The sequence below is a fragment of the Halospina denitrificans genome (assembly GCF_004364635.1).
In the GTDB taxonomy this organism is placed as follows: Bacteria; Pseudomonadota; Gammaproteobacteria; order Pseudomonadales; family Oleiphilaceae; genus Halospina; species Halospina denitrificans.
Window position 1 is genome coordinate 55,515 of record NZ_SOAX01000004.1, and the last position, 55,738, is coordinate 111,252.

At 62.1% G+C, this 55,738-nt stretch carries 57 protein-coding genes and 1 pseudogene (2 of these 58 only partly in view); 21 read left to right on the plus strand and 37 right to left on the minus strand.

Annotated features, from left to right (window positions below; genetic code table 11):
- The 4 genes in view from DES49_RS09710 to DES49_RS09725 are tightly spaced (at most 18 nt apart) and all read left to right on the plus strand, a layout consistent with a single transcriptional unit that may run on beyond the window.
- On the plus strand, window positions 1-737 hold the 3' portion of the coding sequence (locus tag DES49_RS09710; protein WP_133736222.1) for an SAM-dependent methyltransferase. The gene continues 589 nt to the left of window position 1, outside the view; the window shows 737 of its 1,326 coding nt (coding positions 590-1,326); its start codon lies off the left edge, out of view; its stop codon occupies window positions 735-737.
- Window positions 738-739: 2 nt separating this feature from the next.
- Window positions 740-1,870, plus strand: coding sequence for an NAD(P)/FAD-dependent oxidoreductase (locus tag DES49_RS09715; RefSeq protein ID WP_133736426.1), 1,131 nt, complete (start codon window positions 740-742; stop codon window positions 1,868-1,870).
- Window positions 1,871-3,160 carry a DsbA family protein gene (locus tag DES49_RS09720; protein WP_133736223.1) on the plus strand — a complete coding sequence of 430 codons (1,290 nt, stop codon included), beginning with the start codon at window positions 1,871-1,873 and terminating at the stop codon, window positions 3,158-3,160.
- An 18-nt stretch (window positions 3,161-3,178) separates the two neighbouring features.
- Window positions 3,179-3,763, plus strand: a complete 585-nt coding sequence (locus DES49_RS09725; RefSeq protein WP_133736224.1) for a cyclin-dependent kinase inhibitor 3 family protein — start codon at window positions 3,179-3,181, stop codon at window positions 3,761-3,763.
- On the opposite strand, the gene DES49_RS09730 is transcribed toward DES49_RS09725, so the two are convergent.
- The gene (locus DES49_RS09730) at window positions 3,760-4,824 is read right to left on the minus strand and encodes a mechanosensitive ion channel family protein (protein ID WP_133736225.1); all 1,065 of its coding nucleotides are present in this window, start codon (window positions 4,822-4,824) and stop codon (window positions 3,760-3,762) included. The two genes, DES49_RS09725 and DES49_RS09730, sit on opposite strands and share 4 nt — an antisense overlap.
- A gap of 148 nt (window positions 4,825-4,972) precedes the next feature.
- Between DES49_RS09730 and DES49_RS09735 the strand changes: the two genes are divergently transcribed.
- The gene (locus tag DES49_RS09735) at window positions 4,973-5,623 is read left to right on the plus strand and encodes a DsbA family oxidoreductase (RefSeq protein ID WP_133736226.1); all 651 of its coding nucleotides are present in this window, start codon (window positions 4,973-4,975) and stop codon (window positions 5,621-5,623) included.
- Window positions 5,624-5,696: 73 nt separating this feature from the next.
- Here DES49_RS09735 and DES49_RS15635 read toward each other — a convergent pair.
- Window positions 5,697-5,804, minus strand: a pseudogene (locus DES49_RS15635) (DNA starvation/stationary phase protection protein); the annotation flags it as partial.
- Between the two features lie 147 nt (window positions 5,805-5,951).
- Between DES49_RS15635 and DES49_RS09745 the strand changes: the two are divergent.
- The gene (locus tag DES49_RS09745; protein ID WP_133736227.1) at window positions 5,952-6,695 is read left to right on the plus strand and encodes a secretin N-terminal domain-containing protein; all 744 of its coding nucleotides are present in this window, start codon (window positions 5,952-5,954) and stop codon (window positions 6,693-6,695) included.
- A gap of 9 nt (window positions 6,696-6,704) precedes the next feature.
- On the opposite strand, the gene DES49_RS09750 is transcribed toward DES49_RS09745, so the two are convergent.
- Entirely contained in the window at window positions 6,705-7,214 is a 510-nt protein-coding gene (locus DES49_RS09750) for a DnaJ domain-containing protein (protein WP_133736228.1), read from the minus strand.
- A 96-nt stretch (window positions 7,215-7,310) separates the two neighbouring features.
- Here DES49_RS09750 and DES49_RS09755 point away from each other — a divergent pair, with 96 nt between their 5' ends.
- The 4 genes from DES49_RS09755 to DES49_RS15765 all read left to right on the plus strand — a co-directional run bounded on the left by DES49_RS09755 (window position 7,311) and on the right by DES49_RS15765 (window position 8,995).
- On the plus strand, window positions 7,311-8,135 hold the full coding sequence (locus DES49_RS09755; RefSeq protein ID WP_133736229.1) for an inositol monophosphatase family protein: 825 nt from the start codon (window positions 7,311-7,313) through the stop codon (window positions 8,133-8,135).
- Window positions 8,132-8,281: a hypothetical protein gene (locus DES49_RS09760; protein WP_243865005.1), complete on the plus strand. Its 150-nt coding sequence runs from the start codon at window positions 8,132-8,134 to the stop codon at window positions 8,279-8,281. The genes DES49_RS09755 and DES49_RS09760 overlap by 4 nt, the downstream gene beginning before the upstream one ends.
- 179 nt (window positions 8,282-8,460) lie before the next feature.
- Window positions 8,461-8,721 carry an Abi family protein gene (locus DES49_RS15760; protein WP_341776803.1) on the plus strand — a complete coding sequence of 87 codons (261 nt, stop codon included), beginning with the start codon at window positions 8,461-8,463 and terminating at the stop codon, window positions 8,719-8,721.
- 19 nt (window positions 8,722-8,740) lie between these two features.
- Window positions 8,741-8,995, plus strand: coding sequence for an Abi family protein (locus DES49_RS15765; RefSeq protein WP_341776804.1), 255 nt, complete (start codon window positions 8,741-8,743; stop codon window positions 8,993-8,995).
- 74 nt (window positions 8,996-9,069) lie between these two features.
- Here the strand turns inward: DES49_RS15765 and DES49_RS09770 are convergent, their stop codons facing one another.
- The gene (locus DES49_RS09770; RefSeq protein ID WP_133736230.1) at window positions 9,070-9,600 is read right to left on the minus strand and encodes an ankyrin repeat domain-containing protein; all 531 of its coding nucleotides are present in this window, start codon (window positions 9,598-9,600) and stop codon (window positions 9,070-9,072) included.
- A 59-nt stretch (window positions 9,601-9,659) separates the two neighbouring features.
- A complete protein-coding gene (locus DES49_RS09775) occupies window positions 9,660-9,863 on the minus strand; it encodes a DUF3565 domain-containing protein (protein ID WP_133736231.1) in 204 nt (67 codons plus the stop codon).
- A gap of 158 nt (window positions 9,864-10,021) precedes the next feature.
- Between DES49_RS09775 and DES49_RS09780 the strand changes: the two genes are divergently transcribed.
- A complete protein-coding gene (locus DES49_RS09780; RefSeq protein ID WP_133736232.1) occupies window positions 10,022-10,525 on the plus strand; it encodes a Crp/Fnr family transcriptional regulator in 504 nt (167 codons plus the stop codon).
- On the opposite strand, the gene DES49_RS09785 is transcribed toward DES49_RS09780, so the two are convergent.
- From DES49_RS09785 to DES49_RS09835, 11 genes are all read right to left on the minus strand, one after another.
- Entirely contained in the window at window positions 10,485-11,828 is a 1,344-nt protein-coding gene (locus tag DES49_RS09785) for an NADH:flavin oxidoreductase/NADH oxidase family protein (RefSeq protein ID WP_133736233.1), read from the minus strand. The genes DES49_RS09780 and DES49_RS09785 overlap by 41 nt on opposite strands.
- Window positions 11,829-11,903: 75 nt before the next feature.
- Entirely contained in the window at window positions 11,904-12,197 is a 294-nt protein-coding gene (locus tag DES49_RS09790; protein WP_133736234.1) for a type II toxin-antitoxin system RelE family toxin, read from the minus strand.
- Window positions 12,187-12,441 carry a type II toxin-antitoxin system Phd/YefM family antitoxin gene (locus DES49_RS09795; protein ID WP_133736235.1) on the minus strand — a complete coding sequence of 85 codons (255 nt, stop codon included), beginning with the start codon at window positions 12,439-12,441 and terminating at the stop codon, window positions 12,187-12,189. The genes DES49_RS09790 and DES49_RS09795 overlap by 11 nt, the downstream gene beginning before the upstream one ends.
- A gap of 71 nt (window positions 12,442-12,512) precedes the next feature.
- A complete protein-coding gene (locus DES49_RS09800) occupies window positions 12,513-13,313 on the minus strand; it encodes a thiazole synthase (protein WP_133736236.1) in 801 nt (266 codons plus the stop codon).
- 24 nt (window positions 13,314-13,337) lie between these two features.
- Complete coding sequence (gene thiS, locus DES49_RS09805; protein ID WP_133736237.1) at window positions 13,338-13,538, minus strand: sulfur carrier protein ThiS; 201 nt, start codon at window positions 13,536-13,538, stop codon at window positions 13,338-13,340.
- Between the two features lie 204 nt (window positions 13,539-13,742).
- Complete coding sequence (locus DES49_RS09810; protein WP_208297032.1) at window positions 13,743-14,153, minus strand: DUF423 domain-containing protein; 411 nt, start codon at window positions 14,151-14,153, stop codon at window positions 13,743-13,745.
- Window positions 14,137-14,943: a symmetrical bis(5'-nucleosyl)-tetraphosphatase gene (locus DES49_RS09815; RefSeq protein ID WP_133736238.1), complete on the minus strand. Its 807-nt coding sequence runs from the start codon at window positions 14,941-14,943 to the stop codon at window positions 14,137-14,139. The genes DES49_RS09810 and DES49_RS09815 overlap by 17 nt, the downstream gene beginning before the upstream one ends.
- Before the next feature lie 14 nt (window positions 14,944-14,957).
- The gene (rsmA, locus tag DES49_RS09820; RefSeq protein ID WP_133736239.1) at window positions 14,958-15,758 is read right to left on the minus strand and encodes a 16S rRNA (adenine(1518)-N(6)/adenine(1519)-N(6))-dimethyltransferase RsmA; all 801 of its coding nucleotides are present in this window, start codon (window positions 15,756-15,758) and stop codon (window positions 14,958-14,960) included.
- Window positions 15,755-16,762 carry a 4-hydroxythreonine-4-phosphate dehydrogenase PdxA gene (gene pdxA, locus DES49_RS09825; protein ID WP_133736240.1) on the minus strand — a complete coding sequence of 336 codons (1,008 nt, stop codon included), beginning with the start codon at window positions 16,760-16,762 and terminating at the stop codon, window positions 15,755-15,757. The genes rsmA and pdxA overlap by 4 nt, the downstream gene beginning before the upstream one ends.
- Complete coding sequence (locus DES49_RS09830; RefSeq protein WP_133736241.1) at window positions 16,759-18,093, minus strand: peptidylprolyl isomerase; 1,335 nt, start codon at window positions 18,091-18,093, stop codon at window positions 16,759-16,761. Before DES49_RS09830 ends, pdxA begins: the two co-directional genes overlap by 4 nt.
- A gap of 22 nt (window positions 18,094-18,115) precedes the next feature.
- Window positions 18,116-20,461 carry an LPS-assembly protein LptD gene (locus tag DES49_RS09835; RefSeq protein ID WP_133736428.1) on the minus strand — a complete coding sequence of 782 codons (2,346 nt, stop codon included), beginning with the start codon at window positions 20,459-20,461 and terminating at the stop codon, window positions 18,116-18,118.
- Window positions 20,462-20,681: 220 nt separating this feature from the next.
- On the opposite strand from DES49_RS09835, the gene DES49_RS09840 reads away from it, so the two are divergent.
- Genes DES49_RS09840 through DES49_RS09850 form a run of 3 tightly spaced genes read left to right on the plus strand, consistent with a single transcriptional unit; the run spans window position 20,682 to window position 23,127 of the window.
- A complete protein-coding gene (locus DES49_RS09840) occupies window positions 20,682-21,692 on the plus strand; it encodes an aminoglycoside phosphotransferase family protein (RefSeq protein ID WP_133736242.1) in 1,011 nt (336 codons plus the stop codon).
- Window positions 21,689-22,381 carry an N-acetylmuramate alpha-1-phosphate uridylyltransferase MurU gene (gene murU / locus DES49_RS09845; RefSeq protein WP_133736243.1) on the plus strand — a complete coding sequence of 231 codons (693 nt, stop codon included), beginning with the start codon at window positions 21,689-21,691 and terminating at the stop codon, window positions 22,379-22,381. The genes DES49_RS09840 and murU overlap by 4 nt, the downstream gene beginning before the upstream one ends.
- Window positions 22,378-23,127, plus strand: a complete 750-nt coding sequence (locus DES49_RS09850; RefSeq protein ID WP_133736244.1) for a co-chaperone DjlA — start codon at window positions 22,378-22,380, stop codon at window positions 23,125-23,127. The genes murU and DES49_RS09850 overlap by 4 nt, the downstream gene beginning before the upstream one ends.
- On the opposite strand, the gene ubiT is transcribed toward DES49_RS09850, so the two are convergent.
- The 3 genes from ubiT to ubiU are packed head-to-tail and all read right to left on the minus strand — an operon-like array spanning window position 23,102 to window position 25,427.
- On the minus strand, window positions 23,102-23,542 hold the full coding sequence (gene ubiT / locus DES49_RS09855; protein WP_133736245.1) for a ubiquinone anaerobic biosynthesis accessory factor UbiT: 441 nt from the start codon (window positions 23,540-23,542) through the stop codon (window positions 23,102-23,104). The genes DES49_RS09850 and ubiT overlap by 26 nt on opposite strands.
- On the minus strand, window positions 23,539-24,435 hold the full coding sequence (locus DES49_RS09860; protein ID WP_133736246.1) for a U32 family peptidase: 897 nt from the start codon (window positions 24,433-24,435) through the stop codon (window positions 23,539-23,541). The genes ubiT and DES49_RS09860 overlap by 4 nt, the downstream gene beginning before the upstream one ends.
- The gene (gene ubiU / locus DES49_RS09865) at window positions 24,432-25,427 is read right to left on the minus strand and encodes a ubiquinone anaerobic biosynthesis protein UbiU (RefSeq protein WP_133736247.1); all 996 of its coding nucleotides are present in this window, start codon (window positions 25,425-25,427) and stop codon (window positions 24,432-24,434) included. Before ubiU ends, DES49_RS09860 begins: the two co-directional genes overlap by 4 nt.
- A gap of 345 nt (window positions 25,428-25,772) precedes the next feature.
- Here ubiU and DES49_RS09870 point away from each other — a divergent pair, with 345 nt between their 5' ends.
- Window positions 25,773-27,014, plus strand: a complete 1,242-nt coding sequence (locus DES49_RS09870) for an NAD(P)/FAD-dependent oxidoreductase (protein WP_133736248.1) — start codon at window positions 25,773-25,775, stop codon at window positions 27,012-27,014.
- 8 nt (window positions 27,015-27,022) lie between these two features.
- Here DES49_RS09870 and DES49_RS09875 read toward each other — a convergent pair whose 3' ends face one another.
- On the minus strand, window positions 27,023-28,969 hold the full coding sequence (locus DES49_RS09875) for a M48 family metallopeptidase (protein ID WP_133736249.1): 1,947 nt from the start codon (window positions 28,967-28,969) through the stop codon (window positions 27,023-27,025).
- Between the two features lie 14 nt (window positions 28,970-28,983).
- Window positions 28,984-29,577, minus strand: a complete 594-nt coding sequence (locus tag DES49_RS09880) for a LemA family protein (protein ID WP_133736250.1) — start codon at window positions 29,575-29,577, stop codon at window positions 28,984-28,986.
- A gap of 309 nt (window positions 29,578-29,886) precedes the next feature.
- Here DES49_RS09880 and DES49_RS09885 point away from each other — a divergent pair, with 309 nt between their 5' ends.
- Window positions 29,887-31,494: an FAD-dependent oxidoreductase gene (locus tag DES49_RS09885; protein ID WP_133736251.1), complete on the plus strand. Its 1,608-nt coding sequence runs from the start codon at window positions 29,887-29,889 to the stop codon at window positions 31,492-31,494.
- A 16-nt stretch (window positions 31,495-31,510) separates the two neighbouring features.
- Window positions 31,511-33,241, plus strand: coding sequence for a thiamine pyrophosphate-binding protein (locus tag DES49_RS09890; RefSeq protein ID WP_133736252.1), 1,731 nt, complete (start codon window positions 31,511-31,513; stop codon window positions 33,239-33,241).
- A gap of 27 nt (window positions 33,242-33,268) precedes the next feature.
- On the opposite strand, the gene DES49_RS09895 is transcribed toward DES49_RS09890, so the two are convergent.
- A complete protein-coding gene (locus DES49_RS09895) occupies window positions 33,269-33,928 on the minus strand; it encodes an OmpW/AlkL family protein (RefSeq protein ID WP_133736253.1) in 660 nt (219 codons plus the stop codon).
- A gap of 315 nt (window positions 33,929-34,243) precedes the next feature.
- On the opposite strand from DES49_RS09895, the gene DES49_RS09900 reads away from it, so the two are divergent.
- Window positions 34,244-34,588 (plus strand): DsrE/DsrF/TusD sulfur relay family protein, encoded by a 345-nt coding sequence (locus tag DES49_RS09900; RefSeq protein ID WP_133736254.1) that lies wholly within the window; start codon window positions 34,244-34,246, stop codon window positions 34,586-34,588.
- Between the two features lie 15 nt (window positions 34,589-34,603).
- Here DES49_RS09900 and DES49_RS09905 read toward each other — a convergent pair whose 3' ends face one another.
- From DES49_RS09905 to DES49_RS09960, 12 genes are all read right to left on the minus strand, one after another.
- Window positions 34,604-35,260: an ArsR/SmtB family transcription factor gene (locus DES49_RS09905; RefSeq protein WP_133736255.1), complete on the minus strand. Its 657-nt coding sequence runs from the start codon at window positions 35,258-35,260 to the stop codon at window positions 34,604-34,606.
- Window positions 35,261-35,379: 119 nt separating this feature from the next.
- Entirely contained in the window at window positions 35,380-36,003 is a 624-nt protein-coding gene (locus DES49_RS09910) for a class I SAM-dependent methyltransferase (protein ID WP_133736256.1), read from the minus strand.
- Window positions 36,004-36,146: 143 nt separating this feature from the next.
- Window positions 36,147-37,106, minus strand: coding sequence for a metallophosphoesterase family protein (locus DES49_RS09915; RefSeq protein ID WP_133736257.1), 960 nt, complete (start codon window positions 37,104-37,106; stop codon window positions 36,147-36,149).
- Window positions 37,103-38,503, minus strand: a complete 1,401-nt coding sequence (locus tag DES49_RS09920) for an SLC5/6 family protein (protein WP_133736258.1) — start codon at window positions 38,501-38,503, stop codon at window positions 37,103-37,105. The genes DES49_RS09915 and DES49_RS09920 overlap by 4 nt, the downstream gene beginning before the upstream one ends.
- Window positions 38,504-38,622: 119 nt before the next feature.
- Window positions 38,623-38,991 carry a nitrite reductase small subunit NirD gene (nirD, locus tag DES49_RS09925; RefSeq protein WP_133736259.1) on the minus strand — a complete coding sequence of 123 codons (369 nt, stop codon included), beginning with the start codon at window positions 38,989-38,991 and terminating at the stop codon, window positions 38,623-38,625.
- A gap of 11 nt (window positions 38,992-39,002) precedes the next feature.
- Window positions 39,003-41,537, minus strand: coding sequence for a nitrite reductase large subunit NirB (gene nirB, locus DES49_RS09930; RefSeq protein WP_133736260.1), 2,535 nt, complete (start codon window positions 41,535-41,537; stop codon window positions 39,003-39,005).
- Between the two features lie 33 nt (window positions 41,538-41,570).
- Window positions 41,571-42,806 (minus strand): NAD(P)/FAD-dependent oxidoreductase, encoded by a 1,236-nt coding sequence (locus tag DES49_RS15555; protein WP_243865007.1) that lies wholly within the window; start codon window positions 42,804-42,806, stop codon window positions 41,571-41,573.
- Between the two features lie 240 nt (window positions 42,807-43,046).
- A complete protein-coding gene (locus DES49_RS09940) occupies window positions 43,047-43,913 on the minus strand; it encodes an ABC transporter ATP-binding protein (protein ID WP_133736261.1) in 867 nt (288 codons plus the stop codon).
- 46 nt (window positions 43,914-43,959) lie between these two features.
- The gene (locus DES49_RS09945) at window positions 43,960-44,859 is read right to left on the minus strand and encodes an ABC transporter permease (protein ID WP_243865021.1); all 900 of its coding nucleotides are present in this window, start codon (window positions 44,857-44,859) and stop codon (window positions 43,960-43,962) included.
- Between the two features lie 116 nt (window positions 44,860-44,975).
- Complete coding sequence (locus tag DES49_RS09950) at window positions 44,976-46,316, minus strand: CmpA/NrtA family ABC transporter substrate-binding protein (RefSeq protein ID WP_133736430.1); 1,341 nt, start codon at window positions 46,314-46,316, stop codon at window positions 44,976-44,978.
- 396 nt (window positions 46,317-46,712) lie between these two features.
- Window positions 46,713-47,870: an ABC transporter substrate-binding protein gene (locus DES49_RS09955; RefSeq protein WP_133736263.1), complete on the minus strand. Its 1,158-nt coding sequence runs from the start codon at window positions 47,868-47,870 to the stop codon at window positions 46,713-46,715.
- Window positions 47,863-48,492, minus strand: a complete 630-nt coding sequence (locus tag DES49_RS09960) for an ANTAR domain-containing response regulator (RefSeq protein ID WP_243865008.1) — start codon at window positions 48,490-48,492, stop codon at window positions 47,863-47,865. Before DES49_RS09960 ends, DES49_RS09955 begins: the two co-directional genes overlap by 8 nt.
- 318 nt (window positions 48,493-48,810) lie before the next feature.
- Here DES49_RS09960 and DES49_RS09965 point away from each other — a divergent pair, with 318 nt between their 5' ends.
- Both DES49_RS09965 and DES49_RS09970 read left to right on the plus strand, forming a co-directional pair.
- Window positions 48,811-51,465, plus strand: coding sequence for a nitrate reductase (locus DES49_RS09965; protein ID WP_133736264.1), 2,655 nt, complete (start codon window positions 48,811-48,813; stop codon window positions 51,463-51,465).
- A 73-nt stretch (window positions 51,466-51,538) separates the two neighbouring features.
- Window positions 51,539-52,255 (plus strand): (2Fe-2S)-binding protein, encoded by a 717-nt coding sequence (locus DES49_RS09970; RefSeq protein ID WP_133736265.1) that lies wholly within the window; start codon window positions 51,539-51,541, stop codon window positions 52,253-52,255.
- 30 nt (window positions 52,256-52,285) lie between these two features.
- Here the strand turns inward: DES49_RS09970 and can are convergent, their stop codons facing one another.
- Window positions 52,286-52,960 carry a carbonate dehydratase gene (can, locus tag DES49_RS09975; RefSeq protein ID WP_243865009.1) on the minus strand — a complete coding sequence of 225 codons (675 nt, stop codon included), beginning with the start codon at window positions 52,958-52,960 and terminating at the stop codon, window positions 52,286-52,288.
- A gap of 127 nt (window positions 52,961-53,087) precedes the next feature.
- Here can and DES49_RS09980 point away from each other — a divergent pair, with 127 nt between their 5' ends.
- Window positions 53,088-54,191: an NnrS family protein gene (locus DES49_RS09980; RefSeq protein WP_133736267.1), complete on the plus strand. Its 1,104-nt coding sequence runs from the start codon at window positions 53,088-53,090 to the stop codon at window positions 54,189-54,191.
- A 1-nt stretch (window position 54,192) separates the two neighbouring features.
- Here the strand turns inward: DES49_RS09980 and DES49_RS09985 are convergent, their stop codons facing one another.
- Together DES49_RS09985 and DES49_RS09990 are read right to left on the minus strand one after the other, a co-directional pair.
- A complete protein-coding gene (locus DES49_RS09985) occupies window positions 54,193-55,410 on the minus strand; it encodes a cytochrome D1 domain-containing protein (protein WP_424955230.1) in 1,218 nt (405 codons plus the stop codon).
- Window positions 55,411-55,414: 4 nt separating this feature from the next.
- A protein-coding gene (locus DES49_RS09990; protein ID WP_243865010.1) for a c-type cytochrome crosses the window boundary here: on the minus strand, window positions 55,415-55,738 show its 3' portion. It continues 15 nt past the right edge of the window; only the last 324 of its 339 coding nucleotides appear in the window; the start codon falls outside the window, past its right edge; its stop codon occupies window positions 55,415-55,417.

Here is a 55,738-nt window from a genome sequence, read left to right on the forward strand (position 1 = left end):
AACTGGTCTGTCGCAAGCTTCAGCTGCAGCCGGGAGAGACCGTGGTCGAAGCCGGTTGCGGCTGGGGCGGCCTGGCCCGCTACATGGCCAGGCACTATGACGTGAACGTCAAGGCCTTCAACATTTCACGTGAACAGGTGGAGTTCGCCCGTGAAAAAGCACGGGAAGAGGGCATCGAGGACCGTGTCGAGTACGTGCTGGATGACTACCGCAACATCTCCGGCACCTATGACAAGTTTGTCTCCATAGGCATGCTCGAGCACGTTGGCACCGACCACTACCCGGAGCTGGCTGCAGTCATTCGCCGCCACATGAAACCGGAAGGCCTGGCACTGGTGCACTCCATCGGGCGCAACTACCCGATGCGCACCAATGCCTGGATCGAGAAGCGCATCTTCCCGGGCGCCTACCCGCCCAGCATCACGGAATTCGCCAGTGTGGCCGAAGCCGGCCCCTTCTCCGTGCTGGACGTGGAAAACCTGCGCCTGCACTACGCGGAGACACTCGAGGACTGGCTGAGCCGCTACGAGGAGAACGTCGCCACCGTCCGTGCCATGTACGGAGAGAACTTCGTGCGCGCCTGGCGCCTGTATCTGGCCGGTTCCATCGCCGGCTTCCGGGCCAGCTCACTGCAACTGTTCCAGATGGTACTGGCGCACCCGGAGAACAACCAGGTTCCACGCAACCGCAAGCACCTGTACACCAGCTCCAATGTGCCAGCGGAGGGCAGCTACTGATGGTGCAGCACTACGACGCGCTGATCGTCGGCGGCGGGCCCGCCGGCTCCACCATGGCCCGGACCCTGACCCAGAAGGGCTACCGGACCCTGGTGGTGGACAAGCAGACCTTTCCCCGGGACAAGACCTGTGCCGGCTGGGTCACGCCCGCCGTACTCGATGTACTGGATATCGACCCCCAGGATTACGCCCGCAACAACGTCATGCAGCCCATTCACCGTTTCCGCATCGGGATGATGGGCCAGGACGCGGTGGAGAATGACCACGGCAGCGAACCGGTCAGCTACGGCATCCGACGCTGCGAATTCGACCATTACCTGCTCGAACGCAGCGGCAGTGAACGCGCTGAAGGCGTCAAGTTCAAGAGCCTGGAGCGCACGGAAGAGGGGGAATGGTGCCTCAACGGTGAGTACCAGGCACCGCTTGTGATCGGCGCGGGCGGCCACTTCTGCCCGGTTGCCTCGTTTATCGGTGAGGGGCCCGGGAGCCACGAGACAGCAGTGACTGCCAAGGAAGTGGAATTCGAGATGACGCCGGAGCAGAGCGAACGCTGCCAGGTGCGCGGGGATACTCCCGAGCTCTGGTTCTGCCGCGATCTCCAGGGCTACGCCTGGGTCTTCCGCAAGGGCAACTACCTGAACATCGGCCTGGGTCGCGAGGACCCGGACAACCTCAAGAACCACCTGCAGGACTTCGTTCAGGGGATGCAGGCGGAAGGCAGGATTCCGGAGGAGCTGCCCAGCAAGTTCAAAGGCCATGCCTATCTGCTCTACGATCACGCGGAGCGCCCGCTGATCGACGATGGCATTCTGTTGATCGGCGATGCCGCAGGCCTGGCCTATACCCAGAGTGGCGAAGGCATCCGCCCCGCCATCGAATCCGCCATCATGGCCGCCGAAGTGATCGAGTCCACCAGCGACTACAGCGCGGCAGCACTACAACCCTACGCGGACCGGCTGCGGGAACGCTTCGGCCAGAAAGAGGTGGAAAAACAGGGCGGACTGGCCATTCCCGAGTGGGCCAAGATGCGCGTCGCCGCGCCGTTGATGAAAACCCACTGGTTCACCAAACGGGTTGTGACCGAACGCTGGTTCCTGCATGAGCACGTGCCCACGCTGGAAACCGCATCCTGAATGCGCGCTGCGATCACGCCCTATGTGGCCAGAGCCATTTCCAGCCCCCTGACACGCCGGGTGCGCCGGGGGCTGAAAGCCCGCAAGGCGCGTTCGAACGCCACTGAACGCCAGGTGGATGTCTACCTGAATCCACGCGACCCCCACGGCTATCTCCTGCTCCAGGTCCTGCCCTCACTGGGGGAACGTTTTGGCCTGACATTCCGCTACCACACCGTCACCACACTGCAGGACGACATGTTCCCGGAACAGGCGCTCTGGCAGTCCTGGGCCATTGCCGATGCCCGCGACCTGGCCCGGCTGTACCGGCTGGATTTTCCGGAGAACGATCCCGCCCTTCCGGAAGCCGCCGTCCACGATGCGGCCTGCCGGATGGCATTGGCCGAGGATCAGGCAGACTTCGCGGACCAGGCCCTGGAGATACTCCGAAGCCTGTGGCATGGCGAGATCCCCGCTAATGATTCCACGCCCCCGGAACCCGAAGCCGCACAGCAGCGCATCGCCCAGAACGAAGAGCGCCTGCACGAAGCCGGCCACTACCTGGGCGCCATGCTGCATTACGAAGGCGAATGGTACTGGGGGCTGGACCGGCTTGATCACCTGGAGCGGCGCCTGATCCAGAAGGGCTATGGGAAGCACCCCAATGAGGCCGCCCGCTTCGTGCGCACCTGGGCGGACCTTTGCCGCAAACCCAAACCGGCGGAGCCCATCACCACGCCCCTGGAAATCTTCTTCTCCATGCGCAGCCCCTACTCCTACCTGGGGCTGGAACGGGCCAGGCAGCTGGCGGACTATTTCGAGTGCCCACTGCACATCCGCCCCGTACTCCCGATGGTGATGCGCGGCCAGGCCGTCCCGCCCGCAAAGAAGTGGTACATTTTCAAGGACACCAAGCGCGAGGCTGAAAAGCTCGGTATTCCCTATGGCTTTGTCGCCGACCCGCTCGGCGCCGGTGTGGAGCGCTGCTACGCCATCTTCCCCTACGCCCGCGAACAGGGACTGGCCACGAACTGGATGCACACCTTTGCCCGAGCGGTGAATGCCCGGGGCATCCGCTCCGAGACCGACCGCGGCCTGCGACGGATCGTTGAGGACACCGGCCTGGACTGGGAAAAAGCGCGCAAGTGCCTGGACGACGAGAGCTGGCGGGAGGAAGTTGAGACGAATCGCCAGGAACTCTACAGGCTGGGCCTCTGGGGTGTACCCGGCTTCCGCTTCGGCGACGTTACCGCCTGGGGCCAGGACCGGCTCTGGCTGATCCAGGAAGCGATGCGTGGGGATCGAGCCTGAACGTGCTATAACAATCCCATGTCCCTTTCAGAACTTGAACCCCTGCCCATTGACGTCCTCAGGCTCCCGAACACCGAGGGCCTGGTCGGCATCAGCTACTGCCCGGGGCGATGGCAGCCTGGATTCAGCCTTTTCAGGAGTCAGCGCCACCTGGGGCAGGACCTGGCAACGATTCGCCAATGGGGTGCCCTGACGGTCGTCACGCTCCTGCAGGAGTCGGAATTCAAGCGCCTGGGCGTTCCCAGTCTGGGTGAGGCCATACGGGCGGAGGGCCTGCAGTGGTTCCATGCCCCCATCCGGGATTTCAGCGCCCCGAGCAGTGCCTTTGAACTCGCCTGGAGCGAGGCGGGCCCCGTGGTCCGACAGCAACTCAGGAAGGGCCAGCGCGTTTTCATCCATTGCCGGGCTGGCCTGGGGCGCAGCGGGACCCTCGCGGCACGGCTCCGGGTAGAATTCGGGGACTCACCGGATACCGCCATGGCTGCGGTTCGACAGGCTCGCCCGGGAACCGTTGAGAATGCCGAACAACGCGATTACATCCTGAACCTGGACGACCACCAGGGAATCGCCTGGAACGAGACCGGACCAGACAACGGCCTCTAACCACTCTGCTCGCTCGACGCCAACAGTTCTGCCCGCATACGTGGCAGACAGGCCGGATACTCGCGCTGCATAAAGTGCACCAGCCCCTCACGCACGGCACACCGCAGGTCCCAGAGCTTACTCGAGTCCGCCGCACTCATCAGGAAGCGGACCTGCATCGCGCTCTCTCCAGCTTCAAGCACCTGCACGGTCTGTGTTTTCCGGTCCCATTCGCGGGACTCCTCCAGGAGTCGCGCAAATTCCTCGCGCAGGGGGTCAATCGGCATGGCGTAATCGACCCAGAGAGCAACAGCCCCCATCAGATCCGCCGTGTGGCGGGTCCAGTTCTCAAAAGGGTTTTCGATGAACCACTGCAGAGGCATCACGATGCGCCGCAGGTCCCACACCCGCACGACCACATAGGTCGCCGTCACCTCTTCCACCCAACACCACTCGCCTTCCACATACAGCACATCATCAATACGGAAGGGTTCCGTGAGCGCAATCTGCATCCCCGCCAGCAGGTTCTCAAGCACTGGCCGGGCGGCAAAACCCAGGATAATGCCGCCAATACCGGCGGAGGCAAGCAGACTCGCACCCAGTTGCTGGACGGGTTCGAAGGTCATCAGCGCTACCCCGAGACCCACGATGACCACCAGAACATTCAACCCTCGGACCAGGAAACGCGTCTGGGTTTCCACCTTGCGCGCCCGCCGCCACGCCCCTTCCTCAACCGGATTCAGGTGTACGATTGCATCCCCAAGGGCCGAGGTACAGCGGACCGCCGCCCAGGTTACGGAAAGGATCAGCAACAACGAGGAAGCATGGCGCATGGCCGGTAACAGGGGCAGATCCTGGGGAACTGCCTCCAGAACGGCATTCAGTGCCAGGAGACCGAGAAAGACACCCAGCGCAACGGACGCAGCATCCAGAAACAGGCGCGTGACCGCCGCGGACTCCATGAAGTGACGGGTTATTGCGAGGGCAAGCCGGTAACCAGCGAGAGTTCCCGCGACCGCAAGCAGAGCGGCCAGCCCGGGGAAAAGCCATGCCGACAGCCCGGCCTGGAGGGATTCCAGCATCACGCGTCCTTAACGTTTTCCCAAAGACGTAAATTAGCGCATCGGGGCAAGGCGTGGGAAGCGTGGAACTGACTGGGGTTTGTACTCAGGGCCCCGGACCGCCAGAATCAGACCACAGATGACAACCAGCACAAAGCGAGACCGTTCCATGACAACCCTGCAGATCGACATCGTCTCCGACATCGCCTGCCCCTGGTGCGCCATCGGGTACGCGCGCATGGAACAGGCCATGGCGCAACTGGATGGCGAACTGGATTTCACCATTGAGTGGCACCCCTTTGAGCTCAACCCCGACAAGGACGCCGACGGTGAACCCATACTCGATGCGCTGAGCCGCAAGTACGGGCGCAGCCCCGAAGAGATGGAGCAGGCCCAGAACGAGATGATGACCATCGCGAGCGGTTTGGGACTGAATTTTGAGCGCATGCAGGAACGCTGCACCCGCAACACTTTCAACGCCCACCGCCTGGTGATGTGGGCCGGGGAACAGGGCCGGCAGACGGACATGGAGAAGGCCTTCTTTGACGCCTACTTCGGCCATGCCGCGGATGTTTCCGATGATGAGGTGCTCCTGCGCTGCGTGGAGTCCATCGGCCTGGACACCACCGAGGCACGCCGGATCCTGGACGAGGGCGAATACGCTGAACGCGTCCTGAAGGAGGAGGCCCGCTACCAGCAGGGCGGCATCTCCGCCGTTCCCGCCTTCATCATCAATCAGCAGTACCTGATTTCCGGCGCCCAGGAACCGGACTACCTGGTGCAGACATTCCGGGACATCGCCGCAGGCACTGTCAGCTGATTACTCGCCCAGGAAGCTGCGGTACATCCACACCACCTTCTCCTGCTCGGTGATGTAGTCACTCATGAGTGAGACCACGGACGTTCATGTAGAACACCTGGTAGTTGGCGAGCAGCTCGTTGAGCCCGTCCGCCAGCTTTTGGGCCTGCTGTTCGTCCAGGCCAATAATATTTTCAGCCATGGTACGCTCCCTGTTTTATCGGATCTGGTTGGAGAGTATACGCGCGCCCTCTTCCGCAGGTTCAGGGAACCGCACTCCGTGCCCCTCTTTCAACCGCGCCATGCCGATGCGATACTTCTGGCAAAAGCAGCATCAGAGGCAGTGTCCATGAAACGAATCCAGCAATGCCTGATCCTCCTCGCGCTGGCCCTTGCGCCCCTGGCCATCAGCGCCGCCCCCGAAACCCACGTCTTCGAACTCCAGCACCGCAAGGCCACCTCAGTGCTGCCACAGCTCCAGAACCTCTATGGGCAGGAAGGCGTGAGCTTCTCCCCGGATGGCCAGAGCCTGACGGTTCGGGCCGAGGCGGAGCAGCTTGCGGAGATCAAGGAATTACTGAAGACGCTGGACGAACCGCCCTACCAGGTGCGGATGAAGGTGCGCCACAGGGACCTGGCCACCGGCTCAGAGAGCCGGGGAACGACCAGCCGGGTCTACAGCACCAAGGGCAACACCATGCGCTCCATTACCGTGCAGGACGGCCAGATGGCCCGGATTTCCTCCGGCAGGGTGACCCGAGTCCCGGTAGCAGCCCAGGGCAACGATAATCCGGCAGCCCTCCTCGAGGAAGTGGACCTGAGCAGCGGCTTCCTGGTGAAACCCTCCGTCATCAGCAGGAACCAGGTGGAACTGCAGATCGTTGCCATCCGTAACGAGCCTGTTGAGGGCATGAAGGATTATGAGACGGCGGGCGTGGTGACCATCCGGCGGGCCAATCCCGGTGAATGGGTTGAGCTGGGCCAGGAAAAGAGTTCGATGCAGCAGCGCGAGGGCAGCCGCGTCTACGCCACCAGCGGTGACGCCAACCGCGTCTGGGAGATCAACGTCGAGGTACTGAAACCACGCCGTTAAACACCGCTGTCACAGGGCATCCAGAAGCACTTCCTTCGCCTCGTTCACCTTGGCGGCCAGCGCATCACTGCCGCCGCGATCCGGATGCACCTTCTGGATCAGCCGCCGGTGCGCCTTCACGATCTCCTCGCGCCCGGCATCCGCGGCCACGTTGAGAATATCCCGGGCCTCCTCGAGGGTCATGCGTCCACTGGACGGCCGCTGCGACTGCCGCTGCTGACCACCTCCGGACTCCTGACTACCACCACCGGCACCGGGCCCCGCATCGCGAACACGCCGCCACAGCATCCAGAGCTGAAAAGCCCGCCAGCCCCGGTAGAAAAACGGCACCAGGGCCGCAAAGATGGCGCCGAGGATATGCAGCCGGCCGGTCACCACCAGCAGGGTACAGACCACCCCAAGAAGAAGGACCACGCCCCAGAAGGCGCCCTTGCGCTTTTCCGCCGCATCCATCCGGCCCCACTGGCGCAGCAGCAGGAAGAGGAGCGCGGCGATGGCAACACCGAAAATCAGGTGCATTGAGGACCCCAAACGTCTATGACGGCGTTATCATGACAAATTACACTGAAACACGCAGTATAATCGCCTCTCGCTCAACCAACACCATGGAACGCAATGACCGATCAGCTGCAAGCCATCACCGAGTTCGCCGTGGAAACCGCCCAACAGGCAGGGGAACTGATCATCCGGGAGCGCCGCCAGGGCGATCTGGAACACAGCTACAAGGACGCCATCGAGCTGGTCACCCAGGCCGACATCAAGGCGGACGAGTTCATCAGCGAACGCATCCGCGCGGCCTATCCGGAGCACCGCATCCTCTCGGAAGAATCCATGCCCGACCTGAGCCAGGCAGAGGAGCTGGAAACGCCACTGTGGATCGTGGACCCCATCGACGGCACCGTGAACTACGCCTACGGCCACAACCAGGTGGCGGTCTCCATTGCCTACGCGGAGCACGGCCGGGTACAGACCGGCGTCGTATACTGCCCCTTCCAGCGCGAGACCTTCCAGGCCAGCCGCGGTCAGGGCGCATTCGTGAACGGCACGGAGATCCAGGTCTCGGAGGCCACCAACCTGCGCCAGAGCCTGATCGCCACCGGCTTCCCCTACGGCAAGGACGAGATCCCCACGCTCATCCGGCGCCTGGAACGCGTCCTTACCAACTGCCGCGACATCCGCCGCATCGGCTCCGCGGCCGTGGACATCTGCTGGGTCGCCTGCGGCCGGCTGGATGGCTACTACGAAAGCGTCAGCCCCTGGGACTTCGCCGCCGCCCGCCTGATCGCCCTCGAAGCCGGTGCGCGCTGCGGGCATTTCTCACCCGTGCCCGAAGGCTACCCGGAGGATCTCTGGGGACAGGATATACTGATCAGTTCGCCCGGAATCTACGATCCGCTGAAAGAACTGCTGACCGGAACCACTACAGAGACAACCCCATGACCAACGCCATCCGCGCCCTGCTGCGCCTGGCGACCCTGTGGAACATCCCGATTGCGTCCAACGAGAGCACGGCGGATTTACTGGTTTCATCGCCGTGTTTTCAGGCGTATGAACGGCACGCTCCGGGATGGGAAAACGGCAACTAGACTGAGACCGTTTAGTATTCGTCCAAAACCTGCTCCTACGGAAACCCAGTAGCAGTTGGGACCAAGCCTATTGATAGTCCATGGGCTATCAACTAATATACGAAGCAACAAAACCCGCCAAGGCTATGCTCTTCGGAGCACCCTCAAACCGGCGGGTTACTTTTTTATAGGGCGCATGGATGCGATTTGATAAGCCCCCCAAGACCTACGACGAACAAATAGAGATTCTCCGGCGTCGTGGCATGATCATTCCCAACCCGGATCGTGCTTGCCATTACCTGCAACATATGAACTATTACCGCCTGACCGCCTATTGGCTTCCGTTTGAAGCCGACCATGCAAGTCACCGCTTCCAGCCTGGCACACGCTTCGAAGATGCCCTGAACCTCTATATTTTCGACCGGGAGTTAAGACTGCTAGAACCTCTGTGCCCACCATAGCCGCGTATGGAACCGCAGCATGACAGTCACCATGGAGTTGCCGCGCACCAAACCACCCGGCTTATCAGTTAATTTTAACCCGCGAGCAGACCGGAAGCTCTATAACACGCTTGTTATGACCGCGTACCTGATGGACATCGTCAGTCCAGGAAATCATTGGAAACAGCGCTTGCGAGCGCTGATTGAAGAGTATGAAGTTGACACCGCTCAAATGGGGTTTCCCGAAGATTTTAAGCAGCGGCCAATTTGGAAGAGCGCCTTGGAAAGCGAATAACTCGCAGCAAACTCTGAAGAGGAAGCGATGCCACACGCCCCGGGAATCCGGGCCATTGGCTCAAAGAAGGCCTATCAACTTTGCGCCTTCTCCAGAACCTTCATGACGTCACTGAAATCCTCCAACGAGTTCTCCCGATTATCAGCAAACCGCACCAACTCAAGTGGTGTGCGTCCCTGGCCATCCTTCAAGGTTGGATCAGCACCAAACTCGAGCAAAAGTCGAACTCCCCGGGGATTATTGGACAACGCCGCCGCGTGCAACGCTGTGAACCGCGAGCCATCAACCTCACTGAAACTGTTAATATCCAGCCCATTGTCCATTAGATGCTTGAGCACCGGACGTGCTTCCTCTGGATCCAACACACCCACAACGTATTGCGCCCCCGCCTCCCGATTAAGCTGTTCAACATCCTGTTCATCGGGGTGAAAAACGTAGAGTGCCTGCTCTGCGCTCCAACGAAAAACCGGTGGAGTACCGTCATTCATATACACGGCAATGAGCTGAAAGGTTGATGTGGTTGCAAAATGGTACACGGTTAACCCACCAGCAGTTACCACAAGAAACGCCAGCGCAAACCCTATCCCCTTCAGAAGCTTCTTCATAACCGTCTCCTTCAGATCCAGGCGAGCACACTTGGCTCAATGTCACCAAAAGCAATACGTCACCAATCCCGCCCAGCCCCCTCATCACACTTCTTACAGTTCAGCTTCACCCCCAACCGCGACTCCCGCCCCTCGGGCGTAATCACCCAGGGCCGGTTGATCCAGGGCGGGTCGTGGCGCACGTGCTGGTTATGGCCGCAGGCCAGGCGGGCCACCCAGTGGTCTTCCTCGTCTTTGTGGAAACCAACAATCGGCTGTTCCATGACTCCCCTTTTCTCCAAATCGTGATCCCCGGAAGGTCGCGGTTTATTTTCACTCTGTATTGTTTTGTATTGTTGTGTGCGCAACGGCATACAGGCTCGCTGGCCTTGCTACGCTCTTTAACGTGCATGGCATAACCAGCCGTTGGCAAGAGCAAGCGATGACCGAGCCGGACCAGATTGAACTCCTCCAGAACGTGCCCATTTTCGGTGGCATGAAGCGGGATACGCTCGCCTTTCTGCTGGATACGGGCTCACGGGTGGCATTCAGCCAGGGAAGCTACCTGTGCCAGCAGGGTGCCCCGGCGGATGAGTTCTATGTGCTGCAATCCGGCCGCGTGGCCATCCTCAAGCGCTGGGAGGGACAGGACTACCTGCTGAGGCGCCTCGAGACGGGGGACTGCCTGGGGGAAATGGCCCTGATCGATTACTTCCCGCGCTCGGCCTCGGCGGTGGCCGAGACCGACTGCTCCGTGCTCTGTTTCTCGTCAAAGACCCTGATGGGCCTCTATGAGCGGGACCTGGAGCAGTTCGCGCTCATCCAGATGAACCTGGCGCGGGAGTTGAGCCGGCGCCTTCGCCACGCCAGTGACCTGCTCTTTGAAACCCGTACCCGCGCCGAGGTCAGCGACGACCGGATTCTCTACTCCGTTCCGCCTTCCTGACCCGCATGGCCGTCGATATCTCGTCCGCGAAGTAGGCGCCAAAGGCGCGCATGAGGCCCAGGTTCAGGTTCGGTGCCTCGCCATCGGCCAGATGGAAAATCTGCTGGTAGTACCAGGCCTGGCCACCGATCACATTGATGACCTTCAGCGGCATAAGTGGACTTGCCGGTGAAAACAGGCCGCGCCTGGCCAGCCGCAGGTCCCGCTCGTAGCTGACCGTTTTCTCGATGGTGCCGTCCATGAGGGCCCTGGGCGTTTCCGGGTTGGTGCACAGGGGGCGTCCGAGCCCGATCACGTCCGTATTGCCGCCCGCCAGCGCCTCTTCCATCACCGTGCGTGTACGGAAGCCGCCCGTTACCATCAATGGAAAATCGCACACCTTACGGATCGCCTCGGCGTAATCCAGGAAGTAGGCTTCACGCGCTTTGGTGCTTTCGCGCACTGCGGGCCGATCATCTTTGGCGGTGCTCGCATCCCCGCTGTGGCCGAGCAGCCGGGGCTGCTCGTAGGTGCCGCCGGAGATTTCCAGCAGGTCGATGTTCTCGTCGTTCAGCCATCTCACCACCTTCAGGCATTCCTCGTGGCTGAACCCGCCCTTGCGGAAATCGTCGGAGTTGAGCTTCACCGCCACGGGGAAGTCCGGCCCCACGGTGGCACGAACGGCGCGGACAGTCTCCAGCAGCAGCCGGGCACGGTTCTCCAGGGAGCCGCCCCAGCGGTCGTTGCGCTGGTTGGTCACCGGCGAGAGAAAGGATGAAAGGAGGTAGCCGTGGGCGGAATGAACCTGTACGCCCGTGAAGCCGGCGTCTCTCGCGATACGCGCCACGTTGGCGAAGCGCTGGATGATGTCCAGGATTTCCGGCTCTTCCAGGGCGCGTGGTCTGGCGTAGTTGCCCATCAGCTCCAGTTGCACCGCCGAGGGGCCGACCGGCTTGTTGGTGACGTACCGTGGTGACTGCCGGCCCGCATGGGAAATCTGCATCCAGAGGTGGTTGCCGTTGCGGGTGCCCGCCGCGGCCCAGGCGCAGAGTTGGTCCATGCCTTCCGGGTCACCCTCGGCGGGTGCCGGATCGATGGCCACATTGCCAGGGCGCTCGAGAACATGGCGATCCACCATGACGTTGCCGGTAATCAGGAGTCCCGCCCCGCCGTCGGACCAGGTCCCATAGAGTCGTTCATGGCATTCCGTGGCATGCAGGTACTCATCCGCCAGTCCTTCGGTCATGGCGGCCTTGGCGATGCGGTTGGGCAGGGTTGCGCCACAGGGCAGTTGGAGGGGTTGCGCCAGGGATGATGAAGGCATGTATTCGATTCTCCTTGTTGAATTGCCGGCTGAATTGGGACACCGCCGCTGAAAACTCGAAAGATACTTCGAGTATCACTCGCTTGAGAGCCGCTGAATGACGTCCTTATAGACCCGACTCTTATCCCTGCGTCCAATCGCGACGACTGAGACGACTATTTCGGACGCGCGTACTTCATAGACCAGACGGTAGCCGGCACTCCTGAGCTTGATCTTGTAGCAATCAGGCACCTGCCTGAGACGATCAGCCTCCACTCTGGGCTCTTCCAGCCTTTCCCGGAGCTTCTTCCTGAACTGTTCCCGTACCGGTTTACTGAGCTTGTTCCACTCCTTCAACGCTTTCTGCCGGAATCGAAGCTCATAGCTCATCAAGGCTCACCACGACCTCTTCCTCTGACTGGCGCTCCTTCACAATCGCTGCAAGCTCCAGATCCTCGATATGGTCAAGCAGCGCCTCATAGGTCTCTGCGGAGAGGCAGTAGAACACAGGCCGGTTTCGGTTGAGTACGGCAACCGGAGCTCCATTTGCCTGCTCCATGACTCCCATGGGGTTTTTCTTCAGCTCGGAAATGCTTGTTGATGTATCGGAGAGAATAGGGGCCAGCTCACTCATCGCATGATCTCCAGGGTTTTTAGAGTGCTCTTAAAAGACTACCAAAAACCCCGGAACTGGTCACCAGAAGGTCAGAAAAAAGTCCCATCCAGCGGCGATGAGGCGCTGGCGTAGGCTTTCCTGGGCATGCGGCCGGCAATGTAGGCGTCGCGCCCGGCCTCGATGGCCTTTCTCATGGCGCGGGCCATGCGGACGGGGTCTTTTGCTTCCGCGATGGCGGTGTTCATGAGCACGCCGTCGCAGCCAAGCTCCATGGCGACGCTGGCATCCGAGGCCGTGCCCACGCCAGCGTCCACCAGTACAGGCACACTGGCGTTCTCCACGATGGTGCGGATGTTGTAGCGGTTCTGAATGCCCAGGCCGGAGCCGATGGGTGCGCCCAGTGGCATGACGGCAATGCAGCCCATCTCTTCCAGGCGACGGGCAATGAGCGGATCGTCGTTGGTATAGACCATCACCCGGAAGCCGTCATTGATCAGCGTCTCCGCCGCGCTCAGCGTCTCGGTCACATCCGGGTACAGCGTCTTCTCGTCCCCCAGAACCTCCAGCTTCACCAGGTTATGCCCATCAAGCAGCTCCCGCGCCAGCTTACAGGTCCGCACCGCATCCTTGGCGGTAAAACACCCCGCCGTATTCGGCAGCAGCGTGTACTTCTCCGGCGGCACAATCTCCAGCAGACTCGGCTCATCCGGATTCTGCCCCAGGTTGGTCCGGCGCACCGCCATGGTCACCATCTGGGCACCACTGGTCTCAATGGCGTCCTTCGCCTCCTCCCAGCTCCGGTACTTCCCGGTCCCCACCAACAGGCGGGATTCGTAGGTGGTGCCGTCAATAACCAGGGGACGGTCTTCGGGGGTCTCGTTTTCGCTCATCTGCGGTCTCTTTCAGACGGTGGCTCAGCCGCCACCAATGGCATGGACAATTTCAATACGGTCACCGGCCGCAAGCTGATGCTCAGCATGCTCACTGCGCGGCACAATATCCTCGTTCACTTCCACGGCAATACGACGCCCGGTCAGCTCCAGCTGCTCGATAAGCCCCTGGACACTGAGAGCGTCACTGACTTCCGTATTCTCGCCGTTCAATAAAATCTGCATAGTCACCCAGTCCGATCCACCCGGATGGCGGAATGGTTGTTGGGCGGGGAGGGTTTTCAGGGAAGCTCTGGAGCCATGGATGGCGGAAGAGCAGCCTACATGGACGTACTCGTGGCGGTTCCCTGAAAACCCTTCCCGCCCAACAACCTCCCGGAAACCATCAGGCGTCTTCTCTATAAAGAATGGGGGTTCACAAGCCCTGCTTCAAGAGCCCTGCCCCACCCGAATCCCGGCAAGCACAAGACACCCCCACCCCACCAGAAACGCAAGCCCACCTATTGGCGTAATCATCCCCAGCATCCGAACGCCTGAAAACACCAACGCATAGAGACTGCCACTGAACAGAACAATCCCGATCAGAAAGGCCCAGGCCCCCGGCCGCAACCAGTCGGCATCCGGAAGAACCGCCCCCAGCAGGGCCACGGCCAGCAACGCCAGTGCATGATACATCTGGTACTGCACCGCCGTTTGGTAAACCGTCAGATAATGGCTGGAAAGCTTGCCCTCCAGCGCATGAGCGCCAAAGGCACCCGCCGCCACGGCCAGCCCACCAAACAGGGCCGCTACGCCAAGCCAGAAACCAACCGGAAAACCAGTGTCAGTCGCAGGGTTCAACACGGGTCAGCTCCTTCGTATCCAGATTCATTGCGGTCAGGCTGCCGCCGTAGACACAGCCCGTATCCAGCCCGTAAACGCCGGGCGTGTTGGTCCAGCCCTCCAGCGAGGCCCAGTGGCCAAAAATCAGTTCGGTATTGTCGGGCCGCGGATACTGGAACCAGGGCACGAACCCTACAGGGCCTTCATTCGCCCCTTCCTTGCTGGCCAGCTCCAGGGTGCCGTCACTGGCCAGGAAACGCATCCGGGTGAAATAGTTGGTGATCACCCGCCAGCGATCAATGCCTTCCAGCCCCTCGGACCACCGCTCTGGCTCATTGCCATACATTTCCCGGAAGAATGCGGGTGCGCTGTTGCTCTGCAGCACCGACTCCAGCTCCCGGCTTCGATCCAGGGTTTGCGGCACACTCCAGATATGGGGAACGCCCGCATGCACCATCAGCACATCACGCTCACCGTCGTAGACCGCAAAGCTCTGCTGCAGCAGCCAGTCAACCAGCTGATGCCGATCCGGCGCCTGGAACAGCTCGTCCAGGGTATCCTTGCGCCGGGGTGAGTGGCCGCCCAGCACCATGGCCAGAAAGTGCATGTCATGGTTACCCAGGGTAACCAGGGCGTTATCACGGAGGGAGCGGACGAGGCGGAGGGATTCCAGGGACTGGGGGCCGCGATTGATGATATCGCCCACGAACCAGAGGCGATCACAATCCGGACGGAAACGGATGCGGTCCATCAGGGCCCGGAGGCTGTCATAGCAGCCGTGGATGTCACCAATGGCGTAGTCACTCATTCACTACTCCCATTCTATTCCTGTTCGTGAAGATCGTTCGCGAGCATGACATAGTCAGCCAGGGTGAGGTTCTGGGGGCGCAGCCCTGGGTTCACGCCCAGCCGCTCCCAGTCCTCGTCGTTGAACAGCGGCGCCAGTGCCTTGCGCAGGGTCTTGCGGCGCGCGCTGAAGGCGGTGCGCACCACCTTGGCCAGCTTTTCCGTATCCGCCGCCGGATGGGGCAGCTCATCATGGGGCACCAGCCGCACGATGGCGGAATCCACCTTGGGCGCGGGCTTGAAGGCCCCCGGCCCCACCGTGAACAACGGCCGCACCCGGCAGTGGTACTGGGTCATGATCGCCAGCCGGCCCCAGTTGCTGTCGCCCGGCACCGCGGCCATGCGCTCCACCACTTCTTTCTGGAGCATGAAGTGCATGTCCCGCACCACATCGCGGAAGCCGAGCAGGTGGAAGATCAGGGGCGTGGCAATGTTGTAGGGCAGGTTTCCCACCACCCGCAGCGGACCACGCCCGGCGATGCTCGCATAGTCGAAACGCAGGGCATCGCCCTCATGGACGGTCAGTTCCGGATACCGGAAGAACTGGGTTCTCAGACCGGGAATCAGGTCCCGGTCCAGCTCGATCATCTGCAGGGCGGGGCAGGCTTCGAGGAGGGGTTCGCTGAGCGCGCCCATGCCGGGGCCGATCTCCACCAGGTTGTCCTCGGGCATGGGGTTAATAGCCCCCACGATGCGGTCAATAACCCCGGCATCGTGGAGAAAGTTCTGGCCGAAGCGCTTGCGGGCCTGGTGGCCTCCCGCCGAGGGCCGGCTCATGCACGCTCCCGGCGCTTGCCGTCACGCTGGCGGACCATGAAGGCGGCGGTAGCCAGCGCTTCCCGCAGGCTGCCCCCGTCCGCCTGGCCGGTGCCCGCCAGGTCCAGGGCCGTGCCATGGTCAACGGAGGTGCGGATGATGGGGAGTCCAAGGCTGATGTTCACGGCGCGGCCAAAGCCCTTGTGCTTGAGCACCGGCAGACCCTGATCGTGGTACATGGCCAGCACGGCATCCGCCTCCTCCAGGTTGTAGGGGGTGAAGAGGGTATCCGCCGGCAGGGGGCCGACAAGATCCACGCCTTCCTTGCTCATGGACTCGATCACGGGTTCGATGACGTCGATCTCTTCGCGTCCCAGATGCCCGCCTTCTCCCGCATGGGGATTGAGGCCCGCAACCATGATGCGTGGCTGCCTGATACCGAAATGATGCTTGAGATCCTTATCCAGGATCCGGATCACCTTGCTGAGGCTGTCGCCGGTAATGGCGTCGGGCACGTCACGCAGGGGAATATGGGTGGTCGCCAGCGCCACCCGCAGCCCTTCGGTGGCCAGCATCATGACAACGCCCCCGGCGCCGCATTTCTCCTGCAGGAACTCCGTATGGCCACTGAAGACAATGCCCGCCTGATTGATGATGCCCTTGTGCACGGGTGCGGTGACCATCGCCTGGGCAATATTGAGCTGGCAGGCCTCCACCGCGGCTTCCAGGGTCTTGAGCACATAGGTGGCGTTGGCGCTGTTAAGCACCCCCGGCCGACACTTCTCAACCCGGGCCACCGACCAGACCGAGAGCGTGCCACCAGCCCGTGAAATCGGCTGGTCCGGGACCCACTCCTCGATGGTGATATCCAGCTCAAGAAGTTCCGCCCGCTTACGCAGCATCTCGGCATCGGCCACAACAACAACATCGTGGTCCCGGTCCGATAACGCCCACTCAAGGCAGATATCCGGGCCAATCCCTGCCGGCTCACCGGCAGTCAGCATAATGCGAACAGTTTCCGTCACAGCACAGGCTCCATACCACTGACCACTGTCTTCACTTCCACATACGCTTCTTCACGGATCTGGTTCAACCAGTTCTGCAGCTCCAGCTCAAACCGACGCTGCTGCAGGGCCTGACGGGCCTGACGGCGCTGCACCTGGTCTCCAATCTCCGCGGTGCGCTCCTCTTCAACCTCGAGGATGTGCCAGCCAAAGCGTGAGCGGAAGGGATCACTCTGCCGCCCGACTTCGGTGGCATTCATGGTTTCCTCAAAGGCGGGCACCATCTCTCCCGGATTGATCCAACCAAGGTCACCGCCCTCGGAGGCGGTGCCGGGGTCATCGGAGTACTCGCGAGCCAGGGCGGTGAAGGAGGCGCCCTTGTCCAGCTGCTCCGCCAGGTCCTGCGCCAGTGATTGCGCCTCCTCACTGGAGCGATTCTCGGTACTGATCAGGATATGACGCACCCGATGCTGCTCGACCTCATTACCGGAGCCTTCATCACCACGACGATCCAGGGGCGTAACAATATGGAAACCACTGCCACTGCGCAGGACATCCGATGCCTCGCCAACCTCAAGCTCGGGGATCTCGCCCGCCGCGAGTGACGGCAGTTCCTGCTCGGTGCGCCAGCCAAGCTCACCGCCCTCGAGGGCATTGCGTCCATCGGACTGTGCTACCGCGACTTCCCGGAAATCCGCGCCATTATCCAGGCGCTGACGGATGTCCCGCGCCCTGCTGCGGGCGGCGTCCACTTCTTCCTCGTCACTGAAGTTGTTGACGGAGATCAGGATATGCCCGAGCAGGTACTCGATACCCGAATTCTCACGGGCCTGGGACGACTCCAGAAAGTTCTCCACTTCACGCTCCGTAATGCGGATACGCCGGCCAACCAGCTGTTGCTGGATGCGGCTGATCAGCATTTCCCGGCGAATCTGTTCGCGCGCCTGCTGAAAACTAAGGCCCTCACTCGCCAGCGCCTGCTCGAAGGCATCGAGGGAGGAGAACCCGTTGTTTGAGGCGACGTCCTGCATGGCCCTGTTGAGTTCGTTATCGCCGATGCGCATCCCCATCTGGCGGGCCCGCTGGATCTGGATACGCTCCAGGATCAGCTGATCCAGGACCCGTTTGCGCAGGACCTCATCCGGGGGAAGACGGGTCCCCTGTGCTCTCAGACGCGACTCGATCTGCTGCACCCGGGACTGCAGCTCCGACTGCAGCACCACGCCTTCATCAACCACCGCGACAACCCGGTCGAGAGACTGTCTTTCCGCAATGGCCATCGGAGCCAGAAGGAGCAGCATCAATGCCCCGAGAAGGTATCGAAGGGGCCTGGTGCCATTGAGTCCTGTCATTATTACCTCTGTGTGCATGACTTCAGGGCCAGCCGTTATCGGCCGGGCGTTTCAGTTCTTCCATGGGAGGCGCCGAGTGCGGCGGCTGGCGCTGCTCAAACCCGGGAATTTCCCTGCGGATCGTATCCGCCGCACTACCGCCGCCGCCCAGGCCGCGAAGCTGGATCTGGAAAAGAATACGGGTATCAAGGCCCTCATCGCGTGTCCGATATCTCTGGGCAACCAGCTGCATATTCCAGCAACAGCTTGTGTACTCGATCCCCGCCAGCGTTCCCGCTGTCTCGTCATTATCCATGTCATAGATCCAGCGGCCAATCAGGCTCGTCTGCTCCCCCAGTGGCACGACGCTACTGAGGTCGGACTGCTCAAGGCCCGTCGAGGCATCGTAGGTATGCCCGGCGTTGGCCAGATACCGGAAGTCACTGCTGTGAAACCGGATCTGGCTGGTGCCCCGGAGGGTTTCCCCTTCTTCCTCATCCCACTGGCCCGAGGAACGCAGGGTCAGGTTGTCCAGAGGCTGCAACAGGAACTCCCCCGCCAGAGGCGATGAGGACGCACTCGAGCGCCCCTGCCCATTCGGCAATGCCACGTTCTCGTCTTCAAACCTCTGGATCCGGCCGATGCTGAAGCGGGCACGCTCGATACCCCGGTCCATGTCATAGAACCTTGTGGTGAGCGCCGCCGTCAAGCGGTTGTTGTCGCCGACCCGGTCACCGCCGGTGAATCGGTCCCGGGCGAACAGCTGGCTGAAATTGAACGACGTCAGCGCGGTGTCAAAGGTGGGAATTCCCGTCTGGTCACGCTCCGGGGAATACACATAGTAAAGCCGGGGCTCAAGGGTCTGGTTGTAGAAGCGATCCCCCAGCGTAAAAAAGCGATCGAAAAAGAGACCAGCATCCGCGTCCACGAAGGGAACGGAACGACTGAAAGGCTCATCCTTCTGGACGTCCTCAAGATCATACTCGGTGTGGTCCAGCATCACGGACGTGCGAAGGAACCCCGGGAGCCCGCTCAGTTCCCAGCCCACTTCGGGCTGGGTTCGCAACCGGTGGCCAACAGCGGCATTGAGCCCACCCAGGTTCTCATTCTCCCGCCAGAAGTAATTATATTCGGTTTCGCTGGTGGCGTACCAGTTGCCCCACTGATCGCCCGCATCCAGGCGCAGGCGGGGCAGCTGGTTGTAAGGGCGCCTGGCCTGGGGAATGGCCGGATCAATAGTCTGGAAGCCCCTGAGCGCGGCCGAGAAGTTGAGCCCCTGCCCCCGGTAGCGAAGCTGCCCCTCGCGTTGCAGGTGCGTACTCTGCTGGATATTCAGGGTCCGGTTCAGATCCTGGGAGTAGTCATCGTCGCTGACGGCGGCGTAATCAATCGTGCCCAGCCAGTTGTTGCCAAAATCCGATCGGTTTGTGAAATCCAGGCCCCATCGCTTGGAACTGTTGCCCGGTGCCTCATCCGCGTAGGCATTATCGCTGTCAATGAATCCAACCTGAAGGTCCGATTGCCCGAGCGGGCCCAGGTAGCGGGCTTCCATCTCGGAAAAATAGCCGCGCCCATGGATGAACTGCGGGGTGTAGGTCAGGTCGTAGTGGGGAGCCAGATTCAGGTAATAGGGAGTGGCCACATAGAAACCGGACCCGGTATTCGAGGTCCCGAATGAGGGGTATAGAAAGCCGGTCTTGCGCCGATCATCCAGTGGAAAGCTGATCCAGGGGATGTACATCACGGGCACATCCTTGACCCGCACCCGCACGTGCCGGGCTGTGCCGAATCCGCTGTCCTGGTCCAGGTCCACCTGGCTCGCGGCAATCGACCAGTCGTTGCGATCCGGCTGACAGGTGGTCAGCACGCCCTCGCTGATGCGCATGGACTCAGTGCCGGTGCGGCGGATGCGGGTCGCCTGGCCTCGCATGTGGGCCTCGTGAAGGAGAAAAGTGGCCGTGTTGAGTTCCAGCTCATCCCCCTGGCCACTGGCCCTGGCGTTATCACCCGTGAGGAGGAAGCCTTCGCCCCGGCTGACGACGTCGCCTTTGAGGTCGAGCTCGCCGGAAACCTGATTGTAATCCGCCGCGTCACTGCGGGCCCGCAGCGCCCCCTGTTGAACGCGGACGTCGCCCCGCAGCTCCATGAAGTCATCCAGCCGATAACGCGCGGACCGGCTGGTGATGTTGATGGGCTCATCCGCCTGCGCCTGTTCCTCACCAGCCGGTTCACCGCTCCCGGCCAGCTCCACCGGACGATAGGTGCCGCCACAGTATCTGGGTACCTCCTGCTGGAGCGACGGGGGCAGGTCCGCCCAGGGCTGCCAGTCAAGCTCGGCGGCGGTTGGCGCTGTATCACAGAACGCGGGTACGGGAAGCCCCAGAAGCATGAGCAACAGGGGTCTGCACCACTGAACCGGTTGTTTTCTGATGATCGGGTTCCACACGCAGCGTATCTCCGGGGGCCGCCACCGGCGGGTCTGGGACAGGGGCACAGTCTACACGTGGTCGCGGCGGTTGTTAACGCGCCAGCCAGGCCAATGCCTGCTGGTCAGGGGCAAGCATGCTCGTGCAGAATAGGTGGTTTGTTGATGGCCACAGGATAACACCATGGACCAACGCTACCGGGCCCTTCTTGACTGGCTGGAAACATCGCTCCAGGCCACGCCCGACGCAGTAACCCCGGTTGCCGGCGATGCCAGTTTCCGGCGCTATTTCCGGGTGACGCTGGGCAACGAGACCCACATAGCCATGGACGCGCCCCCGGAAAAGGAAGGTTCGGACGCCTTCCTGGCCCTGGCCCGCCACTGGCACCGCTACGGGCTCCATGTGCCCGCGGTGCTGGAGACGGACCTGGCTCAGGGCTTTCTGCTGCTGGAGGATCTTGGGGATGATCTCTACCTGCACCGCCTGAGCGACGAGCCCACGGCGGACATCCTGTACGGGGATGCCCTGGAGGCGTTGATCCACATCCAGCCCCGCAGCAGCCCGCCCGAATACGCCCAGCCCGATTACGACGCCGAGCTGCTTGAGCGTGAAATGCAGCTGTTCCCGGACTGGCTGCTGGAAAAAAAGCTGGCCCTGACCCTGTCCAACCAGGAACAGGCGATGCTTCAGACCACATTCCGGACGCTCATCGAGTCCGCCCTGGCACAGCCCCGTGTTACGGTGCACCGGGATTACCATTCCCGGAACCTGCTGATCACCGAATCCAACAGCCCGGGCATTATTGACTTCCAGGACGCGGTAAATGGCCCCATCACCTATGACCCCGTCTCCCTGCTCAAGGACTGCTACATCCGCTGGCCGGATGAGGCCATTGAACGGTGGCTGGAGCAGTTCCGCGAGGAATCCGCCCGTGCCGGCCTTCACCATGCGGACAGCGCCACCTTCACGCAGTGGTTTGAGCTGATGGGGCTCCAGCGCCACCTGAAGGCGGCCGGCATCTTTGCGCGGCTGGACGTCCGTGATGGAAAGCCGGGTTATCTGGCGGACATCCCGAGGGTGCTCGACTACATGGTGACCGCCGCCTACCGCCAGCCAGCCCTGACGCACTTTGCCGGCTGGCTCGAGGAACGCGTGATTCCGGCCATGATGAAAGAACTGGAAGCCACTGCATGAAAGCAATGATCCTGGCGGCTGGCCGCGGCAAACGTCTGCGCCCGCTTACCCTTGAAACGCCCAAACCCCTGATCCAGGTGGGCGGCAAGCCACTTATCAAATGGCACCTGGAGCGACTGGCACGAGCCGGGATAACCGAGGTCATTATCAACACGGCCTGGCTGGGCCAACAGATCGAGGAAACACTGGGGGACGGCCAGCAGCACGGCGTGCGGATCCGCTATTCCCGGGAAGGCACGCCGCTGGAAACCCTGGGCGGCATACGCCGGGCGTTACCCATGCTGGAGGATGAGGGGGACTTCCTGGTGATCAATGGCGATGTCTGGACGGATTTTGATCCGGCCCGGCTGCTGAAAAACGATCAGCCGGATGCGGACACCCTGGCGACGCTCGTACTGGTCGCCAACCCCGATCACCATCAGGATGGCGATTTTATGATGACAGATGCGGGCCAGGTCCTCGGCGGGGGCGAAGGTACACGCTATACTTTTGCCGGGATCAGCCGGCTCAGCCCAGAGCTGATCCACCAGGCATCGTCCGACGAGGAGCGGCTTGGCCCCCTGTTGAAACGGGCCGCCGATGATGGCCGGGTCCGGGGGATCCGCCACAGCGGCGCCTGGTTTGATGTGGGAACCCATGAACGACTTGCGGCCGCCGATGCCCATGTAAGACAGTATGGACCGTCATGACCAAACGCAACGCCCGGGACGAAACCACGACAAAAACCAATGATGAGCTGCCTGAGCTGCTGCGGGAACTGGCGTCCTGCGGGCACCACGGCGCACGTCTGCTGGAGCGCACCGGTCTGCCCCGCTGGTCCCTTCCTGTGCTTTTCGAGCTGATGGGCTACGTGGCCAAGGCGGAGGGCCGGGTCACCGAGCTGGATATCCGTTACTGCGAATCGCTGATGCGTAATTTCGGCTGCAGCCCGCGCCAGCGGCGCCGCCTGATACGCCGGTTCAGTGTCGGCAAGCGCGACCAGGAACCCGTGGTTCCGCTCTGGCTGCGGATATTGACCCGCCGCTGGCCGGGAACAGCCCAACGCCTGAGCATTGCACTCGCCCATCTCTGCTACCTGGATGGCCCCCATTCACCGGCCCGCTCCGCCCGTTGCCAGAACGCCATTCTTGCCCTGGGCCTGCCGGCAGCCGATGGCAACCGCATAATGCACAGTTACCGCAGCAAGATCTGGATCACCTCCCCCAACGAGGGAGACAGTGAGCCACTGACAGGGCTGGCGCGCGCCTGTCAGGTGGTGGGCGGCAAGCAATCGGACTCACTGGAGGCGCTGCGCCAGGCGTATCGCAAGAAACGCAGCCTCTACCACCCGGACCGGGTGGAGCACACGGACATGGATCCACAGCTGGCACGGACGCGCCTGGAAGAGATCCACAAGGCCTGGGACCTGATCAACCGCCGGCACCCGGAAGCATAAGCGGCGGCAGCGGAATCCGCCATTCCAGGGCATCCAGCAGGTTCTTGACCGCCAGCCCCAACTCAGTATCCCCCTCAATCACCAACTGACGCTGGAAGAAAAGCCGGTCCGGATCCTCACGGCGCTCGGCCAGCTGGCGAAACGCCTCCGGCGTACCCCGGATCACGGCCTCACCGGGCGCATCGGCAAGGCGCAACCGGCCACCCCAGAACCCCAGAGTCACCCCGGCGCTGCCGTCATCCAGCTCCAGGCGCAGCGCACGCCCCTCAAGCTCCTCAAACTCACCTTCCCGGAGGGCTTCGGCAAAAAGGTGATTCAGCGGGATCTCCACCAGTCCCTGTTTCAGCACCCAGGGGATTTGCTGGTCCAGCAGCGGAATGGCATCACGGGCGATCCGTTCAATCAGCGACTTCATCCGTTATGGCTCCATTCCATACCCGGCCGCCCATACCAGTACCCATCACAGGGCGGCGCTTCGGCAAGGTGAAGGGGGTGACGCTCCGGAAAACGCCCATTGCGCGCCTCGTCAAAGCGCTGGACCACATCGGCCATCCCCTCGTACTCCGGGCTCAGGCGGACCGTATCCACACCCAGGTTCTGCATATCGGGTATCTCGCGCATGAGGTCATAGCAGGCGCCGGAGAGGGTGGCGATGCCGTTGAGGCGGAACACGTCCTGGCTCTCCCGGGATTTAAGGGGCAGGCCGTCCGGATGCTGCTGGCAGACAAACTCACAGCGGTCCTTGGGCTTGTCGTAATAGCGGGCCGTAAAGCACCGCGAGGACCAGGCCAGCGGCAGGAAGCCCCAGGCAAATACTTCCACCGGCGCATAAAGACCCTCGTCGTTCAGATGTGCCAGCATGTCCGCCAACGTATCCCGGCTCAGCTCCACCGGCAGGCACCAGCGCCTCAAGCCTTTCTTCAACAGGATCCGGAGTGTTGCGGGGTTATAGATGTTCACGGAAGGCCCGGTCACAAAGGGCAGCCCGGCCTCGGTAACCATGTTCAGGGCACTCTGGTCATTCGCCTCCACCAGGAACTCACCGTTGTCCCGGATACGGCGCAGGGTGCGCAGGTCAGCCTCGGATTCAATCAGCGTCTGGGAGGACAGCACCACCTCCTTGCCGCAATCCTTCAGGTCCCGGGCCAGATCCACCCAGTCCGCCACCTTCATGTCACGGCGCCGGGAACAGACCACCTCACCCAGATAGATCGTATCCACCGGCCACTCCGCCGCCTCCGCGTAAAAATTCAGCACATCCTGGCGGGGCCAGTACCAGAGAATGGGCCCCAGCGAGAGTTTCATCATTTCCAGCTCCGATGCCATGCACCCAGTGTGGTCTGCCCGCCCTCGGACAGATGATCCAGTGTCCGTTGCCACTCCGGCGAAGGTTTAAAGCGCTCAGGCGCCTCCCGCACCCGGTCAATCGCCGCCCGCCAGGTCGCCGCCACCTGCCCCGTATAGGCAGGACTGCGCTGGCGCCCTTCAATCTTCACGGCAGAAACCCCCAGCTCATGGAGCTCCGGCAGCAGATCCATGGTGTTCAGACTCGTAGGCTCCTCGATGGCGTGATAGACCTCCCCTCCCACATCGAAGCGCCCCTTGCACAGCGTCGGATAGCCCGCCTGCTCCCCCGCCTCGAAACGATCAATCAGCACCCCGTTAAGCCGCGCATCCAGCCGATCCCCGCTCTCCTCCCAACGAACCGCCTTGGCCGGCGAACAGGCACCACAGGTATTGGGGGACTCATCGGTCAGATAGGACGACAGATAACACCGCCCCTCCGCCATGATGCACAGACTGCCAAAGGCAAACACCTCCAACTCCACCGGCGAGGCTGATGCCACCTGCCGCACCTGATCCATCGACAGAACCCGTGGCAACACCGCCCGCTTTATCCCGAACTCCCGCTCATAGAACCGCAGCGCCTCATAGCTGGTTGCTGATCCCTGAACGGACAAGTGGCGTGGAACCTGCGGATACTTCTCCGCCGCATAAGCCAGCAACCCCATATCCGCCAGGATCAACGCATCAACCCCCAGATCCACCGCCTTATCCAGGGTCGCCGTCCAGTGCTTCCACCCAGCCGGCTGCGGGTAAGTATTCAACGCACAGAACACCCGCGTACCCCGCCTGCGGGCATACTCCATCCCCTCGCGCATACGCTTCTCGGTGAAGTTCAGGCCGGCAAACTGGCGGGCATTGGTGTGATCCCGGAACCCGATATAAACCGCATCGGCCCCCTGATCCACGGCGGCCTTGAGTGCGGGGAGACTGCCAGCCGGGCAGACGAGTTCCATGACCACCTCCAACGAAAGACTAAGCGTCTGCTGATGCATTCTGGGCGTCGGCGAAGGCGGGTAAGGCTATTCGGGACTGTCTGAGGCCAAGGATGGCCGAAGCAAGCGTACACGGACGTATTCACCCGCGTGTCCCGAATAGCCTTACCCGCCTCCGCCGACGCCCAGAATGTATTAGCAGACCACCCACCCCACAACTGAATCCGTCAAGCACCATTCATTTACCCAATTTGCATATTTCAAAAAAGTCTAACGAATGCATCCCTTATCAATTTAAAGTATCAAAAAAGACTGATACCGTTACCCTCAATCTGAATCCCCCTTCAAAACGGAATCGAGGTCGCTATGAGCGCTGACTCCAAACAACTGAACCACCAGGTGGTCATCGTCGGCGGCGGCAGCGCGGGCACCACCGTCGCCGCCTCACTGCTGCGCCAGAAACCCGAGCTGGACGTAGCCGTGATCGAACCCTCGGACACCCACTATTACCAGCCCGCCTTCACCCTCGTCGGCGGCGGCACCTACGAAATGGCCAAAACCGCCCGCCCCCAGAAAAGCACCCTCCCCGAGGGCAGCACCTGGATCAAGGACGGCGTGGCCACCTTCGAGCCGGACGACAACAGCCTGACCCTCAACGACGGCCGCAAAGTCAGCTACCAGACACTGGTGGTTGCCCCCGGCATCCAGCTCAACTGGGGCAAAGTGGAAGGCCTTGAGGAAACCCTCGGACGCAATGGCGTATGCAGTAACTACAGCCCTGAAACGGCCCCCTACACCTGGGAGTGCCTGAAACAGTTCCGGGGCGGCAACGCCATCTTCACCCAGCCGCCGCCCCCTCTGAAGTGCGCCGGCGCACCCCAGAAGATCGCCTATCTGGCCGCCGACTACGCCCGCAAGCATGACCTGCTGAGCGAGAGCAACTTCCAGTTCTACAGCGGCGCCGGCGCATTGTTCAGTGTTCCGGATTTCGTGCCGCACCTGGAAAAGGTCGCAGGCCGTTATGGGATTGGCATCAACCTGGGTCATGACCTGGTCGCCGTGGACGGGGAGCGCAAGGTGGCCACCTTCCAGACCACCGACGCGAACGGGGACAAACAGACCGTGGAGCAGCCATTCGACCTGCTGCACGTCACACCCCACCAGAGCGCCCCGGAGTTCATCAGCCAGAGCCCGCTGGCAAACGCGGACGGCTGGGTGGACGTGGACAGGAACACGACCCAGCACAACCAGTACAAGAACGTGTTCTCACTGGGCGACGCCAGCTCGTTGCCCACCTCCAAGACGGCGGCAGCCGTGCGCAAGCAGGCACCGGTAACAGTAAAGAACCTGCTCGCCCATATGAACAGCCAGCCGCTGGAAGGCAGCTACGACGGCTACACGTCCTGCCCGCTGGTCACGGCCTACGGCAAGGTGATGCTCGCGGAGTTCATCTACGACGGGGTGGTAACGCCGACGCTGCCGCTGAGCCCCTTCAAGGAATCACGCTTCTACTGGTTCGTGAAGAAGAGCATGCTCCCGCCCTTCTACTGGAACCAGATGCTGAAGGGCAAGGAACCGGATATTGCGCACAAGCCGTTAAACGCCTGACCAGTCCTTCACGCAGCGCTCGCGCTGGTATTCGTTACCGGCAGCGGTGGCATGGGGCAATCGAGCTGATCGGCGATAATGCGCAGCAACTCGTATTCCCGGGGGCTGACGTCATTGTCATGCAGTACGCAGTGCGCGCAGGCATCAATGAGCGCGGGCTTGAGCATGGGCGGCAGCCCTCCCAGTCGCTTCAGTGATGCCAGCAGGTCGCGTACGCCCGGGCCGCGATCCTCAGGCGGCTTCGGGTCCGACTCGAACCCCGCCATGGCCTCGCGGTACAGCGCCTCGGTATCTCCTGAAGCTCCCGTGGATGCCATGATCCAGAGCAGGTTCCGGACATCCGCCATAACGGGTGCATAACGACGATGGGTCACCCGTCGATTGCGCCCTGCCTTTTCATTGAGATGGCGCTTCAGGAATCCAAGGATGGCGATGTCATGGAGCCGAGCTCCGCGCTCTTCGCGAATCAATACCTCCATGTCCCGAAAAAGCTGCCTGCGGGCCTCGGGTTCCAGTTCCCGCAGCGCCGGAAGGGCCAGTTCCACAAGCGGTAAGCGATAGGCAGGCCCCAGGTCACTCAGGTTCTGGCCCAGTGACCGCACCAGCATCTCATCAATGGCCACGGCACCCACCGGCTCGAGTTCAGCGACACGCTTTGCGATGGTTTCATGGTCGGTACCATCGAGCGCCAGGGCAAAACACAGATGCACGGCGCCTTCGGGTTCGTGCAGTTGCTGGTTCAGGCCGCTCGGCAGCGAAGCCAGCAGTTCCCTGGCGTAACTCGTGTTCACCGATGTCACTGTGCCCGCCGTGGCGGAAGGCGCCGGGGCCTTAATACCACCTCCGGAGGCGAATCCCATCGCCGCGCCGGGCACCGCCTCCCCTGCCTCTCCCTGGGCGGCGCCTCCCTGCTGCCCTTCGCTCGTCGCCTTGCGATGGCGTGCAGACATGCGCGCCATCAGGGTCTCATCAATGGCGTCCAGGCGTGCCTTGATCGGGGGGTGGGAGGCGAGGACCCCGCCCAAGGACAGTGATACGCTCTCACCGAAACACATATGGTTCATGTCTTCGGCATGGCTGGTGGCCGTGAGGTGGGAGCCACCTGCATCCAGGCCGATCCGGTAGAGCGCCCCGCCAATGCCTTCGGGATTACGCGTGAACTGGACCGCCGCCGCATCCGCCAGGAACTCCCGTTGCCGCGACACGGCCGCCTTGATGATGCGCCCGAAAAACAGGCCCACATAGCCGACCACCACCAGCGCCAACCCGGCGGCGAGGACCGGCAGGCCATTCCCGCGGCGGCTGGTGTGACGGTGCCGTCGAAACATCATGGACCGCAGCAGATACTGGCCCACCTGGCCGATCAGAAGTATTCCGGAGAGCATGGCAATCAACCGCACGTTGACGCGCATGTCGCCGTTGAGAATGTGGCTGTACTCGTGCCCGATCACGCCCTGGAGCTCTTCCCGATTCAGCTGCTCCAGTGCGCCGCGCGTCACCACCAGCACCGCTTCATTGGGCTGGTAGCCGGCCACGAACGCATTGATGGCGTCCTCCTGATCCATGACGTAGAGGCGCGGAACGGTGACGCCGCTGGCAATGGCCATTTCCTCGGTCAGGTTGCGCAGCTGTTTCTCGCCGGCATCGTCGGTATTGGCAGCGACCTCCCGGGCTCCAACCATGCGCGCGACCCGCTCCCCACCTCCGGCAAGGTCTATAAAACGGTGCAGGCTTCCGCCCAGAATCACCAGGACCACCGCGCCCATGGTCATGAGGCCCTCGGGTGCCAGAAGCCACTGCCCCAGGGGGAGGGGGTCGCCTTCGAAGAAGCCGAGGTAAAGCCCGTAAACCACGGCGGTTACGGCCACCACGATGGCGATAACCGCCAGAGTGAAGAGCCCGAACAGCACCAGTGAATTCCGCCGCGCGCGATCCTGGCTTTCAAAGAATTCCATAGTGGCTCACCCGCTCAGCTGAAGGATACGCTGGGCGCTTCCTGGATCTCTTCGGTATCAAACTCGAGCAGTTCCGCTGGCTTGAATGAGAAAAAACCGGCCATGAAGTTGTTCGGGAACTGCTCGCGGTAGGTGTTGTAGGTCATGACCGAGTCGTTGAAGGACTGGCGGGCGAAGGCGACCCGGTTCTCGGTGGAGTTGAGCTCTTCCATCAGCTGCTGCATGGTCTCGTTGGCCTTGAGATCCGGGTAGTCTTCCATTACGGCGTTGAAGCCGCCGAGGGCCTTGGTGAGCATGTTTTCGGCGCTGCCGAGGTTTTTCATCTTCTGGCCATCGCCGGGATCGCGCCGGGCGTCGTCCTGGGCGCTTTCGGCGCCGCTGCGGGCTTCGGTGACGCGGGCGAGGGTTTCGCGTTCGTGGGTCATGTAGCCCTGGGCGGTTTCCACGAGGTTGGGGATCAGGTCGTGGCGGCGCTTGAGTTGGACGTCGATCTGGGCGAAGGCGTTCTTGAAGCGGTTCTTGAGGGTGACCAGGCGGTTGTAGATGGTAATGGCGTAGGCGACTACGGCAATGATGACGGCCAGGCCGATCCAGGTTGTCAGGTTCATGTGCGGTTCCTCGTTATCGGTTATTCCATTAATCCTCTGATTAAAAGTCATATTGTGGTTCTTCGCCACCCCCTGCTGGCATTCGATGCACTTGATCGATATCAGGGAGGCGCTCCGGTGATGGCTATATGCTTGGTGCAATGAGCAGAGGTGGCGATGGGGAGGGGTTTCCAGGAATCGCTATAAATACATCCATGTACGCTGCGCTTCGGCCATCCATGGCCTCAGAGCTTCCCGGAAACCCCTCCCCATCGCCACCTCTGCTCACTCAAAGTTTGTGCTCCCCTCCAACAAGAATAAGGGGGTCGGATGGCGGTTCATCAGGCGGATGTGTGTGTTATTGGCGCCGGGCTTGCGGGCATTGTTACGGCTCTGGAGCTTATTGAGCGTGGCCACCGCGTTGCTCTTGTTGATGGTGCTCCCGCTGAGCGTTGCGGGGGGCAGGCTAACGAGGCCTTCGGTGGGATGCTGCTGAGCGGAACGCCGGAGCAGAAGCGCAACGGGATCCGCGATAGCCCTGAGCTGTTGCTGGCGGACTGGCATTCGGCCGCCTGCTTCGAGGATAACGATGAGTGGCCGCGCCATTGGGCGGAATTCTATGCCGAGAACTGCCGGTCCATGATTTACGACTGGCTGAAGGGGCATGGGATTCGTTTCTTTCCTTCGGTCCAGTGGGTGGAGCGGGGGAATTTCGGGGATGGGAACAGTCTGCCTCGTTACCACATTGTCTGGGGTTGTGGTCGTGGCCTTGTGCAGACCCTGGCGAAGGCTCTCTTCCAGCATAAAAACCAACATCTGCTGACGTCCCTGTTTGAGCACCGGGTTACCGAGCTGGAGCAGGCAGGTGGTGCCATTACCGGTTGCAGTGGTCATTACGGGAAGAGTGCCTTTCGCGTGCAGGCGCCTCATACGGTGGTCTGCAGTGGGGGGATTAACGGGAACCTGGATCGGGTTCGGGCGAACTGGGCGGCGTGTTATGGGCCGGCGCCGGGGAATCTGTTGGCGGGGAGTCATCCGGATGCGGATGGGGCGCTGCATGATGTGGTCAGTGGGCATGGGGGGCGGGTTACGCATCTGGAGTGGATGTGGAACTACGCAGCCGGGGTTCGTCAGCCGGATCCGGCGTTTGAAGGGCAGGGGCTCAGCCTGATACCGCCCCGCTCGGCGTTGTGGCTGGACGCATACGGGCGGCGTATCGGGCTCATGCCGCTGGTGACCGGTTTTGATACCCATGACCTGTGTTGCCGGGTTGGCAACCTTCCCCACCAGTACTCCTGGCAGGTGCTCAATCGTCGCATGGCCATCCGTGAGCTTGCGGCGTCCGGCACCGATACCAATCCGGATTTCCGGGATGGTCGGCTGCTGCGGGTTGTCTGGAATGCGCTTCGTGGTGGTGATCCCTCGCTGACGGACTGGCTGCTGGAGTCCTGCCCGGATGTGTTGTCAGCTGATACGCCCTGGGAGCTTGCCGAGCGCATGAACCAGGTAACGGATGAAGAGCGCATTGATCCCACCACCCTGGAAAGCACCATCGATGCCTATGACGCCCTGCTCCGCCGGGGCAGGAAATTCCATAACGACGACCAGATCCGGAAGCTTCAGCAGTTGCGTCGCTGGCCCGCCGACCGTCTGCGCACCTGCCGCCCCCAGCCACTCATCAACCCGGACGCCGGACCGCTCATTGCGATTCATGAACGCCTCATCAGCCGCAAGAGCATGGGCGGGATGATGACGGATTTGAATTCCCGGATCATGGCGGATAACAATACCCCTGTCCCCGGACTCTATGCCGCGGGTGAGGCGGCCGGTTTCGGGGGTGGTGGCATCAGTGGGGTGCGTTCGCTGGAAGGGACCTTCCTGTCCAACTGCATCCTCAACGCACGACAGGCGGCGGCCGCCATACACAGCAACCCTTAAGGGAGAACCAATAACCATGAAAAAAACCGGTGCTTCCCTGGTTCGTCACGCCCTTGAACAACTCGGCATCCAGTGGACCTTTGGTATTCCCGGGGTCCACAACACCGAGATCTACGACGAACTGAACCAGTCCGAGTCCATACTGCCCACCCTGGTCACCCATGAGATGAGCGCGGCCTTCATGGCCGATGCGGTCAGCCGGACCGGCGCCGGTGTGGGCACTTTGCTGATCGTGCCAGCGGCGGGCGTTACCCATGCCGCCAGTGGCATCGGGGAGGCGGGGATCGACGGGATTCCCATGCTGATCATCTCCGGAGGAATCCATTCGGAAAGCGGGACCCGCTACCAGCTCCATGAGATGGACCAGCATGCCCTGCTGGCGCCAATCACCAAGAAGACCTGGCGGGTTACCCGGCACAGCGATGTCATCCCGACCCTTTACGAGGCTTACACCACGGCTGTTACCGGCGAGCCCGGGCCGGTGTTCGTCGAGATCCCCTACAACATCAGCAACTTCATCGGGGATGTGGATGACATGCCCGACTTCAAGGCGCCGGACCTGCCCCCGACACCCCCGGAAGCATCAATCCGGGCGGCGGCGGAAGCGCTGATAGAGGCCCGCAAGCCCGGGATTTTCGTGGGCTGGGGCGCGGTTGATGCCACGGACAGCCTCAAGGCCCTGGCCGACCACCTCGATGCGCCCGTGGCCACGACCCTCCAGGGGCTGAGCGCCTTCCCCCACAACCATCCCCTGCACACCGGCATGGGCATGGGGGATTACTCGGTGCCGGCGGCGACCAATGCCTTCAAGGATATTGACTGCCTGCTTGCCATCGGCACCCGGTTCTCCGAGATCCCCACCGGCAGCTACGCCATCCACCCGCCGGAGACACTGATCCACCTGGACATCAATCCGAACGTATTCAGCGCCAATTACCCGGCCAGCCATACCCTGGAGGGGGATGCCCGCAACACAGTGCCCGCGCTGCTCAAGGCTGTGCAGAAGCTGCGTCCGGAACCGGCACAATCGGGCATACGCGGTACCATTGCCACCGATAAGCAGGCGTACTACGACCAGTGGCGCCAGCACGACAGCGGGGACCGGGTGAATCCCGAACTCTTTTTCTCAAAACTCCGTGAGCGACTCGCGGACGACGCCATTGTGATTGCCGACGACGGCAACCATACCTTCCTGGCGGCGGAGCTGATGCCCATCCACGGCCCCCGGCGTTTCTTCTCGCCCAGCGATTTCAATGCCATGGGCTACTGTGTTCCGGCCGCCATTGGGGCCAAGCAGGCCAGGCCGGAAGTCGATGTGGTTGGAATCGTGGGTGACGGGGCTCTGCTGATGACGGGGATGGAGCTGATCACCGCCGCGCGCTGTGGGTTGGGCATCGTGATGGTGGTGTTCAATGATGGCGAGCTGTCCCAGATCGCCCAGGCCCAGAAGATCCCCTACAACCGCAAGACCTGCACCGTGCTGACGGAGCTGGACTACGCCGCGCTCAGTCAGGCGCTCGGGGTGGAGTACGTGAGCATACCGAACAATGAAACCCTGGAAACGGGGCTCGCCGATGCCTTCGGAAAAGCCGCTGACAACCGACCGGTACTGGTGGACCTGCGCGTGGATTACAGCCGCAAGACGCGTTTCACACAGGGGGTGGTGAAGACCAACCTTTCAAGGATGACCACCCGGGACAAGACCCGGGTGATCGGCAGGGCACTCTGGCGGCGGGTGACCGGCTAGGGACCGGCACCCGCGATACTATCGCGATCAGAACTGATAGACCACGTGGGCACGGTAGACCATGGGGTCAATCTTGACCGTGCCAATATCGGCGCCGTTCAGCTCCGCGTCGGTCTCAATATCCACATAGTAGGCGGAGGCGCCGACGGACCACTGGTCATCCAGGGGCACATCAACACCGGCCTGGGCTGCGATTCCAAACGAATTATCCAGGCTCAGGTCGTTCGCACCTGTTGCCGTCTGGCCAGTAGCATTCAGCTCCTCATCCCAGAACATGGTGTAGTTGAGTCCAGCGCCCACATACGGCTTGAACCCGAGATCCATGCCGGAAAGCGGAAACCAGGACACGGTGGCCGTTGGCGGCAGGTGCTTCGTGGAACCAATGGAGGAACCGCCAAGCTGGCTGGCCTCGATATCGTGCTCGAAGGGAGTGCTGGCGAGCAGGTCCAGACTCATGTTGTCCGTGACCATGTAACTCAGGCTGACAGCGGCCTGGATATCCCGGTCAGCCCGCAGGTCAAAGGCGCCACCCGCAACCCCTGAGTAGCTGCCGCCAGGCACGACACTGGCCAGACCGCCACGAACAATTGTATCGCCGGGCTCATAGGCCAGGGCCTGGGTGGTGGCCGCGAGGGCGGATACGGAAAGAGCGACTGCGATGCAGCAACGACTGGTGTTCAGACGCATTATCTGACTCCTGCTTGCGAATTTGGGGTGAGTCTACGCAAACGGGCCAGGATGATTCTTGATTTTCGTCAGATACCTCGTCCTGGTAAGGGGATCCCCTTACCTTTCTGATTTCAGTATCGAATAATGGGTCTGAGCAGTTTGCTCTGGCGAGAAGGATTACCGTATGCGCTGGAGGACCTCCGCATCCTCGCTTCCGCAGCCCGAGCCATCCCCTTCGCTTCTCGCATTGATGGGGTAACTGTGCGTCGGGCCATGACACCCTATTCCCTCAATGATTCTATATTTTTATAGCATATTTACAAGGAAATCACCATGTCTACTTTAATCATCATCAATGACCCACCCTACGGGACCGAAAGGCTCTACAACGGACTGCGTCTCGCTCATGCCCTCATGAAACAGGATGCTGACGTGACTGTCTTCCTTCTGGGGGATGCCGTGGCCGGGGCCAAGGCGGGCCAGAAAACACCCGATGGCTTCTACAACATCGAGCGCATGGTCAAGCGTGTGACTACCAAGGGGCGGATCTGGCTGTGCGGGACCTGCATGGACGCGCGCGGCATTACCGAAGACGAGGTCGTGAAGGGCGCTGAACGCAGCACCATGGATGCCCTGGCGGAAGCGACCATGGAGGCGGACAAGGTGCTGGTTTTCTGAGAGGCCGTTCAGAAGCTACTGAACGGGCAGCCCCGAGGCCTTCCATTCCGGGTAGCCGCTGTCAAAGCGAACCGCTGCGATGCCCTGCTCCCGCAGCAGTTGAACCGCATCCTCGGAAAGGGCACAGAAGGGACCCCGACAATAGGCCACGATGGTCTGCCCCTCAGGCAGTTCACGCAGACGCTCCTGCAGTTCTTCCACCGGGATGTTGAGGGCCCCGGGGAGATGCCCGGCGGAGTATTCCTGCTCGGGCCGGACATCAAGCAGGGTCACGCCGCCGCTCTCAATCTGCGCCATAAGCTCGTCCGCATCCACGGCATCAAGCTCCGAGCCATCGCCGTGGAAACTGTCCACAAGCTGGCGTACTTCGGCGATGTTGCGCTCAGCAACTTCCCGCAATCCCGCCATCAGCGAAATCACACGGTCATCGGCAAGACCGTAGTACATGAAGCGCCCTTCCTTGCGCGAGCGCACCAGGCCGGCCCGGCGCATCTGCTGGAGGTGCTGTGACACCGTGGCCACCGCCAGCTCCGTCCCCTGGCTCAGCGACTCCACGCTGCGCTCACCCTGGGCAATCAGCTCCAGCAGTTCCCACCGATACTCATGGCCAAGTGCCTTGGCAACCGCTGCGAAATGCTGGTAAATCGAGCGCTTCTGTTCGGTTCGGTTCATAGATCCATCGTTTCCAGATAATGCAGTCAGATTAATTGTATCAATCAATAATCCAATTGAAAGCGTGGTTCCTCGGGCTGGACGGGATGCTGATACAGCCCGACTGGAACCTGTGATGGTCAGGAAGACTCTATCCTGCGGAACAGGCAGTAAACGAAACTCTGAGTCACCCCTGACGGCGTCTGGTGCTGCTCCTTCTCCTGATCCACAAGCTCAAAACCCGCGCCGAATTCAGCCTGGAGCTCTTCCGGTCGGTAGCGCATAACCGGAAGCCCACTACACTCGGCCGGCCCATCTTCCGCAAAGGTTGCCACGATCAGGAACCCCCCCGGTTTCAGGGCATGACGCACAACATCGGCATAGGCGCGACGGTCGTCCGCCGAAGTCAGAAAGTGGAAAACAGCCCGGTCGTGCCAGAGGTCATACCCGTTTTCGGGAAGTTCGGCTTCGAGGATATCCGCCTCCCACCACTGCACCTCCGACGCCCGATCACCGAGTCGTGCTCTGGCTGCCTGCAGCGCCGTACCGGCAAGATCGAGGACTGTGATCTGACGCTGACCTTCGGAGAGCAAATCGTCTACCAGAGTTGATGCACCGCCGCCTACATCAATGATCGACGCCCTCGAGCCAACACCGGTTCTTTGAATCAGCTCGAGGGAGCGTTCAGCATGACTCTGATACCAACTGACTTCATCGGTATCCCGGCTCAGGTAAACACCGTCCCAATGACGTTTTGCATCCATAAAATACCCGCCAACAATCTTTTATTAGATCTATAGATTGAATATTAATATCAGGAGTACATGCGTTCAACCGATGACGACAATAAACAATGGGTGGATGAGTATGGATATCGCTCCATACCATACCACCGGAATCCACCCTGTTATCGGGATACGCGGCAGGCCCGATCCATGCTGTGGGACGGTCCGTTCAGAAGGCGCTGGTGGTAGGATTCAAAGGCGGGAGACCCCGGAGGCCAGAGACTCTCGAACCAGTCGAGCCATTCGGGGGTCACCGCTTCAATTGCGAGGGTATCCATATGGACGCCCTGGCAGACGGTTCCATAAACCGGCATAACCGGCGAAGGGTGCCGGCTGATGCGGGTGACCAGACCGCTTCGTTCACCCTCAAAATTGGGCATGCCGGCCGCGCCGTTGTTCAGGACCATGGCATCGCCACCCGGGCCATCGAACCGTTGCATGAAAGGCAGGCAGGTATGGGTGCAGGCGAAAGCGTCCACGGCCGCGCGCTGGAACCAGCTTTCAATGGTCGCATCGCCCTGCCCCGGCGCAGGCATGGCTTCGACGGCCAGCCCCCACCCCGCGAGGGATTCAGGGTCGCCGTGGATGACACCCACTCGACACTCACCCACCTGGAAACGCAACTGGCGCGGCAGTGCTCCCAGTTTGTCCCGGAGATCCGGACGGGATTCGATCATGCCCTTGAGATGCTCGATGATCCTGTTCGAACGTCCAACCATGGCGTTATCCACCCATTCCGGATAGGCACAGCCACAGCCGGCGCCCGGCTCCGGGTCGGCCAGCTCGGTTTCCACATTGCCCTGGAGGGCCGTGTACGCGAGCACCCGATCATTGATCTCTGCCATCGCGGCTGGTTCCGCATTGAACCAGTTGAAGTCGCCATTGAAGACCAGGGTTGGCCTGGGCAGTCCTTTGGCCTCTTCCCGCGCCGCAAGCGCTTCCACATCATCCAGCGCCTGCCGGTTACCATAGAGACCGCCGATCACATAGAGGGTTTCAGCAGCGCGCGGCTCCAGGGTGGCAAGCGCCTCTGGTGATGTCCGGTAGGCGACTGGGCAACTACGTCCCGGTTCCTGCATCATCCCTCCAAATCTCCAATACGGGCGTCACGCTCGGGCTGCAGGCCCAGGATAAATACGCTGAACCCGACCACCAGAATACCCAGGGTCACCACCAGCAGGTGCGAGTAGGTGTGTTCCAGCCCGGTCAGTGCGGCCAGCATCGTGATGTAACCGCTGTCTTCCAGGAAATAGAGCACGGCACCTCCAATCGCCGCCACGCCATTGACGAGCAGGCTCCAGCCCGCCACGCGCCGCCCCAGAAAAATGCAGAATACGATCACTGGGGTCAGGAACAGCGAGGCCGTACCGCTGACCGCGACCGCAGCATACAGGTCGTCAGTGCCGAAAAACACCAGGAGCAGGCCACCCACCGCGAAGCCCGCCATGGCACGACGCCCGTTCGCAAGTGTGCGCCGCATCAGCCCCGAATCAACCACCATCAACTTGGAAACGCTGGAAAAGGTCGAATCCATGGTGGAGACAGCCGAGAGGACCAGGGCCAGTCCCACAAGGAACATGGCGGGGCCACCCAGCAGGCGATCAAGGGTGGTCAGGAAGTCGCCGTCGTCACCCGCGAAACGGCCGGTGTGAACGCCAATAACCCCAAAGGCCAGAATCAGCAGGGCCGAGATAGCGAAGGCACGCAGGAAGCTCTGGCGCGTGGTGTCGCGATCCGCCAGAAAACCCCGATCCATCATGACCGGATCATGCAGCGGATAGCTCAGCACCTGCAGGAGCGCGACTACCAGCAGGATCCAGCCAGGGCCAGTATCCTGGTTGGTGCCCGCCACCAGGCCACTGATCGAGAAGCCATCACTGCTCAGCACCAGCCCAAGCAGAAGAACGATCACCACCACCAGAAACGCGGCCTGCCAGACGTCGGTATGCAGCGAGGCCCGCAGGCCTCCGGTCATGGAATAGACCAGCGTGATACCGGCTACCGCAACGATGGCCAGGTCTCCGGCGCCGTCGCCCCAGGTGCTGAAGACCATACCGACCACCAGCAGGTTGGCAAACACTTCAGTCAACAGCCGCAGCGCGAGCAGCACATTGTAGGAGGCCGCACCCGCCACGCCGAAGCGCTCGGACAGGAATCCCTGGACGTTGTCGACGCCGTGGTGGAACCGCAGGCGATCCACGATCAACCAACCGGTGAGGAAGGAGCCATAGTAGGCCGTATACGCCAGCGCGCCGGGCAGGCCGAAGAAATACCCCAGTATGCCCGCGTTGAGCAGGGAGCGCGCGAAAATCCAGGTGGTGACCTGGGACAGGGTCAGCGTCCAGACACCGGGCGCCGCGCCCGTATCGCTGGTCCCCCGGAAGAAGCCGTCCAGGGAGCGGGCCCGGGGCGCAAAGACGACGCTGGCCACGGCCACCGCCACAAGGATCAGCAGGAAACTGGGCAAATGGATGCTCATGTCACGCTCTTGGTCCCTCAGCTGGTTTCTTTGGTCGTACCCTGGCAATGACGCACAGGAGAGCGCCATGTTACATCACTGCCTCCAGCAAATTGAGACCAGGCCCTGTTTTTTGAGCCTCAGGCGGCCGCGCCGGTTCCCTCCGCCGACTCAGCGACCTGCACCTCGTCACCGTCCACGCGGACGGCGTAGGTTGCCAGCTGGTGACTGTCATCCTCGATGCAACGGCCATCAAGCAATGAGAAGTGCTTCTTGTACAGCGGCGTGGCCACCACCGGCTCGCCCTGAATGTCACCCACAATGCCCCGGGCAATGATATTCACGCCCGAGATCGGACAGTAGTTGTCGACCACCAAGACCCGGTCGTCCAGTTCCGGGATCAGGAAAACCGCCACCTGCCGGTCGCGGTAACGGGCGCCCACGCCGGAGCCAACGACCAGGTCGGAAAGCCGTCCGATTGTGGTCCAGTTGTTATCGGATTGAGTCATGACAAACCTCCTTAAACAGTCACCGCCGGAATACGTTCCAGCTTCTCGGCATCAGTGGCGGGACGCGGCTGGCCGCGTTCCTCGACGGTCACGACATAGGGGTCGTCGCCGTCCTCGTTGATCATCTGGCGGAAGCGCTTGAGCTTCTCGGGGTCCTCAAGGGTGGTCTTCCACTCGCACTGGTAGTTCTCGACGAGCCGCGCCATCTGGTTGTCCAGGTCCTCGGCAATGCCCAGTGAGTCGTTGACGACCACGTCGTAGACGTAATCCAGGCCGCCCTCGAGGTTCTCCAGCCAGCGCGCCGTGCGCTGCAGCCGGTCCGCGGTGCGGATATAGAGCATCATGAAGCGGTCGATGGTGCGGATCAGTGTGTCGGTGTCCAGATCCTGGGCGAGCAGGTCCGCATGGCGCGGGCGCATGCCTCCATTGCCTGCCACATAAAGGTTCCAGCCGTTCTCGGTGGCGATCACGCCGAAGTCCTTGCTCTGGGCCTCGGCGCACTCGCGGGTGCAACCACTGACCCCGAACTTGATCTTGTGCGGCGCGCGTATGCCCTTGTAGCGGTGCTCGAGATCAATGGCGAGCTGGACGCTGTCCTGAACGCCGTAACGACACCAGGTGCTGCCGACACAGCTCTTCACCGTCCTCAGCGCCTTGCCGTAGGCGTGGCCCGTCTCGAAGCCGGCATCCACCAGGCGCTCCCAGATGGCCGGAAGGTCGTTGAGCTTGGCGCCGAACAGGTCGACGCGCTGGCCGCCGGTGATCTTGGTATAGAGCTGGAATTCCTTGGCCACCTCGCCCAGCGTGATCAGCTTGTCCGGGGTAATCTCGCCACCGGCCACGCGCGGCACCACTGAGAAGGTCCCGTCCTTCTGCATGTTCGCAAGGAAGGTGTCGTTGGTGTCCTGAAGGCCCACGTGCTCCGGGTTGAGCACATAGTCGTTCCAGGTGGAGGCCAGGATCGAGGCCACCGCCGGCTTGCAGATATCGCAGCCCAGACCCTTGCCGTGGTTCTTCAGCAGGGCATGGAAGTCATGAATGCCTTCCACGCGGATGATGTGCTCAAGCTCCTGGCGGGTGTAGGCGAAGTGCTCGCAGACGCTGTTGTCCACTTCAATGCCGAGTGCGGCCATCTCGTGGTCGACAATCTCTTTGACCTGGCCGGCGCAGCCGCCACAGCCGGTGGTGGCCTTGGTCATTGTCTTGACCTCGCCCAGGGAAGCGCCTTCCTGGACGCACTGGACGATGTCGCCCTTTGAGACGTTATGGCAGGAGCAGATGCCGGCGGTCTCCGGCAGCGCATCCACGCCCAGCGCCGGCGCGCCGCCTTCGCTGGCCGGCAGGATCAGTGACTCCGGGCTGTCCGGCAGCTCCAGGCCATTGCTGGCGTACTGCAACAGGGTGTCGTAATAGCTGTTGTCGCCCACCAGCATTGCGCCCAGAAGCTGTTTGCCGTCGCCGGAGACCACCAGCTTGCGGTACTCGCCCCGGATTTCATCCGTGTAGCGGAAGAAGCGCGCGCCCGGGTTCTGGTCGCCGTGCGCATCGCCGATGGCGCCCACGTCCACACCCAGAAGCTTGAGCTTGGTGCTCATGTCGGCGCCCTGGAAGAGGCGGTCACCGCCGGTGAGGGTGTCCAGCGCGGCCTTGGCCATCTGGTAGCCGGGGCCGACCAGTCCGAAGATGCTCTCGTTCCACAGGGCTACCTCGCCGATGGCAAGAATGTTCGGATCGCTGGTCTCACAGTGGTCGTTGATGACAACGCCGCCACGCTCGCCCATCGCCAGGTCCGCTTCACGGGCCAGTTCGTCCCGGGGACGGATGCCGGCGGAGAACACGATCATGTCCGTCTCCAGCAGCTTGTCATCCTGGAAGACCATCTGATGGCGGGCGCCGTTGCCATCCTCGATGCGCTGGGTGGCGCGGCCGGTGAGCACCTGCACACCCAGGTCCTCGATCTTCTCGCGCAGCAGGTTGCCACCCGGCTCGTCCACCTGGACGGGCATCAGGCGCGGGGCGAACTCCACCACGGCCGTGTCCAGGTCCAGTTCACGCAGCGCATTGGCCGCTTCCAGCCCGAGCAGGCCGCCGCCGACCACCACGCCCGTATTGGAGCGTGACGCGGCTTCGCGGATGGCATCCAGGTCGTCGATGGTCCGGTAAACCAGGCAGTCTTCCCGGTCATTGCCCGGGATCGGCGGCACGAAGGGGTAGGAGCCGGTCGCCAGGACCAGTTTGTCGTAAGCGAGGGTTTCTCCCGTATCCAGGGTCAGGGTCCGCGCCTGCCGGTCGATGGACGTCGCCCGGGTGTTAAGGCGCAGGTCAAAGCCCCACTCGGCGTACTGTTCCAGGGTGGAGAAGGCCAGGTCGTCGGCCGTCTTGCCCTGGAAATACTCGGACAGGTGGACCCGGTCATAGGCGATGTTGCGTTCCTCGCCCAGCACGGTCACCGAGAAGTTGGCCGCCTGCCCACTCTCGGCAAGCTGTTCCAGGAAATGATGACCGACCATGCCATTGCCGATAACGATCAGGTTCTGTTGACTCATGACTGCTTCCTCTTTCTATACCAGCGAGCGGCTTCAGGCCGCCTCGCAGTGTGCTTCGCCAAAGGCCAGCCGGGGACGCCAGTCGCTCAGGTCCGTCCCCTGCTGGAGATGTTCAAAGAGCCAGGGACCGGCGGAGGCGTCGCCATAGAGAATGGCGCCAACCAGGCGGTTGTCGCGCAGCAACAGGTGGCGGTACTCGCCGGCCCGGCGGTCGTGGTAGACGATGGACTCGGTGCCATCGCCCGGGTTGTCCGTTTCGCCGCAGGAAAAGACATCGATCCCGCTGATCTTGAGCCGCGTCGCCACCGGTTCATCGCGGTACCCTGCGGTCAGTCCGCTCAGGTGCTGGGCCAGGACATCGGCCTGGCGATTGACGGGCTCAACGAGGCCATAGGTTTGGCCCGCGAATTCGCAGCACTCGCCAAGGGCATGAACCCGGGGATCACTGGTGGTAAGGCATTCGTCCACCCGGATGCCCTGCCCGCAATCCAATCCGGCATCCGCCGCAATCTCGCGATTGGGCGTAATGCCGGCGGCGATTACGACCAGCTCCGCGGGCAGCTCAGTGCCATCGGCCAGTTCCAGCGCCTCCACACGGGAGGAACCCACGAGGCGGGCGGGTTGGCTGTTCAGGGCCAGCTTCAAGCCCCGTTCGCGAAGGGTCTCGACCAGGAGGCCCCCGGCTGTTGCATCAAGCTGGCGTGTCAGCGGATAGGCACCACGGTGCACCAGGGTCACGGCCATGCCCTGTTTGCGCAGCCCCTCGGCGGCTTCCAGGCCCAGAAAGCCACCACCGATTACCACGGCACGACGTCCCTCGGCAGCCTGCTCGGTCAGCCAGTGCACATCGGCAAGGCTGCGAAAGCCCATGACGCCCTGAAGGTTTTCGCCCTCAAGACCCAGGGACGACGGTCGCGATCCGGTGGCGATCACCAGCCGGTCGTAGTCGAAGCGGGCCCCCTGCTCCGTGACAACGCAGCACTGTTCCCGATCAATAGTCCGGGCGCCGTCACCGGTATGCAGCCGAATGCCATGGCGCTGATACCAGTCAGGACCGGCGAACGATAGCTGCTCCGGAGTAACCTCCCCCGCGAGCAGCGGGGACAACAGTATCCGGTTGTAGGCACGTTCGGGCTCGGCGCCAATGACCGTAATCCGCCACGGGTGGCGTCCCGCCACCAGGGATTCCAGCAGCCGCTGGCTTGCCATGCCGTGTCCAATGATCACCAGATCCCGTTCCATTGCGGTCTCCCTCTGGGGTTCAGCCATAAAAAAAGCGCCTGCACACTTCCCTCGGGGAGAGTGAAACAGGCGCCAGTGCCCAATCTATTTCTGCGATGTCGGTGCCTTCCCGGCACACCCGTTTAAATGCAGGCTCCATGCCACAAGCAAACAATTCCCTGTTTTCAGCTACATACCCCCGTTACCGCGCACCAGGAACACCCCTGTGTGGCCTCCTGGTGGTGCATGACGGGGGCTGATTGCACCAAAACGGACTGGTAGCAGGGTCTACGCCAATACCTTCTGCCGCTTATCCACACCGGAAGCCGCCTCCTGGCCCTCCCCCTGTCGCGGCATGGGGGTAATCTTCTGCTGCTTCTCGTACAGGAAACGCAGAACCGACTGGCGGCAATGGTTGTAATCCGGACACTCCGCCAGCGCCACCCGGTCGCGCGGACGCTCCAGGGGCACGGGCAACACCTCGCCAATGGTCGCCGAGGGCCCATTGCTCATCATCACAATGCGGTCGGACAGCAGGACGGCCTCATCAACGTCATGGGTGATCATGACCACGGTACTGTTGAGCTCACGCTGGATCTCCATGAGCGAGTCCTGGAGATGGGCCCGGGTCAGCGCGTCCAGCGCCCCGAAGGGTTCGTCCATCAGCAAAACCTTGGGCTGCATGGCCAGGGCGCGGGCGATGCCCACGCGCTGGCGCATGCCCCCGGAGAGCTCGTCCGGACGCTTGTCCATCGCATGGCCCATGTGCACCAGCTCAAGGTTGTGGGCAATCCACTCACGGCGTTCCTGTTTGGTCATGGACTTGCGGAAGACCTGCCGCACCGCCAGCTCAACGTTGTCGAAGGCGGTAAGCCAGGGCATGAGCGAATGGTTCTGGAAAACCACGGCCCGCTCCGGCCCGGGCTCGGTCACTTCCCGGCCGTCCAGGAGACAGCCGCCGCGACTGGCCTGCAGAAGCCCGGCAATGATGTTGAGCACCGTTGACTTACCACAGCCCGAGTGGCCGATCAGTGAGACGAACTCACCCTTGGTGACCTTCAGGTTGACGTCTTCCAGCGCACTGAAAACACCGCCCTTCACCGGGAATTGCATGGATACGGACGAGAGTTCCAGATGGGGTTTATTACTGCTCATAAAGGCCTCCTTTTCGCGGATACAACATCCGCGCATTGGCTCGTGTTCAGTGAGTGGCGGTCGACTTGTCCCAGGACAGCAGGCGCTGCAGGAACAGCATGCCCCGATCCAGAAGCAGCCCGATCATGCCGATGACAATAACCGCGACCATAATCCGGCCCAGGGATTCACTGCTGCCGTTCTGGAACTCGTCCCAGACGAACTTGCCCAGCCCGGGACTCTGCGCCAGCATTTCCGCCGCGATCAGCACCATCCAGGCAATGCCCAGCGACATCCGCATGCCGGTAAAGATCATTGGAATGGAAGACGGCAGCACCACCTTCCACACATGGGTCAGGAACGGCAGACGCAGCACCTGGCTGACGTTGCGCAGGTCCTGGCTGACGGAATTGACGCCCATGATGGTGTTCACCAGGGTTGGCCAGAGGCTGCACAGGGACACCGTGACCATCGAGGTAATGAACGCCTTGGAGAACATCGGGTCGTCCACGGTATAGGTGGCCGAGACCACCAGGGTCACGATCGGCAGCCAGGCCAGGGGTGAAACCGGCTTGAATACCTGGATCACCGGGTTCACGGCCTGGTGCAGGTGGCGGTTGAGCCCCACCAGGATGCCCAGTGGCACCGCGATCAGGCTGGCCAGAAGAAAACCGGCCATCACCGTCCCTAGACTGGTAAGTATCTGATCAATGAAGGTGACACTCCCCGAGAAAGAGCGGATCCTCACCTCGGCATCAGGATTGTTCGCAAGGATTTGAGCGTTACGCTCCTCCTGCATGGCGATGAATTCGGCCGCGCGCTGTTGCTGTTCCTGATAATCCGCCCACAGGTTGCCCGCCTGGTGCGCAACATCTGCCGGACCGGGAAGCGTCCCCAGGGAGGTGGCAACATTCTGTGCAGCGATGTGCCAGAGAAACAGGAAGGCAAGGATGCCGACGATTGGCATCCCCAGTGCCCGCAGCACATCACCAGGCGAGAACAGTGCCGCTTTCTGTCTTACAAAGTCTGTGGCCGATGCCACTATCGTTGCCTGAGTCATGGGTCGATCCTCCTTTGGGGCGATCAGGACGTTTCGTCGCCACTGAGCCCGATTTCAAAGCTGTCGATGTAGTCATTCGGCTTGCGCCCGTCATAGGGCGTGCCATCGATGAAGTCGTCCTGAACCGGCTTGAAGCCATCCATCTCCTCAAAATCCGGGAAATCATCGGCGCTCAGGGTGCCGTCGGCGATCAGCGACTTCGCCGCCTTTTCATAGATCTCCGGCTTGTAGACGTCCTTCGCCATGTCCATGTACCAGTCGTCGGATTTGCGCTCCGGGATCTGGCCCCAGCGCCGCATCTGGGTCATGAACCAGACCGCATCGCTGTAATAGGGATAGTTGGCGTTGTGGCGGAAAAAGACGTTGAAGTCGGGCTCCTGGCGCACATCGCCCTTTTCGTACTCGAAGGTACCGGTCATGGAGTTGGCGATAACCTCCTCGTCCGCGCCAACATAGCGGGACTCGGACAGGATCGACGCAGCCTCTTCCCGGTTGGCGTTATCGTTCTCGTCCAGCCAGTGCGCGGCCCGGATCAGCGCCCGGACCACCCGCAGGTGAGTGTTCGGGTACTTATCCGCCCATTGCTGGGTGACGCCGAACACCTTTTCCGGGTTATGCGGCCAGATGTCGTGGTTGGTCACCACCGGCACGCCAATCTCCATGGACACCGCCTGCTGGTTCCAGGGCTCGCCCACGCAGTAGCCCTGGATGGTGCCGGCTTCCATGGTGGAGGGCATCTGGGGCGGCGGCGTCACGGAAAGCCGCACATCGGACTGGCTGCGGCCACTGTTGTCGCCTTCCCGGGGTTCATAGAAGCCGGGATGCAGCCCGCCGGCGGCAAGCCAGTAGCGGATCTCGTAATTGTGGGTGGAGACCGGGTAGACCATGCCCATGTCGAAGGACTCGCCCTCATCCTTGTAGGACTCCACCACCGGCTGCAGGGCCTCGGCACTGATCGGGTGCTCCGGCTTGCCATCCTCGCGGTTGGGCACATGGGGGCGCATCTGCTCCCAGACATCATTGGAGACGGTGATGGCATTGCCATTGAGGTCCATGCTGAAGGCGGTAATCACATCCGCCTGGCTGCCGCCAACACCGACAGTCGCGCCGATGGGCTGGCCCGCGAGCATGTGCGCCCCGTCCAGCGCACCGCCGATGACGCGATCCAGAAGGACCCGCCAGTTGGACTGGGCCTCCAGGTCCACGAACAGGCCCTCCTCAAAGAAGAAGTGCTTCTCCTTGGCGATGGCAAGGGGCGCCATGTCTGTGAGTTTGATAAAGCCGAATTTCAGATCCTGCTTCTCCGGCGCCCCGATTTCCACGCCGTCGTCAGCGAGGGCGGGACTGATGAATGCGGTGGCCATGACAATGGCTGCGAAGAGTCCGTTTCCTGAATGGGTGGGCGTTCTCATACGGTGTTCCTCTCTAGTGAATATCCAAAAAAAAGCGCCCGCCTCCCAGAGGGAAGCGGGCGCCATTGCCGCAACAACAAATCAATCCCAGTACTGTCTGCAAATCTGGTGTGCAGGTCCCTCTGCACATCGATGCCATCAACAACTCCCTGCTACTGATGGCGCACCCCGTCTGTGGCGTGCAAAAGGGTTAAAGCATGGTGCGTGCCAATTTCATACCCCGCTGTTTTTCAAGACATATACTCCAGACGCTTCTGAAAATCCCTTCAATAGAGCCTCGCAATCCTCTCTAAATCAGTGCACCCCCGGCATCTCGTGCACCCAATCGGACCATCCGCGATTCGAGACTTACGCCAGTGATTCGGCGTTGATCAACCGGTCCGAAGCAACCTCGATCGGCCCGCGATGACCGGCAACCTTGAAGGGGTGATGGTGTTGCCCCTCGGGCTTGTAGTTCATGATGGGAGAGTCCAGCCCCAGGGCGGCCGCAGCCCCACGGTAGAGATCCGGCCGGAAGATATTTTCAAGATCCGGAGGCGTCGAAGCCTCTTCCCGCTGCCCCCACGCCTCCATCCGGAACAGGAGCCACTCCGCCTGGGAGAGCCAGGGGAAATTGGCGTTCTGGCGAAAGAAATGCTGGTGGATGCGGGGGTGGAACACTGCCTGGCCGGACTCGCCAAGTGGCTGTATCGCCTCACCCAGGTATTCGGGTGCCGATAGCACCTCGAAGATGCGCTCCCGGTTGGCCGGGTCATCCAGCCACCGACAGCTGCGGATGACGGCCTTGAGCAACCGGTGCACCTGATCCGGGTTCGAGCGGACCCAGTCTTCCCGCAGTCCCAGCACCTTCTCCGGGGCGTTCTGCCAGATCTGGCTGCCGGAGACGAGTATATGGCCCACGCCGTGATACTCAGCCAGCGAATTCCAGGGCTCCCCGACACAGGCAATATCCACGCTGCCGGACGCCAACGCCGTCAGCATTTCCGGTGGCGGCACCGTGACCAACTGGATGCGGCCACCGGGCTTGAGGCCGGCGCTCGCCAGCCAGTCCCGCAGCTGCAGGTAATGGCTCGACCAGGCATAGACGGCAGCCACACGGATGGGTTCAGAGCTGTCGGTCACCACCGATGCCAGAGCCCGGGCGGACTCCCTGGGTTGCGAGAGATCATAGCCCGTCGCCATCAACTGATCGTAAAGCGTGCGACGCACGGTAATCGCATTGCCATTGCGACTGAGCACCATGGGACTGACGACGCGACACACCGGCGCCCCCAGACCAATATTGGACGCCAGCGCCATGGGCCCCAGCATCTGCGCCCCTTCAAGCAGACCCACACTGACCCGGTCCCGCAGGCTGGCCCAGGAAGGCTGGCGGTGGAGGCTGACGTCCAGGCCCTCCGCCTCAAAAAAGCCCTCTTCAAGCGCCATGATCAGCGGGGCGGCATCAAGCAGGGGAATAAACCCCAGACGAACCGCATCCGGCTGTGTCGCTTCTGTATTACTCATCCAAAGCCTCCCCGCGGCCTGACGAATCGTCCTCGCTGCCGAGGACACCAATCACATCCCGGGCCACCCGGCCCAGCTTCTGGTTGCGATCCATGGCAAGCTTGCGCAGGCTCCGGAATGCCTCCTCCTCCCCGCAGTTATGGTGCTCCATGATCAATCCCTTGGCGCGCTCAACCTCTTTGCGGTCCTCCAGGGCCGTGCGGGTCTCAGCAAGTTGATCCCGCAGGGACTGGAAGGACTCAAAACGCGCAATGGCCACTTCCACGATGGGTTTTACCCGATGCTGCTCAAGCCCATCGACGATATAGGCACTGACGCCGGCGCTCACGGCCTGCTGTATGGTATTGCTGTCACTGTCGCCGCTGGCAAAGAACACGACCGGCCGGGGCGCATGCTCATTGAGCATTGCCATGTTCTCGAGGGTATCCCGGTCCGGGGATTCCATATCGATGATGACAACATCCGGTTCCTCCTGGGCGACCGCTGCCACCAGCCCACGAGTGCTGTCGCGCTGGCAGATCACCTGGTAGCCCTCGGCCTCCAGCGCATCGTGCACCATCCGCGCCCGCTCGGGCTCGTTATCCACCAGCATGACGCGTACACCACTTTGATCGCCTGGCATGCTTCCACCTTGCTTACCGTTCCGCGGGATCAAAGCAAAAGGCGCGCCACCGTTACAGCAACTGGCATGGGCCGGCCTCAGGCAGCAGACAACGGGCTTTTATGCACCATTGGTGACCACGCTGCCCCATGACGGGGACAGATAGCACGCTCCGAGGCCTGCTATCTCCACCCACAGGGCACACAGAAGGGTCCGGCACAGGATATGCTTAATAAACCAGGGATCATTGACCAACCCATTGGGTACCGAAGCCCGGTATCCGGCCTCGACATCGTTCGAAGGCCGGATACCGGGCTTTTTTTGTCAGGAGCAAGGGACATGAGCGAAATCCAGACCACCTGCCCTTATTGCGGCGTTGGCTGTGGCGTCCGGGCAACCCCCTCGGGAGACACCCTCAATCCGGTTCAGGGCGACGCGGCTCACCCGGCGAACGCGGGTCGTCTCTGCGTAAAGGGCGCGGCACTCCATGAGACCCTGGGTACGGCAGGCCGGCTCCTGCGGCCCAGAGTCAGGGGACAGGAAACCAGCTGGGAGGAGGCCCTGTCAGCCGTGGCGGACGGGCTCGCGGCCATTCGCGACCACCAGGGCCCCAACGCCATAGGTCTCTACCTTTCGGGCCAGCTGCTCACCGAGGACTATTATGTCGCCAACAAGTTCGGCAAGGGCTTTCTTGGCACCCCCCATGTGGACACCAACTCCCGGCTCTGCATGTCCTCCGCCGTTGCCGCCTACAAGCGCGCCTTCGGAGAGGACGCCGTCCCCGGCTGTTACGACGACCTGGAAGAGGCAGAACTCATGGTGTTCGCCGGCGCCAATCCGGCCTGGAACCACCCGGTCCTCTACCAGCGCATCAAGCAGGCCTTCGCCACCCAGCCGGGACGACGTGCGGTTGTCATTGACCCCCGCCGCACCGCCTCCTGCGACATGGCGGATCTGCACCTGGCACTCAGGCCCGGCACGGATGCCACGCTCTGGAACGGACTCCTGGTCTGGCTGGCCGACAGGCAGATGCTTGATAAGGCATGGCTGGCGGAGCATTGCTCTGGCCTTGAGGCGGCGCTGGACAGTGCCCGCGCAAGCGCCCCTGATACGGCCTCGGTTGCCGCCCAGTGCGACCTGGACGAAGCCGATGTGCGCTGCTTCTACAGCTGGTTCGAGGCTACCCCGAAAACCGTCAGTTTCTGGTCCCAGGGTCTGAACCAGTCCACCAGCGGTACTGACAACGGCAGCGCGCTGATCAACTGCCACCTGGCGACCGGGCGTGTTGGCAAACCCGGAGCCACACCCTTCTCCATCACCGGTCAGCCCAACGCCATGGGTGGGCGCGAGGTGGGTGGGCTGGCCAACCAGCTCGCGGCCCATCTGGATTACGACACGCCCGGTGCCCTGGCCGAGGTGGAAGGATTCTGGCAGGCCCCGGCCATGGCCACGGAGCCCGGATACAAGGCGGTAGAGCTTTTTGAGGCCGTGGAGCGCGGCGAGATCCAGGCCCTGTGGATCATGGCAACCAACCCGGCAGTGTCCCTCCCCGACGCCGACCGGGTCCGCCGGGCACTGGAAATCTGCCCACTGGTCATCGTCTCCGACTGCGTGGATGACACCGATACCCTGGCGCTTGCCGATATCGTGCTGCCCGCCTGCGGTTGGAGCGAAAAAGACGGGACCGTCACCAACTCCGAGCGCTGTATTTCACGGCAACGGGCCCTGTTGGAGGCCGCCGGCGAGTCCCGGCCGGACTGGTGGATCATCAGCCAGGTCGCCCGGCGTATGGGCTTTGAGAACGGCTTCAATTACCCGGGGCCCGCTGAAATCTTTCGCGAGCATGCCAGGCTCTCAGCCCGGCATCGCCAGGACCGGCTGCAGTTCGATATCGGTGGCCTGGCCCGCCTGTCCGACCACGACTACAACACCATGGAGCCGGTTCAATGGCCCGTCACACCGGAACACCTCCATGGGCGCAGGCGTCTGTTCACCGACGGCAGATTTGCAACAGCGGACGGACGGGCCCGCATGGTACCTGTTACCCCCGTGCAAACAGTCACGGATCCGGAAGGAAGGGCGCCCCTGCAGATCAACAGCGGCCGCATCCGTGACCAGTGGCACACCATGACCCGAACTGGTCGGGCGCCGCGCCTGCTCCAGCATTACAGCGAGCCCTTTATCGAGGCGAACCCGGAGGACCTGCGGCATCTCGAAATGAAAGACGGAGAACTGGCGACGCTTCAAAACAACACGGGCCATTACACGGGACGCCTTATCGCCACGGACGCCCAGCGCCAGGGTGAGGTCTTTGTCCCCATCCACTGGAGCGACCGGATAACCACGTCCTCTGTTGCCTCTCGTCTCTTTCCGGCGGCTACCGATCCGGTATCCGGTCAGCCCGGCAGCAAGCTAAGCGACGGCCGTCTGACCCCCTTCCAATGCCATTGGCAGGGACGACTCCTTACCCACACCGATTCCTTCCAGTGCTCCGGGGAGGCGCTTTTCCATGTGCGCGTCCCGATGAGCAACAGTACCTGCTGGCACCTGGCGGGTGACCAGGTTACCGACTGGTCCTGCCGCGCCGCCGACTGGCTTGGACGCACACCCGACGCTGAAATGCACGACCCCGGTGCCGGTCGCTATCGCGCCGCCTGGTACGACCGGGACGGCATTGCCGCCGTGCTGCTGATCGAACCAACCAATGATTTTCCCGGCCTGGACTGGCTGGACAGCCTCTTCACGGCGCCCACCCTGAACGAAGAGACCCGGCGCCAGGTACTGGCCGGCCGCGCCGCCGACGTGCCGGATACCGGCGCGATTGTCTGCTCCTGTTTCCAGGTGGGTGAGTACAGCATTGAGACAGCGATCAACGACGGCGCGAACAGCGTGTCCGCACTGGGAAACACCCTGAAATGCGGCACCAATTGCGGCTCCTGCGTCCCTGAGCTGAAAGCGATTCTGGAGAAAAAGGCAGCACTGACGAGCCCTTGATCACCACATCCGGCGCCACCTCCGGTAGAATCGCAGCCTGCGAGAACCACCCCCGGCACCGGAGACAAACCCCATGGCGTTGTCAGCGCTGAGCAACCGCTACCACCAGCTCCTGGACAGGATCGAGGCGGATCCCGTCACTTCCCTTCGCAATTCCGTGCCCGTGCCAACCGAGGTTTCGACCGAGCCAACCCTTGCCGCGATCATGGCGGATCCCGTACTTGCCGAAACCGTATTCGCGCAACTGGAAACGGCGCTGGGAGCGCCAGACCGCCGCACCACGGCAACCCAGCTCTGGAAGCGTGTAGCACTGGACGTTCTTGCTCCGGCAATGGTCCTCTGGCTGACCGACCAACGCCTTGCCCTGCCCAGGCAGGAAGATGTCCGGTGGTCCCAGGAAAAGCAGAAGTGGCAGGCTACAGCGAACCGGGATTGGTTGGACTATTCAGACCTTTCGGAGGCACAGCAGGCGTTGCACGGATGGCTTGCCGAACCCGAAGGTTTTTTCCGTGGGCAATGGCCAGTTACGAAGAGCGGTTTCTGGAGCAGCATGTCCCTGGCAGCGATCCGGCCCTTTGCAGCCATCCGGCTGGAGCTGCCGGCGGAAGAGTGGCGCCCCCAGGCGGACGAATGGATGGCCCTGATGCCGGGCCCCACCGCCCGTTACCTGCGTTGGTTCGAGGAGGCCTCGGAGGCCGGACCCAGGCTCGCGCCCCAGCGCCGCGGCTGCTGCCTCAAGTTCCAGCTCCCCGGGAAGGACCACTGCAGCACCTGCGGCGTTCGGCGCTGAGCTGATCCGGCAACCCCAAGGGCTCGGGACTCAATCCCCCTGTGGGGTAGGCGCGCCACGGCTCAGGCGCTCCACCGCCTGCTGACACTGCGTCTCAAGCTCCCCGGTACTGCGTACGCCCAGCCCCAGGTCCCGCAGGCGACCGTCCTCCAGCCCATAGATGAACCCGTGCACGGACAGTTCCTGGCCGCCCCGCCAGGCATCCGCCACCACCGTGGTCCGGCAGACGTTGGCAACCTGCGCCACCACGTTCAGCTCACAGAGCTTGTTCGTGGCCGCCGTCCCGTCGGGCTGGGCGGCCAGCAGCTCCTGGTGGTCAGCGGCGACGTTCTGGATGTGGCGCAGCCAGTTGTCGATAAGCCCCAGGTGGGCATCCTCATAGGCGGCCTTGACCCCGCCACAACCGTAGTGACCGCATACGATCACATGCTTGACCTTCAGCACCTCCACGGCGAACTGCAGCACCGACAGCAGGTTCAGGTCCGTGTGCACCACCACGTTGGCCACGTTCCGGTGTACGAACAGCTCGCCGGGCATAAGCCCCACCACCTGGTTGGCGGGCACCCGGCTGTCCGCACAGCCGATCCAGAGGTAATCAGGCGCCTGCTGCTGGGAGAGTCGTTCGAAGAAATCCGGGTCTTCGGCGAGCGTGTCGCGAACCCATTGAGCGTTGTTGTCGAACAGATGCTTGAGTGCTGTTGCCACGATTCCCCCTTTCCTTCTGTGACCGTCTGGTCCATCTTACCGGGCAGCGCAGGGGTGGGAAACCGGATTGCGAGCCCATCGTTAAAGATTTACATTACATGAATCTTTAAACCGATCCGGATCCCCCATGCCGAGTAGTCGCTCAAACCGCCTGAAGAGCCACCGCCTGCTCTTTCCGGCCGCCTGTCTCTACGCCGCCATAGCACTGCCACTGTCCATGGCCACCATACTGGCGGGATGGAGCTGGACGCCCGGTCTCGCCGGCAGTCACCACGGCCATGAAATGATCTTTGGCTTTGCCCTGGCCGTGATCGCCGGGTACACACTTGGCCCCCAGCCCGCGCGCTGGTTGTTTCCACTGTTCGGGCTCTGGCTGGCTGCGCGTCTCGGGTACGCGCTGGCACCCGGGTTCTGGCTGAGCCAACTGCTCAGCCCAACCTTTGCTCTGCTGCTGGCCTGGCGGGTGGTGCCCCGGTTCAACGCCGCCAAGAAATGGCGTAACCGCATGCTGGTGCCACTCATGCTGGCGCTTTGTGGCCTTCCCCTGCTGTGGCTCCTGCTGGGCATCACGCCACTTCCGGGGGCAACGGTACTGCTGCACACAGGGGTGGTTCTGCTGCTGCTTCTGATGACCTTCATGAGCGGTCGCCTGATCGCGCCCGCAGTCGCGGGAACACTGGAAAAACGCGGTATTACGCAGGAAGCACGGGTCCAACCCAGGATCGAGGCTGCGCTGATCCTCATGCTTGGCGCAGCGGCACTGGCAGTCCTCTTGCCGCTCCCTTCCTGGCTGAGCGGCCCCCTGCTCCTGGCGGCTGGCGTACTGATCCTGGTCAGAACCCTGCGGTGGCGGCTGTGGCTCTGCCCGGAGCGCCCGGATCTGCTGGGGCTGGCAGTGGGCACGCTCTGGCTGGGTATCGGTGCCGGCGGTTTCGGTATAGCTCTTATGCTCAACCAGGGCCCGTCCGCGCTCCTGCACCTGATCACGGTGGGCGCACTGGGCACGCTGACCATTGGGGTCATGCTGCGGCTCCACTACCATGCAACCCGCCGGCAGCCACCGCCTGTTGGCCTCCTTCTCATCACCCTTGGAGCGGTAGCACTGGCAGCTTTGCCGCGCCTTGCGGCAGGGCCATCCCCCTGGGATGCACCGACGCTGCTCTGGGCTGCAGCGGGGGCCTGGTCACTGGCCTATGCGGTGACCGCCTCCGCGCTGCTGTTTCATCGCTGAGTCACAGCCCCAGCCTGTGGGCCCGGCTGGTAAAGAAGATACCACTGGGTTTTTCGGCCTCCAGGGTGGTTATCTTCTCCAGTGTCCGGGTGTCATAGACCGTGACCCGATTGCTGTCCCTGGCCGATATCCAGACCGTCTCGCCCCTGGGGCTGAACTCCATGTGAAGCACCGCCTCGCCAGGCTCGAGGGTGCGGATGATTTCGGAGGTCTGGGAATCGATCACCTGGACCACATCATTCCGTGGGTGCGCAAAGCTGACCCAGATCTGGCGATGGTCCGGGCTGGCCATGACAAAGACGGGCTGGCCCTGGACCGGAATCCGTTCGCTGAGATCCCAGCTCTCCATATCCACCTGCAACACCTCATGGGCACCGACAGCCGGCACGAATGCGCGATCCCCGGCAATAGCCCAGCCCTCCAGGTGCGGCATCTTGTAGACCGGCAGCCGTTCCTCGCCTTTGCCATAATCGGAAAGGATATGCTGGGCACCCTCCTCCGGGTTCCACAAATCCAGCAGCGACAGGCCATCCTCGCCGAAAAGACCGGCGATGTAATAGCGACCCTGGCCCGTAATCAGCCCATCATAGGGCTTTTTGCCCGCTTCATAGCGGGTGACTTCCGGCTCGGGAGTATCCATATCCAGCACCCAGATTTCCCCGGCATCAAAGAGACTGAAAACGAACCGGTTGCCGGGCGCATCCACCAGGCCCACGGTCTTGGATTGCCGGGTCTCGCCCCCCTCATCCTCATACTCGGCCGGCACGTTCGCCACCTGCTCCAGGGTTTCGCTGTCAAAGACCTTGACCCCACCCGGCTCGTAATTGGAGACCGCCACGTAGCGGCCATCCTGGGATATGGCTCCCCCGATGCTGTTGCCGGACTGTTCTATCCGCTGATCAATGGAACGCGTTAACAGGTCAACCTTCGTCAGCCCGCCGTCACGCCCGAAGACATAGCCGTAGCGGCCGTCCCGGGAATACACCACCGAGGCATGGGACAGGTCACCAAGCCCCTCGACGCGTCCAAGGACCGTCTTCTCGGTGGTATCAACCACGAGAACCGACCCGGAGGCGCGTTCGATGACCAGTCCCAGATCCCCCGTCCCCCGCAACTCAGCTGTCTCATCGCCTGGCCCCGTCAGTGACTGGCAGCCGGCAAGCAGCATCAACAGCAGCAACGGCCCGGCCAGTCGCAATAGCCTGTAGTCTGATCGCATCAAATCACCTTGAATCGTCATTGTTTACCAGCGAGCCAGATTTAAGGGCCTCGCTGATCCAGCGGATCTCCCCGTCACTCAGCAGATCCTTCCAGGGCGGCATGGCCGTTTCCGGGACACCGCTACGGATAATCGCTGCCACCGCCTCGACCGACCGGTTCTCCAGATCCGAAGGACGCAACGCGGGCCCCAGGCCCCCTTTCAGGGTCATACCATGACAGGAGCCACAATCCTGCAGCACAAGCTCCCGCAACCCGGACTCGGATGGCTGCTCCGCATGCCCGTGCAGCGACCCAACCCCGATCATCGCGATGATCGCAAGCCTTCT

Bases quoted from the DNA above. Each gene is read 5' to 3' on its own strand.
- nirB (WP_133736260.1), bottom strand. From the start codon at position 41,537: ATGAGTCAACAGAACCTGATCGTTATCGGCAATGGCATGGTCGGTCAT.
- thiS (WP_133736237.1), bottom strand. From the start codon at position 13,538: ATGCAGATTTTATTGAACGGCGAGAATACGGAAGTCAGTGACGCTCTC.
- DES49_RS09780 (WP_133736232.1), top strand. From the start codon at position 10,022: ATGACCGAGCCGGACCAGATTGAACTCCTCCAGAACGTGCCCATTTTC.
- DES49_RS09850 (WP_133736244.1), top strand. From the start codon at position 22,378: ATGACCAAACGCAACGCCCGGGACGAAACCACGACAAAAACCAATGAT.
- DES49_RS09835 (WP_133736428.1), bottom strand. From the start codon at position 20,461: ATGCTTCTGGGGCTTCCCGTACCCGCGTTCTGTGATACAGCGCCAACC.
- DES49_RS09890 (WP_133736252.1), top strand. From the start codon at position 31,511: ATGAAAAAAACCGGTGCTTCCCTGGTTCGTCACGCCCTTGAACAACTC.
- DES49_RS09900 (WP_133736254.1), top strand. From the start codon at position 34,244: ATGTCTACTTTAATCATCATCAATGACCCACCCTACGGGACCGAAAGG.
- DES49_RS09940 (WP_133736261.1), bottom strand. From the start codon at position 43,913: ATGAGCAGTAATAAACCCCATCTGGAACTCTCGTCCGTATCCATGCAA.
- DES49_RS15555 (WP_243865007.1), bottom strand. From the start codon at position 42,806: ATGGCTGAACCCCAGAGGGAGACCGCAATGGAACGGGATCTGGTGATC.
- DES49_RS09965 (WP_133736264.1), top strand. From the start codon at position 48,811: ATGAGCGAAATCCAGACCACCTGCCCTTATTGCGGCGTTGGCTGTGGC.
- DES49_RS09755 (WP_133736229.1), top strand. From the start codon at position 7,311: ATGACCGATCAGCTGCAAGCCATCACCGAGTTCGCCGTGGAAACCGCC.
- DES49_RS09860 (WP_133736246.1), bottom strand. From the start codon at position 24,435: ATGATGAAACTCTCGCTGGGGCCCATTCTCTGGTACTGGCCCCGCCAG.
- DES49_RS09840 (WP_133736242.1), top strand. From the start codon at position 20,682: ATGGACCAACGCTACCGGGCCCTTCTTGACTGGCTGGAAACATCGCTC.
- DES49_RS09790 (WP_133736234.1), bottom strand. From the start codon at position 12,197: ATGAGCTATGAGCTTCGATTCCGGCAGAAAGCGTTGAAGGAGTGGAAC.
- DES49_RS09720 (WP_133736223.1), top strand. From the start codon at position 1,871: ATGCGCGCTGCGATCACGCCCTATGTGGCCAGAGCCATTTCCAGCCCC.
- DES49_RS09875 (WP_133736249.1), bottom strand. From the start codon at position 28,969: ATGGAATTCTTTGAAAGCCAGGATCGCGCGCGGCGGAATTCACTGGTG.
- DES49_RS09775 (WP_133736231.1), bottom strand. From the start codon at position 9,863: ATGGAACAGCCGATTGTTGGTTTCCACAAAGACGAGGAAGACCACTGG.
- DES49_RS09770 (WP_133736230.1), bottom strand. From the start codon at position 9,600: ATGAAGAAGCTTCTGAAGGGGATAGGGTTTGCGCTGGCGTTTCTTGTG.
- DES49_RS09955 (WP_133736263.1), bottom strand. From the start codon at position 47,870: ATGAGTAATACAGAAGCGACACAGCCGGATGCGGTTCGTCTGGGGTTT.
- DES49_RS09970 (WP_133736265.1), top strand. From the start codon at position 51,539: ATGGCGTTGTCAGCGCTGAGCAACCGCTACCACCAGCTCCTGGACAGG.
- DES49_RS09920 (WP_133736258.1), bottom strand. From the start codon at position 38,503: ATGAGCATCCATTTGCCCAGTTTCCTGCTGATCCTTGTGGCGGTGGCC.
- DES49_RS09735 (WP_133736226.1), top strand. From the start codon at position 4,973: ATGACAACCCTGCAGATCGACATCGTCTCCGACATCGCCTGCCCCTGG.
- DES49_RS09815 (WP_133736238.1), bottom strand. From the start codon at position 14,943: ATGAGTGACTACGCCATTGGTGACATCCACGGCTGCTATGACAGCCTC.
- DES49_RS09870 (WP_133736248.1), top strand. From the start codon at position 25,773: ATGAGCGCTGACTCCAAACAACTGAACCACCAGGTGGTCATCGTCGGC.
- DES49_RS09915 (WP_133736257.1), bottom strand. From the start codon at position 37,106: ATGATGCAGGAACCGGGACGTAGTTGCCCAGTCGCCTACCGGACATCA.
- DES49_RS15765 (WP_341776804.1), top strand. From the start codon at position 8,741: ATGACAGTCACCATGGAGTTGCCGCGCACCAAACCACCCGGCTTATCA.
- DES49_RS09945 (WP_243865021.1), bottom strand. From the start codon at position 44,859: ATGCCAATCGTCGGCATCCTTGCCTTCCTGTTTCTCTGGCACATCGCT.
- DES49_RS09950 (WP_133736430.1), bottom strand. From the start codon at position 46,316: ATGGCCACCGCATTCATCAGTCCCGCCCTCGCTGACGACGGCGTGGAA.
- DES49_RS09760 (WP_243865005.1), top strand. From the start codon at position 8,132: ATGACCAACGCCATCCGCGCCCTGCTGCGCCTGGCGACCCTGTGGAAC.
- DES49_RS09750 (WP_133736228.1), bottom strand. From the start codon at position 7,214: ATGCACCTGATTTTCGGTGTTGCCATCGCCGCGCTCCTCTTCCTGCTG.
- DES49_RS09745 (WP_133736227.1), top strand. From the start codon at position 5,952: ATGAAACGAATCCAGCAATGCCTGATCCTCCTCGCGCTGGCCCTTGCG.
- DES49_RS09985 (WP_424955230.1), bottom strand. From the start codon at position 55,410: ATGCGATCAGACTACAGGCTATTGCGACTGGCCGGGCCGTTGCTGCTG.
- DES49_RS09910 (WP_133736256.1), bottom strand. From the start codon at position 36,003: ATGGATGCAAAACGTCATTGGGACGGTGTTTACCTGAGCCGGGATACC.
- DES49_RS09725 (WP_133736224.1), top strand. From the start codon at position 3,179: ATGTCCCTTTCAGAACTTGAACCCCTGCCCATTGACGTCCTCAGGCTC.
- DES49_RS09960 (WP_243865008.1), bottom strand. From the start codon at position 48,492: ATGCCAGGCGATCAAAGTGGTGTACGCGTCATGCTGGTGGATAACGAG.
- DES49_RS15760 (WP_341776803.1), top strand. From the start codon at position 8,461: ATGCGATTTGATAAGCCCCCCAAGACCTACGACGAACAAATAGAGATT.
- DES49_RS09785 (WP_133736233.1), bottom strand. From the start codon at position 11,828: ATGCCTTCATCATCCCTGGCGCAACCCCTCCAACTGCCCTGTGGCGCA.
- nirD (WP_133736259.1), bottom strand. From the start codon at position 38,991: ATGACTCAATCCGATAACAACTGGACCACAATCGGACGGCTTTCCGAC.
- DES49_RS09980 (WP_133736267.1), top strand. From the start codon at position 53,088: ATGCCGAGTAGTCGCTCAAACCGCCTGAAGAGCCACCGCCTGCTCTTT.
- murU (WP_133736243.1), top strand. From the start codon at position 21,689: ATGAAAGCAATGATCCTGGCGGCTGGCCGCGGCAAACGTCTGCGCCCG.
- ubiU (WP_133736247.1), bottom strand. From the start codon at position 25,427: ATGGAACTCGTCTGCCCGGCTGGCAGTCTCCCCGCACTCAAGGCCGCC.
- DES49_RS09880 (WP_133736250.1), bottom strand. From the start codon at position 29,577: ATGAACCTGACAACCTGGATCGGCCTGGCCGTCATCATTGCCGTAGTC.
- DES49_RS09800 (WP_133736236.1), bottom strand. From the start codon at position 13,313: ATGAGCGAAAACGAGACCCCCGAAGACCGTCCCCTGGTTATTGACGGC.
- DES49_RS09885 (WP_133736251.1), top strand. From the start codon at position 29,887: ATGGCGGTTCATCAGGCGGATGTGTGTGTTATTGGCGCCGGGCTTGCG.
- DES49_RS09795 (WP_133736235.1), bottom strand. From the start codon at position 12,441: ATGAGTGAGCTGGCCCCTATTCTCTCCGATACATCAACAAGCATTTCC.
- DES49_RS09895 (WP_133736253.1), bottom strand. From the start codon at position 33,928: ATGCGTCTGAACACCAGTCGTTGCTGCATCGCAGTCGCTCTTTCCGTA.
- DES49_RS09905 (WP_133736255.1), bottom strand. From the start codon at position 35,260: ATGAACCGAACCGAACAGAAGCGCTCGATTTACCAGCATTTCGCAGCG.
- DES49_RS09730 (WP_133736225.1), bottom strand. From the start codon at position 4,824: ATGCTGGAATCCCTCCAGGCCGGGCTGTCGGCATGGCTTTTCCCCGGG.
- DES49_RS09830 (WP_133736241.1), bottom strand. From the start codon at position 18,093: ATGACAGGACTCAATGGCACCAGGCCCCTTCGATACCTTCTCGGGGCA.
- rsmA (WP_133736239.1), bottom strand. From the start codon at position 15,758: ATGAGCCGGCCCTCGGCGGGAGGCCACCAGGCCCGCAAGCGCTTCGGC.
- ubiT (WP_133736245.1), bottom strand. From the start codon at position 23,542: ATGAAGTCGCTGATTGAACGGATCGCCCGTGATGCCATTCCGCTGCTG.